This window comes from Nocardia sp. NPDC056541, from assembly GCF_042794235.1.
In the GTDB taxonomy this organism is placed as follows: Bacteria; Actinomycetota; Actinomycetes; order Mycobacteriales; family Mycobacteriaceae; genus Nocardia.
Window position 1 is genome coordinate 115,343 of record NZ_JBHTUD010000008.1, and the last position, 55,795, is coordinate 171,137.

The following is a 55,795-nucleotide window of genomic DNA, read 5'->3' on the forward strand; positions in this document are numbered from 1 at the left end:
GCAGCGCGTGGATCAGCGGATAGCTCGCGGCCAGCGCGGTATCGACGAACCCGGTGCTGTGCCGCAGGATCGGCGAGATCAGGAATGTCCACGAGGCCAGCAGCGCGCTGAGCCCGATGAGCGTCGAGTCCAGCCAGAGGTCGCGGGCATTGCGCAGTCGGTGCGGCTGCAACCAGCCGACGGCGGCCACGCCGAGGCACAGCGAGGCCGCCAACGTACACAGATCGTCGACCGGGTGCCAGCTCGGGGGCAGTCCGAGCGCGCGTATCGCGGTGCCCGTGGCGAACAGCGGCACCGACGCGGCCAGCAGGTACCAGGGCAGCCGGTGCGCGGGCCGATGGCGGTACATGCCGTACCCGATCATCGCCAGCGATCCCGCGACGATCACGATGAGCAGCAGAAACGGCAGCGCCCGGCCGCCCGCCAGCGGCGCGATCAGCACGGCCCCCGCCGCGCCGAGCGATACCGCGCACCGTCGCAGGCTCCCGTAGCGTGTCTCGCTGATGGTCATCAGCCCCCCTCGATCTTGCTGCGCACGCGACGAGCGTCGATTCGAATGTGAGGCCGGTGAATCACTCGAAGTATCGGCCGAGAGCACCGAGTGTTGTTGTCCGAGCACGATCCCCAGCCGGCAGTGCCGACGCTCAAAACCTTTACAACTCAGTCGATCATGACACGTCCACGGCCCTGCTGTCGATGCGTTGAGAGCATTGCCGCATACCGATTCGGCACCCGGTGCTCGACAGTTGCCCGCCGCGGTGTTCGGTGATGACATCGTCGCAGGAAGCGGAAGGGAAGTACGGGTGGAGAAGTGGATCGCGCCGGGCCGGGTGAACCTCATCGGCGAGCACACCGACTACAACGACGGGTTCGTCTTGCCGATCGCCCTGCCGCTCGGCGTCGTCTGCGCGGCCGGACCGCGCGGTGACGGGCTGGTACGGCTCACCTCGGCGCAGCGGCCCGGTGAGGTCGTCGAGGTGGGCGTAGATGCTCTTGCGGCACAACGGGATCGGCTGCCCGGTTGGGCCCGCTATCCGCTCGGCGTCGTCAACGAATTCATCCGCGGCGGTCATCGCGTCAGCGGGGTGGACCTCGAACTCGACGGTGCGGTGCCGATCGGCGCGGGCCTGTCCTCGTCGGCGGCCCTGTGCTGCGCGGTGACGATCGCGCTGCGCGACCTGTTCGCGCCCGCGCTCACCGATCGGCGCATGGTCGAGATCGCCAGGGCGGCGGAGAACAGCTTCGCCGGAGTGCCGACGGGCCTGCTCGACCAGTCCGCCTCGATCCTGTGTACCGAGGGCCACGCCCTGTTCCTCGACATCCGCGCCTTCACCGCCTCGGAATCGGCTGCCGCCGAGCAGATTCCGTTCGATCTCGCCGCTGCCGGGCTGGCGTTGATCGTCGCCGACACCGGCCACCCGCACGATCTGGCAGACGGCGGATATGCCGAGCGGAGAGCCCAGTGCGAAGCCGCCGCCGCCGCGCTGAAGCTGTCCGCCCTGCGCGATGCCACCTCCGAAGACCTGCCACGCTTACAGGATCGAGTGCTGCGGCGTCGCGCGCGGCACGTGGTCACCGAGAACGCGCGGGTGCTCGCGGTCGTCGACCGGCTGCGCGCCGGTGCGGACCCGCAGTCGATCGGTGCGCTGCTCACGGCCTCGCACCACTCGCTGCGCGAGGACTTCGAGGTTTCCGCGCCCCCGCTGGATCTCGCCGTCGACGCGGCACTCGCCGCGGGCGCACACGGTGCGCGCATGGTCGGCGGTGGCTTCGGCGGCAGCATCATCGCCCTGGTCGAGCACGCCGACCGGGTGGCCGAGAACATCATGAACCGGTTCGCTACCACTGGTTTCGCCCCGCCCCGCGTCTTCGCCGTCGAGCCTGCCGCGGGTGCGCGCAGACTGGAGTGAACAGTTGTCCATTTTGTTCTGTGCGATTTCGCTGTGCGGCGCAGGACGGGCGCGCACAGTGGGAAGCACCCGAAACAGTTCGACGGACGACGCGACCCGCGCCGTGTGAACGACGCTCGTGTGCCGTCCGGCTCCAGGTCAGGAGGGACACGCTGTGCCGCTTGCCTTTTCGCCCGCCACCCTAGAAGCCTCGTCGACACTGCGGCTCGACGCCGCCCCCGTCGACTACGCGCTGGTCGCCCTGTACTTCGTCTTCGTCCTCGGCATCGGCCTCATTGCCCGGCGCCGGGTGTCGTCGAGTATCGACTTCTTCCTGTCGGGGCGCTCGCTGCCCGCGTGGGTCACCGGTCTCGCGTTCATCTCCGCCAATCTCGGCGCGGTGGAGATCATGGGCATGTCTGCCAACGGTGCCCAATACGGCTTCCCCACCTTCAACTACTTCTGGATCGGCGCCGTGCCCGCGATGCTGTTCCTCGGTGTGGTGATGATGCCGTTCTACTACGGCTCCAAGGTGCGTTCGGTGCCGGAATTCATGCGCAGGCGCTTCGGTACCGGCGCGCACCTGGTGAACGCGTTGAGCTTCGCGGTGGCCCAGGTGCTGATCGCGGGGGTGAACCTCTATCTGCTCGGCACCATCGTGAATGTGCTGCTGGGCTGGCCGCTGTGGATCTCGGTGGTCGTGGCCGCGGTGATCGTGCTGTCCTACGTCACCCTCGGCGGGCTCTCGGCCGCGATCTACAACGAGGTGCTGCAGTTCTTCGTGATCGTGGCCGCACTACTGCCGCTGACCCTGGTCGGCCTGCACCGTGTCGGCGGCTGGGACGGCTTGCAGGACAAGGTGTCCGGCTCACCGGGTGGCGCCGACCAGTTGCAGACCTGGCCGGGCAACGCGATGAGCGGATTCACCGACAACTTCGCCTCGATCATGGGCATCGTGTTCGGTCTGGGATTCGTTCTCTCCTTCGGGTATTGGACAACCAACTTCGTAGAAGTGCAGCGTGCCTTGGCCACTCACTCGATTTCGGCCGCGCAGCGCACCCCCATCATCGGCGCCTATCCGAAGATGTTCATCCCGCTGATCGTGGTGATCCCCGGCATGATCAGCGCGGTCCTGGTGCCACAGATGATCGAGTACAAACAGCAGGTCACCGCGAATCCCGATTTCGAGGGCGATGTCACCTACAACCAGGCGCTGTTGTTCTTGATGAAAGAGGTGCTGCCGAACGGCCTTCTCGGTGTCGGGCTCGCGGGTCTGCTGGCGGCGTTCATGGCCGGAATGGCGGCCAATGTCTCGGCGTTCAACACCGTGTTCAGCTTCGATCTGTGGCAGCAGTACGTCCGTAAGGGTCGTCCCGACGGGTACTACCTGAAGGTCGGCAGGTTGGCCACGGTCGGTGCGACGGTGGCGGCGATCTTCACCGCGTTCATCGCGGGCGGGTTCAGCAACATGATGGACTACCTGCAGACCCTGTTCAGTTTCTTCAACGCACCGCTGTTCGCGACGTTCATCCTCGGCATGCTGTGGAAGCGGATGTCGCCGACCGCGGGCTGGGTCGGCCTGGTCAGTGGCACGCTCGCCGCCGTGTTCGTGTTCCTGCTCAACGAGACCGGGGTGACGAACCTGTCCGGGCAGGGCGCCAGCTTCGTCGCCGCGGGCGCCGCGTTCGTGGTCGACATCGCCGTCAGCGTCGCGGTCACCCTGGTGACCAGGCCGAAGCCGCCCGCCGAACTGGTCGGCCTGGTGTATTCCGAGACACCGAAGGCGATGCGCACCGACGCCGATGCCGACTCGCTGCCCTGGTACCAGCGGCCGACCCTGCTCGCCGGGATCGCCCTCGTGCTGGTGATCGCCCTCAACATCATCGTCGGATAAGGAGTCAGCACCATGCTTTTCGATATCCGCACCATTGTCGGTGCGCTGCTCGGCAGCTACGGCGTCGTCCTGGTGATCACCTCGCTGGTGCAGGACAGCGCGGCCCAGGAGGTCAAGACCGGCGGGATCGATGTGAATCTCTGGGCGGGGCTCGGCATGATCGGGTTCGCCGTCGTGTTCATCGGCTGGGCGCTGCTACGCCCGGTCCAGGTCCCCGAGGGTGCGGCGATGACGATGGAGGAATTCACCCCGGATCCGTGACGCGTGCGCGCCCGGGTCGGTGTGCGGGCGCGGGTAGCGTCGAGGCTATGGCGACCACGATGCGCGCGTTGCTGACCGGTGCCGCCGAAGGGAAAACTGTCCTCAGGCTGACCTGACCGCGCCGGGGATCCCGTCCTCGACAACGAAACTCGCCCGCGTGCTGATCGGGGCACCCGGACGGCTCACGTAGGGGACCACGCGGAAGTCGTTGCGCCACTGGCGATGGTCGAGGTCGACGCGAACATAGCCGCGTTGCCGGTTGTAGAACTTCAGGTCCGGGTTGGCGGCCAGCAGCGTACGACCCGCGTCGGTGAGATCCGCGCCGTCGCTGCCGGTGCTGATCGATGTGCCGGTGAATTCTGTTGCCACGACCGGTGATTCGGGATCGGCGTAGTCGCGGCGTAGGTCGGCGACGTAGTTCTCGTGGCGGTCGCCGGTGATCACCACCAGGTTGTCGACCGCGTGGTCGGTGGCTGCGGCCAGCACCGTATTGCGGTCTGCGACATAGCCGTCCCAGGCATCGGTGCCGAGCAGCAGGTCGGGGCCGGGGTCGTAATCGGACTGGGCCATGGCGACCTGATTGCCGAGCACCTGCCAGCGGGCGGGCGAGGTGGCGAAGCCGTCGACGAGCCAGTCACGTTGGGCCGCACCGAGAATCGTGCGGTCGGTGGCGAAACGGTCGGCGCATCCGACGACCGCCGAGCCGTCACCGCATGCCTGCTGGGTGCGGTACTGCCTGGTGTCGATCATGGTGAATTCGGCGAGATCGCCGAACCGGTAGCGGCGGTGCAGGTGCATCGACGGGCCTGCGGGCAGCTGCGCCAAGCGCATCGGCTGATGCTCGTACATGGCCTGGAACGCAGCGGCCTTGCGGCGGCGGAACAGCGGTGCGAGGCGGTACACGTCGAAGCCGAGGCCGGGACTGTCACCGGCCCAGTTGTTGTCGAGCTCGTGATCGTCGAGGGTGACCAGCCAGGGGAACGCCGAGTGCGCGGCCTGGAGCGGCGCTTCGCCTTTGGCCTGGGCATAGCGCAGTCGGTAGCCCGCCAGATCCACTGCCTCGCCGGCGAGTTGCGGCGGCAGGTGCGCACCGTGGCGGGCCAGCACCCAGGAGGATTCGTAGATGTAGTCGCCGAGATGCACGACGAGGTCGAGATCTTCGGCGCTGAGGTGTTCGTAGGCGGTGTAGTACCCCGAACTCCACGACTGGCACGACGCGAAGGCGAACCGGAGCCGCGCGGTCGGGCTGTCGAGCGCGGGCGCGGTGCGGGTGCGCCCGACCGGCGAGATCGCCGAACCGGCCCGGAACCGGTAGTAGTACCACCGATCCGGCGCCAGCCCGGCGACCTCGGGATGCACACTGTGCCCGAGCTCGCGGGTCGCCACCGCTGAGCCGGTGACCACGACTTTCGTGAATCGTTCGTCCTCGGCGACCTCGTAGTCGACGGTCACCGGGGCGACCGTCATCCCGCCGTACCCGTCGGGTGCGAGCGGATCGGGGGCGAGTCGCGTCCACAGCACCACTCCGTCCGGGGTCGGTTCGCCGGACGCGACCCCGAGCGAGAACGGTTCGCCGAGCCGCCGTGGCGCGGCGAACCGCGCACTGCTCACCGCGGATACCCCCACGACAGCGGCGATCGAACCGCCGATGCCGCCGTGCAGGAGTTGTCGGCGAGACAGCGTCATCCGCTGATCCTTTCACCGCAAATCCGAACCAGCCACCGATCGTGTCGGGTTCGGCGTCGCGATGCGGGTGTCAGAGCCGGAAGATCCGCGAGCCGACGGCCCACCCCGCGCTGGACCAGTTCGGACCGAAGCACGCCACGGTGCCCGCCTGGCCGACCGGCAGGTCCTGGCGGATCGTGTACGGCCCGACGGCGAAGGGCGCGATGTTGTAACCGATGCAGTCGACCTCGAGCCGGTAGGTGCCCTCGCCGCCGTAACACCCACCATTGAACGCCCACGGGCCGTTCATCGACCCCTGGCAGCCGGGATCAGCGGCGGCCGTCCCCGCGGCGACACCGGTCAAGGCGACCGCGATGGCCGGAGCGGCCAAGCACATCGCTACTGCGCGAGCTGAGGTTCTCATGGGCAAGCTCCGATCATCGAGGGTCATGGGTTACATGGGATGTTTCCTCGATAGTTAGCCATGCGTTACACCGTGTCCGCGCGAGCGGCCAGGCCCAATGCGACATCGATGAGCAGGAAAACGATCAAGCTCACGCCGATGAGCGGGAGGAACCAGCCGACGGCGACCGCCGCGCCGACCAGCGGAACGGTGATCCACGGCGACGTGCGGCGCAGCACCCCACGCCGTGGCGGGACGGGCAGAGCGGTCCTGCGGGTGGGTCGACGCTGCCACCACATGCGGTAACCGAGCACGATCACGGTGACGAGGCCGACCATGATCGCGAGCAGCAACAGCTGGTTGACCAGGCCGAACAGCAGACCCATGTGGAAGGCGATGCCCCAGTTGGTGAGCTTGGCCATCAGCGGCCAGTCGGCGAACGCCAGCCGGTCGGTGACCGTGCCGGTCGCGCCGTCGACGGCGAGCGAGTCGACGGTGTAGGTGCCGGGCAGGCGCAGTTCCTTGATGCCGAACGCCTTCTCCGGCGTCGCCGGGATGGCGATTTCGGCGCCCTGGGTGATGCCCTCGGCGCGAGCGACCTCGTAGACGCGATCGAGTTGCGCGATCCGTGCCGAGGGGTCGACCGGGGCCGGGCCGGTCTGCCCCCCGCTGTGGTGGTCGCCGCCCGAGGACTGGGCGGGACCGGCGGTGCCCGGCAGTTTCACGCTCACCGCGGGGGTGGTCCAGCTGAGTTCTTCGCGCAGCGTCGTGACGTTCTCACCGGCATAGGTGGACCACGTCATGCCGGTGGCCGAGAGCAGCAGCACCACGGGCAGGATCCAGACGCCGATCGCACCGTGCCAGTTCATCTTTCGACGCCTGGTCTGGGACAGATCCGGCTTGAGCAGCCACTGCGCCGACCTGCGGTCGCGCCGCTTGCGCACCCGGTGCACCCACAGCACCAGCCCGAACAGCGCGATCACCCACAGCCACGACGCGGCCAGCTCGCTGTAGAGCCTGCCGGGCTCGCCCAGGTGCAGGCTGCGATGGAACTCGCTGAGCCAGGTGCGCAGTGGCAGCGCGCCACCACTTCCGTAGACCACCGACTCGCCGACCGGCTGGGCGGTGTGCGGGTCGACGAACACCGACAGCCGCTCGGAGTCGCCGAGCGCCGGATCGTTGAACAGCACGCGCGTGGTGTCGCCCTCGTTCGGGGCGGGGGCGACCGCGACCAGAGCCAGGTCGGGGCGCGCCGCGACCGCCGCGCCGACCTGGGCGGACAGGGCCTGGTCGGGCCCGGTGGTGTCGACCTGCAGCAGATCGCGCGAGACGAACCCTTCGATCGTCGGCGCGATCGCGTACAGCGCGCCGGTGAGCGCGGCGATCAGGATGAACGGGGCGACGAAGAACCCCGCGTAGAAGTGCAGGCGCAGGGCCAGCGGAGACAGGCGTAAGCCCCGGCGTGCGCCGGAACGTGGACTGTCACCGGGGATCGGTGGTGCCGAGGGGGAGTTCTCCTCGGCCGGACGAGTGTCCGTGATGCTCATGCTGATTCATTTCTGGAGTACTGGAACCCGGTGCGCGCGGACAAGGCACGGCTCGGCACCCGCATCGACGACGGCGCGCGAAGGCCGTCGACCTGGTGCGGCGTGGAGCCTGCCGATCGTCAGGCGCGGTCTTCGTCCGAGCGGAGCCGGACGAACACGGCCGATCGGCGGCGTACGTCGAGTGCCACGCTCACGTCGAGAGAACGGGTGACGTCAGCGTAGGGAGGCGACAACGAGGCGCGTGTTCGACACGGGGACAGCGCACGACGAGCCCGTGCACCGGGTGAGGGAAAGGTCAGAAAGGAACAGCGAGCGGGGGAGCGCGGGTTCGCAGCGACGACGTGGCGAAGATTCGCAGGATGACGCGGTCGCGGTGGGCCAGGCGCAACGGCGCCGGGTCGGGGATGCGGGGAGTGCGGTAGCGCAGCGGCAGGATGCGCGCCAGCACAGCGCCGCCGACCCGGTAGGCGGCCTCGGCGCCGACGATGACGACGGCCGCGAGCAGCGCGGCGACGGTGTGGGCGGTGAGCATGCCGAGTCCGAGCGAATCGTCAGCCGAGTGCGAGTGCCCCGACCAGCTCATCGTGGTGTGGCCGACCAGCTGACCACCCAGCAGCACCGCCGCCAAACCCAGCGCACCGTGACGCAGTGGTCCGATCCCGGTGACCAGTGCGCCGACAACCGCCGAGGCCGCCGCCAGCAACACGATCGCGGTGCTGCCCGGCAGCGCCCCACCGGCGGCCAGCCCGTGCGCGGCCAACGACAGCGCGCCCGACATCGAGCCCGCGCAGGCGCCACGCAGCCGCGCGCCGACCGCACGCGACGGCGCGGACGCCTGCTCGAACCCGATGATCACGCGCTGATGATAGTCGACGGACGAGGCCCGCTCGGCGGCAATAGAGCGGGCTACGTCCAGCCGTTCTCAGTCGGACTCGACCGGCATCTCGATCAGCGGCTTGCGCAGCAGCTTGCCCGTCGCGTTGCGCGGCAGCTCGTCGACGAAGATCACCTCGCGCGGCACCTTGTAGCGGGCCAGGTTCTCGCGGACGTATTCCTTGATCTCCTTGGCGTCGCGCTTGGACTCCGGGCCGGGCACCACGATCGCGCGCAGCCGTTTGCCGTAGTCGTGGTCGTCGACGCCGACCACCGCGGCCTCGAACACATCGGCGCGGCCCGCGATGAGGTTCTCCACCTCCAGCGGGAAGACGTTCTCGCCGCCGGAGACGATCATGTCGTCGTCGCGGCCGTCGATGTAGAGCAGACCGTCGGCATCGAAATGGCCGACGTCACCGCTCGACATCATGCCGTCGACCATTTCCTTGGTCCGGCCGTCGGTGTAACCGGTGAACGCGAACCCGTTGTCCACGAAGATCGTTCCGGTGACATTCGGCGCGGTGATCGGCTTGCGGTTCTCGTCGAGCAGCACGATCCGGATGCCGACCGGTGCCTTGCCCGCCGTGGTCGGCGCCTTGCGCAGATCCTCCGGGGTGGCCACGGTCATCACCGCGCATTCGGTGGAGCCGTAGAGGTTGTAGAGCGAGTCGCCGAAGTAGTCGAGGGTGCGGGTCACCACATCGGGGGCGATCGCCGAGCCCGCGGCGAAGATGACCTTCATCGTCGACGGGTCGTACTTCGCCAGCACCTGCTCGTCCAGATCGAGGATGCGCTGCAGCATCGTCGGCACCACGACCAGCGAATCCGCCTGGTACTTCACCACATTGGCGAGCGTCTGCTCCGGGTCGAACCGGCGCTGCTGGAAGATGACCCGGTTTCCCAGGGCGAGCCCGAGGGTGAACTGCGACAGGCCGGTGCCGTGGAAGATCGGCGCCGCCATGATCATGGTGCCGTTGTTGGGCAGCGGCACCCGATCCACGAACTGCGCCGACGCGAACGGGCTCACCTTGTCGCGCGGTGCGCCCTTGGGGGTGCCGGTGGTGCCGCTGGTCAGGATCACCATGCCGCCGGGCTTGCTCGGTGCGGTGATCGCGGCGGTCGAACGATCCGCCGACAGCGAGGCCACGGTCGGGATCGACGGGTCGGCCCCGTGCGCTTCGTCGACCCAGGTGAGCACCCGCGGGATCTCGGTGGGGATGGCGCTCATCAGGTCGAGGAACTCGCTGTCGTGCAGCACCGCCTTGACCTTCTCGCGGGCGGCGACATCAGCGAACTGCGGCTTGGCGAACCCGGTGTTCATGAGCACCGCGCGCACACCGAGCTTGCCCGCCGCGAGCAGGCTCAACACCATGCCGCGATGGTCACGGGCCAGCACCGCGATCACGTCGCCCTCGCTGATCCCACTGGCGCGCAGGCCGCGGGCGAAGGCGTTGGACTGTGCGTCGAGTTCGCCGAAGGTGATCTCGCCCAGCTCGTCGACGATCGCGCCCGCCTGCGGCCTGCTCTGCGCGGCGTGCATGACGACGCCGGCGAACGGGCCGAACTTCGAGACATTGCGGAACGAACGGGCGGCGTGGTCGAGGCGCAGCGGATTGAACAGCTTGCGATCGACCATGACCTTGACGCCGAGCGCGAAGTCACCGGCACGTCGGGCGGTAGTACCTAGCGCGGGCAGAGACAGAGACATCGAACAGCCTTCCGGCAGACCGAGCCCACGCAGAACCGCAGGCCGGACCGCGTCTTCGAGATCCAGTGCTGTCGCTAACACTAGCAAGCGATCCGGCCGCGCTGTCTACTCCGTAGTAGCCAGGGCCTATCCCTGTGAGACCTCATAGTCGATGAGGGTGCGACGCACGATCTTGCCGGTGGCGTTGCGGGGCAGTTCGTCGAGGAAGATCACCTCGCGCGGCACCTTGAACCTGGCCAGATTCGCCTTGACGTGCGCCTGGAGTTCGGCGGCGTCGAGGGTGTGACCTTCTTCCAGGACGACGAAGGCGCGCAGGCGTTTTCCGAACTCCGGATCGTCGACGCCGATCACCGCCACGTCGAAGATCTCGGGCCGCTCGACCAGCAGGTTCTCGACTTCCTGCGGGTACACGTTCTCGCCACCGGAGACGATCATGTCGTCGTCGCGGCCGTCGACCATGAGCAGCCCGGTGTCGGTGAAATGGCCCATGTCGCCGCTGGACATGAAGCCGTCGATGATCTGCTTGTGCCTGCCGTCGGTGTAGCCCTCGAACGGCGCGCCACTGCGTACGAAGATCCGGCCACGCGCGCCCGGCGTCTTGACCTGCTGATCCTCGTCGTCGTAGAGGCGGACCTCGCAGGTGATCGGCGAACGGCCGACCGTGCCCGGCGCTTCCGCCAGCTCGGCCGGGTTCGCGATGGTCGCGATGGCGACCTCGGTCGACCCGTAGAGGTTGTAGAGCACCGGTCCGAACGCCTCGGTGGCCTTGATGCACAGCTCCGGGGTGAGCGCGGAACCGGCGAAGAGGATGACCTTCAGTGAGGACAGGTCGTATTTCGCGCGGACGTCGGCGGGCAGCTCGGTCATCCGGTGCAGCATCGTCGGCACGCACACCAGCATCTCGACCTTGTGCTCGGCGATCGCGGCGAGGGTGGCCTCGGCATCGAATCGGCGGCGCATGACGATCTTGTTCGACAGGATCGTGTTGACCAGCCAGGTGCCCAGGCCCGTGCTGTGGAAGATCGGCGACACGATCATCGCTGTACCGCGCTTCGGGAACGGTACGCGGTCGACGAACTGCGCGGTCGCCATCGGCGTGACCTTGGTGCGCGGTGCGCCCTTGGGCAGGCCGGTGGTGCCACTGGTGAGGATGATGAAGCCGCCCGGCTTGCTCGGCGCGGGCAGATCCTCGGTGGAGTTGTTCGCGACGAGGTCGTCGAATGTCGTGGCGCCCGCCGGGAGTTCGGTGCCCTCGTCGACCCAGGTGAGGTAGCGCGGCAGGTCGGCGGGCAGTGCGTCGAGCAGGCCGAGGAACTCGCTGTCGTGCAGCACCGCGCGCACGTTCTCGCGTTCGCAGACCTCCGCGAACTGTGGTTTGGCGAAGCCGGTGTTCATCAGCGCGATGCGCGCGCCCAGCTTGCCCGCCGCGATCATCGACATGATCAGGCCGCGGTGATCGCGGGCCAGCACGGCGATGACCGTGCCCTCGCCGATGCCCGCTTCGCGTAACCCGCGGGCGATGGCGGTGGACTGCTCGTCGAGCTCGCGATAGGTCAGCTCACCGCGCTCGTCCACGAGGGCCACCTGGGCGGGGGCGACGCGGGCCGAATGGCGCACGAGGGTGGCCTGCGGGCCGTAGATCTTGGATTCCTTCATCGTCCGCAGGGTCTCGAGCGGTGTTTTGGGATCGGAGACTCCGCGCGCGCGCAGTACACCGATCGCCTTCACGCTTTCGAGCAGATGTGACAGGTTCACTCGACTACCTCCGCAGCTTGGATCACTCGACGCTCACCGTAGCAGTCGATGTGCTGTGCATCACAGTAGTCTAACCGGGCATTTGGGACATCTCCACAAGATCAGCGCTGGGCCGCCGCCAGCACCGCGAGGAGCGGGACAAGCCTGCCTTCCGGCACCTCGAAACGGCCCAATCCCGCGGTCTGCAACCAGCCGACGGCGGCCAGCTGGCGCAAGTGCTGGTAGATCTCGGGTGAGGTGCCCAGTTCCGCGATGGCGGCGAGATCGGCGGCGGTTCTGCGCCCGTAGACGATTTCCTGAAGTAGTCGCAGCCGGACCGGATCGGCCAGCGCGGCAAGGCAATTGGCCGCTTCGATGGTCCAGACATCACCGACGATGGCATCGGTGGGGTACTGGGCCTGCCAATCGAAGCGCTCACCGGTGGGCAGTTGCAACGCGCCCGCCAGCAGCACCCCGCCGGTGCGTTTCCCGGCATCGGCGAATTCCTGCCGCAGGCGCGCCACCGCCCACGGCAGCTGCGCGTGCTCGGGCTGCGCGCTCTCCAGCGCGGCAACACGGCGTTCCAGTTCTTCGAGTCGGTCGACCAGATCCTCCACGCCGGTCAACCTACGCCACACCGAAGCTGTTGCGCTGCTTCATCGAAACGACAGCACACCCCGGATCCGGTGGACCCGGGGTGCGCAGTGGACGAACGTCAGCGCGTGACAGCACCGAACGAGGGCTGCTGGATGGTGCCGAGCTGGTAAGCGAACCCGTCCGGGTGCGCCTCGTCGACCGGTACCGGCCAGCGGTGCCACAGGTTGCCGTACACCGCCGCCACGACCAGCCCGGCGCCGGTGTTCAGCGCCGCGGTGCGGATGGTGGTGTCGACCGGCACGTCCTGGTGTTCGTTCAGGACCGCGGTGCCGCTCTGCCCGCTGGACAGATTCAGCCACATGACCTCGAGCTTGGCGTTGCCCTGGTTGGGCGAGATGGTGCCGGGCCCGCCGAAGAAGCCGAGGCGGAAGCCGTCGATATCGAGGGCGATGCCGGAGCCGTACACCCCGGACCCGCCGCCGTTCTGGCCGATATCGGAGGTCGCCGGGATCTGGAACGGCTGTGCAGGCAGCGCGACATCGACCGTGCCGTCGGCGGCGAGCTTGTCGAGGGCGGCGAGTGCGCCCGGATTGTTCGCCACCGACGTGCGCAGCTGCGAAACGGCCGCGGCCACATCGACAGTCTGTGTCGTCGGTTCCGCGACCGCGGGGCTCGCGAAGACGATGGCGACGGCGGCCGAGGTGGCGGCTACCGCGGTGGTGAAGCGACGCATGAAACTCAGATGATGCATAACCAGCTCTCCTCGAGTGTTCCTGGTACTGCTTTCCCTGGTAATTCGTCCGCTGTGCGGGTCGGTCGGGCTATCAGCCGCCGACCACCTGTGCACGGTACCGACAGCCGATGTGGGATCTGTCACTACCCCGGGGAAAGCCGAGTTCAGGACCTCGAAGGTCGGTTACGGCATGTTCGCGATCTCCACTTTGTAGCCGCGATAGAGCTCGGGTTTGGCGGTGAGGACCGGCATGTCCAGATTCTGCGCGGTGAACACCACGGGCGCGATCAGTGGCCAGTCGAGATGGTCGTCGACGATCGGCACCGTGGTGCCGATGCGGATCGCGGTCGGGGCGTCGAGTTCGGCCCAGCGCACGGCGACGCGATTGTCGAGCAGGCGCCCGAGTTCATCGATGTTGTCCACGGCGCGCATCGCGGCCATCAGACTCACGGTGGGCACCACCAGGATTCGGCGCTGCTGGGTGAACTGGCGCATGATCACCTGCCCGAACAGCGGCGACAGGGCCAGCGAGGTGAGCGCGGTGTGGTCGGCGACGCTCACTGGCGGCTGTCCAGCGCGCCCATCAGCTTGCTCAGTTTGGCTTCCGCCTCGGCGATGTCTTCCGCCGAATGCTGGGTGATCCTGGCGTCGAGCTTGCCCAGGATCTGCTCCCGCAGGTCATCGTTGAAGTACGCGGGGGGCAGTGCCCCGTGCCGCAACACCTCAGCGGGTACCACCGCGACCAATTCTTTCCCCTCCCGCGTCACGATCACGGGCCGTCCGCTCGCGGACACCCCGTCGAAAACACTACCCAGCTGACCACGTAACTCGGTCAGCGGCACACTGTCGTAATCGGCCATAGTCAACTGTACATCGCTGTGTACAGTTGACTATGGCCGAACGGTGTTCCGGTGGGACGTCGTGCTCACCTGATCGCTCAGGCGACCTTGCGGGCCGGTTCGCTGCGGTAGCGGGTCACCGGGCCGTCGATGCCGAGTAGGCGCCAGGTCAGCTTGGCGACCGGGTTCATCAGACCGCTGTTGGTGGCGAGGGCACGCACATCGCCGAAGATATTGCGCATCGTGGTCTGCGATTCCTCGCTGCCCCAGTAGGCGTCGCGCATGACCTCCGCCGGAATGTCGAACTTCTCGACGAATTCCTTGGGCGGGGTCATGATCATGTCGAGCATCACCCGCATGGCGATCGGGAAGGCCACGGAGAGCACCGATTTCGTGATCGGGTTCATGCCGGGCACGTTGCGGCGCAGGTATTCGTGGGCGAAGGAGATGTGCCGGGCTTCCTCGGCCACGTGGATCTGCATCACCCGCTGCACCATCGGGTGCAGATCGACGCCGGCGCGCAGCAGCGACTTCTGCAGGTGATCGATCGGCTCCTCGCCGCCGAGGATCATCGTGAAGAACAGTTCGGGGAAGTACTTCACCGCGGGCCAGATGGCCATCGTCAGTTTGCGATCGATGGTGCCCATGCCGATCACATCGCGGTAGCCGATGCGGTTGATCATCTCCTGGAACATCATCGTGTGGTTGCACTCTTCGGCAGCCTCGTGGGTGATGTACCGGAATTCCGGGTCGCCGTTGGGGACCGACACCAGGTACTGCATCAGCCCGCGGATCAGCAGCTGCTCGAAATCCAGGCCCACCTTGGCGATGCCGGCCTGGCGCCACATGCCGATGGCGATCTGCTTCTCGATCGGCTGGGCCTTGTACCAGGGGTGACGGCCCAGCGGGTCCTCTTCGGGCATGATCCAGCGCGGGTCGTCGCTGTGCACGGCGAACTCGGGGGATTCCCAGTCGATGTCGACGTAGGGGTCGAAGTGCCGGTTGACCGAACCTTCGGACAGGTTGCGCAGGATCTCGTGGTACTCGGGATCGGTGGCGGTGTTCTTGATTGTCGACAGCATCAGCGGTGTCTCCTTCGGTGTGGCGCGACTCCTACGTTATATGAGACTCAGAGTCCCACACAACCCCTCTGATGGTCGGATTCGTCCTTGCGGCGCGATCTACCAGCGCCGACGTACGATGAAACGTCGCAGGACACGCCGAACGGTTGACCAATCAGCCAGCGCACCTGGCTGTGAACGGGCGGGGCCCACGGGGTCGCGCACCGAGAGAGCGAGGATCCCGATGGCACGTTCGACTCCCGCCAAGGCCGTATGGCCGGCCCTACGCGTCGACTCCTGGTCCGACACGCGCGACACCCTGCACATGTGGTCACAGATCATCGGCAAGCTGACAATGGCGGGCACTCCGCTGGTGAACCACTGGTGGAATATCACGTTCGCGGTCAGCGCGCGCGGGATGACGACCGGTGCGATTTCCGTCGACGGCCGCCTGCTCGACATCGAATTCGACTTCGTCGACCACGAACTCGTCCTGCGCAGCAGCGACGCCCGCCGCGCCACGATCGCCCTGCGACCGCGCACGGTCGCCGACTTCTACGCCGAACTCGGCCATGTGCTCGGCCGGCTGGACATCGTGGTCGATATCGAAGCCTCACCCAACGAGGTCGACCCGGCCATCCCCTTCGCCGAGGACACCACCCACCACTCCTATGACGCCGACGCCGTCCACCTGTTCTGGCAACAGCTCGTCCAGATCGAGCGAGTATTCCAGCTCTGGCGCGCCGGTTTCGCCGGGAAATCCAGTCCGGTGCAATTCTTCTGGGGTTCCTTCGACCTGGCCTGCACCCGCTTCTCCGGCCGCCCCGCGCCCCTGCACCCCGGCGGTGCCCCCAACTGCGCCGATTGGGTGATGGAGGAGGCCTACTCCCGCGAATGCGCGAGCGCGGGCTTCTGGCCCGGTGGCACCGAAGGCACCTTCTACGCCTATTCCTACCCGGCTCCGGACGGTTACTCCGCTCGTCCCGCGGGCCCCGACGGCGCCCAGTGGGACACCACCCTCGGCGAATTCGTCCTCCCGTACGACGTGGTCCGCAATTCCCCCGACCCCGACGCCACCCTCCTGCACTTCCTCGACACCACCTACGCTTCCGCGGCCGACCTGGCCCACTGGGACCGACCGCTCCTCGACGTCGATCCTCACCGCCTCGATCGCCGACTCCACGTCGACGACACGACGGCGCTCTGACCCGTCGGCATCCCGCGCGACATCACATCTCCCGCAACAGCTCTGTCAGCAGCGCGGGGTCGACCCGATAGGGCGTGTTGAACCCGAGCCGTTCGACGATTCCGTCGTAGCGCTCGTGCAGTTGCGCCGCCGCGCGGGCGGGGTCGGTGGCTGTGATCGCGACGGCATCGAGGAAATCGTCGTCGACGAGGTCGGCCATCCGATCCCATTCCCCGTTCTTGGACATCGCTTTCAGGCGGGGTCCGAGTTCTGCCCGATCGTGCAACTGGAGAATCGGCCAGTAGGCCGGTGTCGATCCGTAGAACGCCAGCTGCTTTCGGACGGCCTGCCTGGCCGCGGCGAGCTCGCTCGCGGATCTGCCTGTCGCGACCATCGCCGAATGGTGGATCACGATGTCGTCCACGGGTTTCCGTGCGCGCGCCGCGCCGTGCGCCAGGGCGGGCAGGGTCACCTCGCGCAGAAATCTCGGCGTGCAGAACGGGTGCGACATGAATCCGTCGGCGACCTCGCCCGCCACCGCGGTCATACCCGGGCCCACCCCCGCGAGATAGATCGGCGGCGGTCCGAACCCGGCCACCTCGTCGGCCGCGGGGCGAAACAGTGGTGGCATCAGGGTGTGCTGATAGAACTCGCCCTGGTAATCGAGCCGCCCGCCCTGCTCCCAGCTCGCCCAGATGGCACGCACCGCCAGCACCATGTCGCGCATCCGGTCGGCCGGTCGGCTCCACGGCATCGAGTAGCGCCGGGTGATGTGCGCGCGGATCTGGCTCCCGAGACCGAGTACGAACCGGCCACGGGAGAAGGCCTGCAGATCCCAGGCGATGGTGGCGAGCAACAGCGGATTGCGGGCGAACGCCACCGCGATCGAGGTACCGAGCTCGACCCGCTCGGTATGCTCGGCGGCGAGCAACAGCGGCAGAAACGGGTCGTGCGCGCCTTCGAACGTCCAGATGCCCGCGTACCCCGCGGCCTCCGCGGCGGCGGCATCCTTGCCCATCGTGGCGAGCCCGCCGGTCAGCGTGGTGTCGATCTTCAAGACGCGCGTCCCATCACCGTCGTGTGCAGTCCAGCGATGTTCGTGACAGCGCGGAACAATTCGACCATCACCGTAACGCCGCGCAGAACCCATCCGGGCCGATCCGGCAAACGCCGGCCTGCTCCGGGAAACGAAAATCCGGTGCGAGTCAGAACGACTCGCACCGGATTTCGTTGTCTACCAGCTCACTTCAGCTCGGAGCTGGTCTTTCCGAGCACGCGGCGAGCCACGATCAGCTGCTGGATCTGCTGGGTGCCTTCGAAGATGTCGAGAATCTTCGAGTCGCGGGCCCACTTCTCGAGCAGAGTGCGCTGGGAGTAGCCGATGGTGCCGGCAAGCTCCACCGCCTTGAGGGTGACGTCGGTGCCGGTGCGGCCCGCCTTGGCCTTGGACATCGAGGCCTCGAGGGAGTTCGGCTTCTTGTTGTCGGCCATCCAGGCAGCGCGCAGGGAGAGCAGGTAGGCCGATTCGTAGTCGGCTTCCATGCGCAGGAACTCGGCGGCTGCCGCGGACTGGTTCATCGCGGGGGTGTCGTAGGAGATCTCGACACCCGCCTCGGTGAGGACGGTACGCAGTTCCTCGAGCGCGGCGCGGGTGACGCCCACGGCCATCGCCGCCACGAGGGGGCGGGTGTTGTCGAAGGTCTGCATGACCCCGGCAAAGCCCTTCTCCACGTTGACTTCCGGCGAACCGAGGATGTTGTCGGCGGGGATGCGGCAGTCCTGCAGCAGCAGCACCGCGGTGTCGGAGGCCTTGATGCCGAGCTTGTGCTCGAGCCGCGCCACCGACAGACCCGGAGCGTCGCGCGGGACGACGAAGGACTTGATCGCGGCGCGACCCAGGCTCTTGTCGACCGAGGCCCACACCACGATGTGGGTGGCGCGCTCACCGCAGGTGACGAAGATCTTCTCGCCGTTGAGGACCCACTCGTCACCGTCGAGGGTGGCGGTGGTGGTGACGGCGGCGGAGTCGGAACCGAAGGACGGCTCGGTGATCGCCATCGCGGCCCACACCTTGCCGAAACGCGAGAGCTGCTCGTCGGTCGCGACGGCGGCGATCGCGGCGTTGCCCAGTCCCTGGTAGGGGATGGTGAGCATCAGGCCGACATCGCCCCACGAGGTCTCGAGGGCGTTGAGCAGCGCGGACATGTTGCCGCCGTTGGCATTCGCGGTCAGGTCCGCGGCGGCCTCGTCGTTACGGCCGCCCGCGGCGCCACCGATCTTCTGGGTGCCGGAATCGGCGAGCCCTTCGATCATGGCGGCCATCGTGTCGAGCTCGACCGGGTACTCGTGCTCGGCGAGGTCGTACTTGCGGGAAATGGGACGGAAGATCTGCGAGGCGACCTGGTGGGCCTGGTTGGCGCTCGCCTTCAGCTTCTTGGGGAGTTCGAGATTGATCATGAGGGGGCTCCTGGAAGGTGAGAAACGGGCCTAGACCAGCACGATGCCTTCGGCGACACCGACGGAACGAAGGTCGCGGTACCACCGCTCGACCGGGTGTTCCTTGGTGAAGCCGTGGCCGCCGAGCAGCTGCACGCCGTCCAGGCCGATCTGCATGCCCTTGTCGGTGGCCAGCTTGCGCGCCAGCGCCGCCTCACGGGCGAACGACAGACCCTGCTCGGCGCGCGAAGCACCACGCAGGGTGACCAGGCGCAGGCCGTCGAGCTCGATCGCCATGTTGGCGACCATGAAGGCCACCGCTTGGCGGTGCGAGATCGGCTCGCCGAACGCCTCACGCTCGTTCACGTACGGGATCACGTAGTCGAGCACGGCCTGGCCGGTGCCGATGGCCAGCGAGGCCCAACCCAGGCGGGCGAGCTGCACCGCGTCGCCGTACTCGGCGGCACGGGTCTTGGCGTCGCTGTCGCCGAGGACGGCGTCGGCGCCGACGGCCACGTTGTCCAGGATCAGCCGACCCAGGCCCGCGGCGCGCAGACCCATGCTCGGGTCGGCTTCCACCGACAGCCCGGCGGTGTCGGACTCGACGATGAACAGCGCGGGGCGCCCGTCGAGCTCGGCGGCCACGATGAACAGTTCCGCGTCGGCCGCGGCCGGGACCAGGCTCTTCACACCGTTGAGCTTGTAGCCGCTGGGGGAGCGGACGGCCTTGGTCTGCAGCGCGAACGGGTCGAACAGGGCGCGCGGCTCGTTGATCACCACGGACGCCTGCGGCACACTCTCGCCGGTGAAGGCGGGCAGGTAGGTCTGCTGCTGGGCGTCGGTGCCCCACTGCGACAGCGCGACGGTGACACCGCTCGGCGCCAGGATCGGCAGCGCCAGGCCCATGTCGCCGTGCGCCAGCGCCTCGGCGACCAGGGAGTTGGTGACGGCGCCGCGCTCGGAGGCCGCGCCTTCCAGCTCCTCGGGCACGTTGATCAGGGTGATGCCGAGTTCGGCGGCGCGCTCGAGCAGGTCGCGCGGGGCCTTGGCGGCATTGTCGGCGTCGTAGGCCGCGGGACGCAGGATCTCGCCCGCGAAATCACGCACCGTCTCGACGATCATCTGCTGTTCGTCGGACGGGGTGAGATCGAAGTAGTCCTTGGTCTTGGACTCGTTGTCGACCAGACGCTTGGGCTCACCGCCGCCCGCGACCTTGGCGAACGTACGAGTGGCCGCGCCCAGGGTGCGGAACCCGGTCTTGGTGCCCTCGTAGGTGACGCGCTCGATCGGCTTGCGCAGGTTGTACTTGCCCGCGAGCTCCGACCCGGTAATGGTCGTCAAAGCGCGCATCGCGGCGCCCATCCAGTCCCGTTTGGGCTGGCTGAGGCCGACCGCGGACGTGTCGTTCGGACGTCGCTTCGTCGCGCTGTCTCGAGTGCTCATCATCACCTGATTTCCTCGGCTGTCGGGGTGCCTTCGACCCCACCATCTTACTCTTCGGTAAGTCTATCTTACTCCAGAGTAAGATGTGTGCCGACCCAAAGTGGGATTGCCGACCTTCGCCACGCTGGTCGGCGACTGGACTGGTCTTACCCCGATCAGCCGCCGTTGTCGCCGTTTCTGGCCAGACTCATGGCTGCGGTCGATCCCGATTCGTTATGTGTCATGAGATTGCCCGCCATCGCCGCGGCGACGTTTCGCCGTGGTGCGCCCGGGGTGATGGCAGGGGAGTGCTACAGCCCGTGGCGGTCGAGGAATTCGGTCAGCAGTTTGCGCCACTCGTCGGGGCGCTCGACCATCACCACGTGGCCTGCCTCGATCTCGGTGTAGTCGGCGCCGGGAATCGCCGCGGCCAGTGCCCGCGAGTTCGCGGGATCGACCAGCAGGTCGGCGGTGGTGGCCACGACCAGGGTGGGCACCGCGACGGCGGCCAGGTCGGGGCTGGTGTCGACCGACTCGACCAGCGCCGCCTGTTGCCGGGTGCCGCCGGGAATCGAGGCGGCCGTCTGGCGAACGATGTCATCGATCGCGGCCACGGGCAGCGTGTTGACGAACCCGGTGGAGAAACCGGTGAGCACGACGAGACGGGCGAAGGATTCATGGTCGCCTCGATCCAGGAGGTCCTGCCAGAACCGCACGATGAGCTGGGCGCGACTGTCGGGGGCGGCCAGGCCGGCCGTCAGCAGGAGGCCGGTGACGCGGTCGGGGTGGCGGGTGGCGGCGCGCACGGCCACCGCGGTGCCGAGGGAGAATCCGATGATGGTGAAGGTCTCGACGCCCGCGTCGACGGCGGCCGACACGAGCGCGTCGGCGAGGTCGTCGAGGTTCAAGGGGGTGTCGTCGCCCGGGTAGTCCGAGGCGACCACGGTGTGACCGTCGGCGAGCGCCGGAATCACGGTGCCGAAGTTGCTCTCGATCCCGCCGCCCGCGCCGTGCGCGAGGACGATGCCGGGGCCGGTGCCATGGACGGTGGTGTGCAGGGGAATCGTGGTCATGGCGGCGACGTTAGGGATTGACATGGGTGTGAAGGTCAAGCCGCCGGTGCCGGTGGTCACATGCTGATCGGCGAATTGGCACGACGCACCGGGGTCGCCACCCGGCTGCTGCGCTACTACGAGGAGCAGGGTCTGCTGCATCCACACCGCGACAGCAACGGTTACCGCAGTTATCCCGCATCGGCGGCAGCGACGGTCGCCCGGATCAGGGAACTGCTGGCTGCAGGACTGAACACCGATGACATCGCCCTGCTGATGCCGTGCGCCGAGGACGCGGGACCGGTCCAAGCCTGCGAGATGTCGGTGCGAATCATGGCCGACAGAACCGCCGAACTGGACCGGCGCATCGCAGACCTCGACCGCCAGCGATCCCAACTCGCCGCTCAACTCGGCGCCAGCCTCGCCCACGCCGGGCAGCGGCCGTCGACGGGCCTGAAGTAACCAGCACGCTCGGCGTCGGCTGCCGTCGACGCGGCGGGACCGATCGAGCCGGCCCCGCCGCGCACAAACCTTATTCGCGCACGTAGTAGCGCAGGGTCAGGTAGGCGGTGACGGCGGCGAAGACGATGCCGACAGGCGCGATCGTCAGGGCAACCACCGCGATGTCGTCGCCGGTGATGCGCGGGAACACATTGCTGTCGAACAGCGGCCCCAGCGCCCGGTCGATCACCAGCGGCCGGGCGATCACCAGGCCGAGGATCGCGAGTACCGAACCGACAAAGGCGGCCGCGACCGCTTCGAGCAGGAACGGTAGCTGGGTGTACCAGCGGGTCGCGCCCACCAGGCGCATGATGCCGACTTCCGTGCGCCGCGTGAACGCGGCGATCTGCACCATGTTCAGCACCAGCAGCATCGCGGCCAGCGCCATCACCAGCGCCAAACCGAACGCGGCGTTGCGTAGCCCGTCGAACAGGCTTGTCAGCCGGTCGACGAACTCCTTGTCATTGGCCACGATCCGCACACCCGGCCGCGTCGCGAAGCCGTCGTAGATGTGCTGATACTGGTCGGCGTCGGTCATCTTCACCCGCAACGAGGCAGGCAGCGGCGAGTCGGAGATGTACTGCACCATTTCCGGCTGATCCGCGAACAGCTTCTTCGCCTCCTCCAGCGCGTCGGCGCGGTTGAGGAACTGCACGCTCTCCACACCCGAGGTCTGCTTGAGGTCGGCCAGCAGCGACTTGCACGGGTCGGCGGCGCAGTCGGGATCGGTGTCGGAGACCGCGTCGTCGAGATAGAAGCGCACCTCGAGGCGGCCGATGAAGAAGTTCTCGGTCTTGTCGGCCATCCGCACCGACAGCATGCCGCCGCCGAGCATCATCAGTGACACGGCCGTGGTCAGGATCATCGCGATGGTCATCGTGAGATTGCGGCGCAGGCCGTCGACGACCTCGGTGAACAGGAAACTCAGTCGCATTATCGACCCACCCCGTAGACGCCGGTCGCTTCGTCGCGCACGAGTCTGCCGTGGTCGAGTTCCACCACCCGCCTTCGCATGGCGTCGACGATGTGATTGTCGTGGGTGGCCATCAGCACCGTGGTGCCGACGCGATTGATCCGTTCCAGCAGCGCCATGATGTCGGCGCTGGTGTCGGGGTCGAGGTTGCCGGTCGGCTCGTCGGCGAGCAGGACCAACGGCCGGTTGACGAACGCGCGCGCGATCGCGACCCGCTGCTGCTCACCACCGGACAGCTCCGACGGCAACCGCTGCCCCTTGCCGCCGAGACCGACCATGTCGAGCACCTCGGGCACCGTCCGGTCGATGAACTGGCGCCGCTTGCCGATCACCTCCAGCGCGAACGCGACGTTCTGTTCCACGGTCTTCTGCTGCAACAGCCGGAAGTCCTGGAACACGCAGCCGATCCGCTGCCGCAACTTGGGCACCTTCCGGCCGGGCAAGCGGTCGACGCGGAAATCCGCGACCCGGATCTCGCCCGATGTCGGCGCCTCTTCCTTGAGCAGGAGTCGCATGAAGGTCGACTTGCCCGAACCGGACGGGCCGATGATGAAGACGAACTCGCCTTTTTCCACATCGACGGAAACGTTGTCCAGCGCCGGTCGCGTCGAGGTCTCGTACGACTTGGTCACGTTGCGCATGGTGATCACGGGGAGCCAGTGTAACCAGCGAACCAAGCGTCTCAGCGGGACGCGGCGCGTCGATCAGGGTTGGGGGTCGGCATTCACCCAGGTCGGTACGGCGTTGAGGAACGTCGTCGGGCCCTCGGCGGCGGTATCGGTGGGTTTGACGAACAGGTACACGACAAACGTCGACAGCCACGCCGCCATCAGGATCGCTGTGGACTTACGTGGTTTCACTGATTCCCTCCTTACGCAGGGCCGCGGCAACGCGCACGCGCAGTTCGCGACCCACTTCGAATTGTTTGCCTGGCAATGTGCGGGCAACCATCCGGATGTTCATCACGTCGAGCGAGAGATCTTCGACACCCATCACCGACGGCTCGTCGAGCAGCAGCGGTTTGAGGCGGCGATCCTCGTAGGCCTTGGTGCACACCGCGTGCAGGATCTCGTTGATCTTGGTGATATCGGCCTGCGCGGAGACCGGGACGTCGATCGCGGCGCGCGCCCAATCCTTGGACAGATTGGTGACTTTCACGATCTGCCCGTTGGGGACGATGATCACCTCGCCGTCGGAGTTGCGCAGCGTGGTGATGCGCAGCGTCACGTCCTCGACGGTGCCCTCGGCCGGGTCGGCGGAGCCGGTGACCGAGATCTGCACCACGTCACCGAAGCCGTATTGGCGCTCGGTGATCAGGAAGAACCCGGCCAGAATGTCCTGGACGATGCGCTGCGCGCCGAAACCGAGCGCGGCACCGAGCACCGCCGCGGGCGCGACCAGTCCCGTCACCGCGAAGCCCAGCCTGCGCAACACCTCCATGCCGACCAGCACGTACACGATGGTCAGCACCACCCACGTGACCACCTGCGCCAGCGCATGACGGTGCTTGGCCGCCTCGGTGCGGACCAGGGCGTCACTGGTCTGGAAACCCGAGTCGATCTTGGTGGTCACCCGGTCGCGCAGGAACGCGGCGAACCGGCCGAACAGCATCGCGCCGACGATCAGCAGGACGATTTCCAGCCCACTGGAACGCATCCAGTCGCTGATCTCGGGTCCGCTGTTGGCCGCGAGGACGTCGGTCATCGCGTCTCCTTCATGGACCTGCACAGGCACAGTTTCGGTTCGGTCGAACGCACACCAGAAAGGTTACAGGTCGGTCACGGCGTGCGGTCAAACGTGCTGAAGCGCACGGTTTGTGAGCGAACAGCTGGCTACGCGTCGTCCTGATCGCGCATACGCCAACGGATTCCGGACTCGATGAAACCGTCGATGTCGCCGTCGAGGACCGCGGTCGGATTGTTGACTTCGTGGTTGGTGCGCAGGTCCTTGACCATCTGGTACGGGTGCAGCACGTAGGAACGCATCTGGTTGCCCCACGACGCGCCCTCGTTGGTCTTGAGCGCGTCCATCGTGGCGCGCTCCTCCTGGCGTTTGCGCTCGAGCAGCTTGGCCTGCAGCACGCGCATGGCCGAGATCTTGTTCTGCAGCTGCGACTTCTCGTTCTGGCAGGTCACGACGATGCCGGTGGGGATGTGGGTCAGGCGCACCGCGGAGTCGGTGGTGTTGACCGACTGGCCGCCGGGGCCCGACGAGCGGTACACGTCGACCCGGATCTCGCCCTCGGGAATCTCGATGTGGTCGGTCGTCTCCACCACGGGCAGGACCTCGACCTCGGCGAAGGAGGTCTGGCGACGGCCCTGGTTGTCGAACGGGCTGATCCGGACCAGGCGATGCGTGCCCATCTCCACCGACAGCGTGCCGTAGGCGTAGGGCGCCTTCACCGCGAAGGTGGCGCTCTTGAGGCCGGCCTCTTCGGCGTAGGAGGTGTCGTAGACCTCGACGGGGAACTTGTGCCGCTCGGCCCAGCGGATGTACATGCGCATCAGCATCATCGCCCAGTCGGCGGCGTCGACGCCGCCGGCGCCGGAACGGATGTTGACCAGCGCGTCACGCTTGTCGTACTCGCCCGAGAGCAGGGTGCGCACTTCCATCGCCTCGACGTCCACGCGCAGTGCGGCGCGCTCGGCATCGGCGTCGGCGGTGGCTTCGGCGGCGGCCGCGTCCTCTTCGGCCTCGGCCAGTTCGTAGAGCACCGGCAGGTCCTCGAGCCGCTGGCGCAGATCCTCGACCCGGCGCAATTCGCTCTGCGCGTGCGAGAGCTCACTGGTCACCTGCTGGGCGTGCTCCTGGTTGTTCCACAGCTCGGGATCGGCGGCCTGGTGCTCGAGTTCATCGATACGGCGGCGTAGTTCCTCGACATCGAGGACCGACTCGACCGTCTTGAGCGTGGTGTCGAGTTCTGCGAGGTCGGCGATAACGTCAGGATGCACGATGTCCTAGGCTACCGGTCCCGTCCGACACAGTGCCTATTCGGTCAGCTTGCGATGGACCGCAAGCCCCCTGGGCGGCGTCCGACCAGCTGGTCGAGGGCGTTCGCGCTGGCCTCGTCGGCCGGGAGCAGGACGTAGAGCGACTGGTCGTCGTCGATGGACAGATCCAGCGATTCGTAGGCCAGCCGCAGCGTGCCCGCCTCGGGATGATCGAGGCGGTTGATCCCGCCCGACGGCGGCAGTCCGGGCAGCGTCGCGAGGCGATCGGTGAAGACGCTGCCCGCCGTCACGGTGAGTTCGTCGACCAGGGCGGCGACCATCGGATCGGCGCGGAACGGGCCCTGCTTGAGCGAAGCGACCAGCTTGTCAGCGGCCGAGTCCCACTCCGGGTACAGCTCGCGGGCGCCGGGGTGGGTGAACACGAAACGGGCGACGTTGGCGGGCTCGCCCTGCTCGAACAACCCCGCGGGCGCCATCAACTTCCGGTAGCCCTCGGTGCAGGCCAGGATCTCGGTGAAGCGGTTGGTGATCGCGGCGGGCGCCGGTTCCAGCTGGGCGAGAATCGCCAGGATCGTCGGACGCACCGTGCGATTGGGACCGTTCTCGGCAGCGCCACAGCTGAATCCGGACACGCCCTTGCTGAGTTGATGCAGGTGGACGCGTTCGCGAGGACTCAGCCGCAACGTCTCGGCCAGCGCGGACAACACCTGAGCGGAGGGATGGCTGTCGCGGCCCTGCTCGAGCCGGATCAGATATTCCACACTGACGCCGGCCAGCAGCGCGACCTCGGCGCGACGCAGACCCGGCGTGCGCCTGCGTTGTCCGGCGGGCAGCCCGACCTCGGCGGGGGAGACCGCTTCGCGGCGGGTCCGCAGGAACAGCCCGAGTTCGTTGTCGCTCACCTCGTCGACGGTACCCAGCTCGGCGCATCGGAGAGTGGCCGTGCCACTACCACTCTCAGCGTGGTCTCCCTGCGACGCTCGCGGTCCGCGAGATTTGGTCGTACCGGCTGATCGAGCCGGTACGACGAACAGGAGAACATCGTGTCCACGCTGAAGCTCGCGATCATCATCGGCAGTGTCCGTGACGGACGATTCGGCCCCGTTGTCGCGAACTGGTTCGACCAGCAGGTCGACGACCGTTTCGAGGTCGACATCATCGACCTCGCCGACACCGCCCTGCCCGCCCTGCCCGCCGTGCCGCCCGCCCTCGACCCCGACCCGATCCGCCCTGCCGGCATGCGCGACCTCACCGGCCGCTTGGCCGCGGCCGACGCCTACGTCATCGTCACCCCCGACTACAACCGCAGCTACCCGGCCGCCCTCAAAGCCGCCATCGACTGGCACTTCACCCAGTGGGACGCCAAGGCGATCGGCTTCGTCGGTTACAGCGGTGGCTCCGGCGGACTCCTGGCCATCGAACACCTGCGCCAGGTGTTCAACGAACTCAACGCCCACACCGTGCGCAACTACGTCTCGTTCCCGCGCTACTACATGCTCTTCGACGAGACCGGCCAACTCCACGACCCGCAGGAAGCAGAAGCCGCCGCCACGGCCCTCCTCGACCAGTTGCACTGGTGGACAAGTGCTCTGGTCGCAGCGAAAACAGCCCAGGTCGTGGCCTGACCAGGCGGCTTTCGCGCGTTCTCGGACACCCGGCCGGAGCCGCTGAGCCGGGGCGGGGAACGGCAGCGATGTTCACCGCGCCGCGAACTCGAGCGCGCCGGCTCGGCGAATACACTCCCACCGTGGCTGCCTACTCCGCTGACCTGGACCTTGCCCTGCGACTGGCCGACCAGGCCGACGCCATCTCCCACGAGCGCTTCGGCGCTGTCGACCTCAAAGTCGACTCGAAACCGGACCTCACCCCGGTCTCGGACGCCGATCTCGCGGTAGAACAGCTGATCCGGCGCGTACTCGCCGACGAACGCCCCGCCGACGCCGTGCTCGGCGAGGAGTTCGGCGGCGACGCCGAGTTCAGCGGCAGGCAGTGGGTGGTCGACCCGATCGACGGCACCAAGAACTTCGTCCGGGGCGTACCGGTGTGGGCCAGCCTGATCTCCCTGCTGGAGGACGGTGTCCCGGTGGTCGGCGTGGTGAGCGCGCCCGCGCTGGGCAGGCGCTGGTGGGCCGCCGCCGGTTCGGGCGCATGGGTGCAGGTCCACCCCGGAGCGCCCAAGCCGATCTCGGTATCCGCGGTCGCCGACCTCGACGCCGCGAGCCTGGCCTTCTCCAGTCTGTCCGGCTGGCACGAGCGCGGTCTGCGCGAGAAGTTCATCGACCTCACCGACGCCGTCTGGCGAGTCCGCGGTTACGGCGACTTCTTCAACTATTGCCTGGTCGCGGAGGGTGCGGTCGATATCGCCGCCGAGCCGGAGGTCTCCCTGTGGGACCTGGCCGCTCTCGACATCCTGGTCCGCGAGGCGGGTGGCGCGTTCACCTCCCTGGACGGACGCTCCGGTCCGCACGGCGGCGACGCTGTTGCTTCCAACGGCCTGCTCCACGACGAGGTCCTCGGCCGTTTGCGCGGGTGAATCGAAGTTATCCACAGGTGCGCAACTTCGGCATCCGCCGCCGTCGGCTCCGGTCGACGGGCTGCGCGACCGGCGCTCGCTCGTAGGATGGCCCGGTGAGCAATTCCGGCGCCACAGCCCCCGATGTCGACGACTTCCCGCCCGAGGACTTCCCACCCGACGACGCGTACCCGTCCGACGGCGGGTACGTCTCCGAACACGATTTCGCCGACACCGGCGACTTCCACTTCGACGATCTCGCCCCGGCCACCCCGGGCCGGGTCGCGGCTCCCGATCGCGCTGAGACCGCCGACGAGGTATTACGCCGTGTCTTCGGCTACGACAGCTTCCGCGGTGACCAGGCGGCCATCGTCGAACAGGTCGTCGGCGGTGGCGACGCGCTGGTACTGATGCCGACCGGTGGCGGCAAATCCCTCTGCTACCAGGTTCCCTCGCTGGTCCGTGAGGGTGTCGGCGTGGTGGTCTCACCGCTGATCGCCCTCATGCAGGACCAGGTCGACGCGCTGAGCGCCCTCGGCGTGCGGGCCGGATTCCTCAACTCCACCCAGTCGCCGGATCAGCGGCGGACGGTGGAGGCACAGTTCGTCTCGGGCGATCTGGACCTGCTCTATCTGGCGCCGGAACGCCTACGGCTGGAAGCCACGCTGCGGCTGCTCGATCGCGGCAAGATCGCCCTGTTCGCGATCGACGAGGCGCACTGCGTGTCGCAGTGGGGCCACGACTTCCGGCCCGACTACCTCGCGCTGTCGCTGGTGCACGAACGCTGGCCCGATGTCCCGCGCATCGCGCTCACCGCGACCGCCACCGAGAAGACCGCCGCCGAGATCGTCGAACGCCTGGATCTCGGCGCCGCGAAACAGTTCATCTCCAGCTTCGACCGGCCCAACATCCAGTACCGGATCGAATCGAAGAACCGCGCCGACCGTCAGCTGCTCGACTTCATCCGCGCCGAACACCCCGGCGACGCGGGCATCGTCTACACCCTCTCGCGCAATTCGGTGGAGAAGACCGCGGCCATGCTCAACGAGAACGGCATTCGCGCGGTGCCCTATCACGCGGGCCTGGATTTCCGGACCCGTGCCGAGAACCAGTCCAGATTCCTGCGCGAGGACGGCCTGATCGTCGTCGCCACCATCGCTTTCGGTATGGGTATCGACAAACCCGACGTGCGATTCGTGGCTCACCTCGACCTGCCGAAATCGGTCGAGGGCTACTACCAGGAGACCGGCCGCGCGGGCCGCGACGGCCTGCCGTCGACGGCCTGGATGGTCTACGGCCTCAATGATGTTGTGCAGCAACGCAAGATGATCGACTCCAGCGAGGGCGACGCGGCCCATCGCCGACAGCTGCAACTGCACCTCGACGCCATGCTCGCCCTGTGCGAGACCGTCGGCTGCCGTCGCGCGCGGCTGCTCAACTATTTCGGTCAGACCGGTGGCGCCTGCGGCAACTGCGATGTGTGCCTGAATCCGCCCGAAACCTGGGACGGCACGGTGCCCGCGCAGAAGCTGCTGTCCACGGTGCTGCGGCTCAAACGCGAACGCGGACAATCGTTCGGCGCGGGCCACCTCGTCGACATCCTGCTCGGCAAGACCAACCAGAAGATCACCCAGCATCGGCACAACGAGCTCTCGGTGTTCGGCATCGGCACCGATCTGCGCGATACCGAATGGCGCGGGGTGGTGCGGCAGCTGCTCGCGGGCGGCCTGCTGGCGGTACAGGGCGAATACGGTGTCCTGGCACTGACCGACGAGAGCAACGAGGTGCTGTTCGAGGGCAGGAAGGTGCCGATGCGGCGCGAGCCCGAACGCGCCGCCCGCCCCGCGCGCAGCGCGAAATCGGCCAAGGCGACCGCCGACCTGCCCGCCGCCGACGTCGGAGTGTTCGAGCGCCTGCGGGCCTGGCGTGCCGCGACGGCGAAGGAACAGGGCGTGCCCGCCTACGTGGTGTTCCACGACGCCACCCTGCGCGAGATCGCCGCGCGCAAACCCGCCGACCTCGCCGCCCTCGGCACCGTCGCCGGCGTCGGCGAGAACAAATTGGCTCGCTATGGCGAGGGGGTGCTGACCACGCTGGCCGGGGAGTAGCGGTGCACCCGCGGCTCCTCGCCCAGCAGGGCGTACACGCGCGGCGGCGAGGAACCGCACCGAATCGGACGACACCGAGTTACTGTCGAGTCATGGCGAACGGTGAAGGCTCGGACGACGATACGTCGGGCAGCAGCCCGAGTGCGGGAGCCGATACCCCGACACCCCCGATGCCGCACCGCCACATCGATCCGGTCGTCGCGCCGTCCCTGCTCGGCGTTCACCACGGCGTGATCCACCGCGGCAGGCCACGCTGGTCGACCCTCGCGCTGATCGCCATCTTCACCGCTGCCTTGGTCCTCTACCTCGTACTGAGCCCAGGCTGACGTTCCGTCCGCACCGCCCGATCGGCCGCGTTCGACAATTTCCCACACGCCGCTGTCGGATCCGGTGCTGTGTCACAGACGGTCGTGTTCCGGCGATCGCCCTCGCTGCCCGCCGATCGATCGCGTGCTCGCCAATTCGTCGTATGCCCCGACGTCCGATTCCGGAAATTTTGCGATGCCACGCACCAGCGGTGGCCGACATGCGCATGTGAGTTGTCGTAGGCGCAGGTCAAAGGGATACCTGACGTCGACGACCCGGCGCACCGTTGCCGAGCGGGACCGATCACGGAGATCGGCCCGAGCTCGAGGAGGCGACGGCAATGGTGCGGTGGACTTGGGGCAAGCGTGTGGTGTGCGCGGCGATAGCGGTCACGGGATTGGCCTGCGTGCCGGTACCCGCCGGTGCCGACTTTCCGGCCCCGCCCGGTCTCGACTTCGCGCGGGCGCTGGGCACACCGACCCTGCCCGGCATCTACGGCCCCGACACCGCCGTCGTGGTCCTCGGCTACGGCCTGACACCGGAGGGGACGATGCGCGAGGAACTCGTGCGACGACTGCGCGCGGGCTTGGCCCAGGCCGTTTTCGCGCCGTGGTCGCCGATCATCGTCACCGGCGGCAACCCGCAAGCCGGTCTGTCCGAAGCCGACGCCATGGCCGAGTGGCTGGTCGGCGCCGGCATCGACGAGAGCCGGGTCCTGCGCGAATCCGAGGCCGACTCGACGGTGGCCAACGCTCGCAACACCGCGGCCATGCTCGCCGACAGGGGCTTGCGCTCGGTCGTTCTCGTCACCTCCGAGGACCACATCGCCCGGGCCAGAGGCGCCTTCGCCGACGCGGGCGTGCTGGTTGTCGGCGACCTCACGCCCGACCGCGCTCAGTGGGATTCGGTGCCACTGCATGTCGGCAGCTTCGGCCCCGCACCGCTGTGACCGATCATCGCCGCACGTCGGCAGTGTGATGAGTAGTCGCGGAAATCTCGGCAATAACCCCGAGAACCTACTCCTCGCCTCGTAGCGTCGACCCATGACGCTCCACCTGTCCGACAGCGACATCCTCGCCGAGCTCGAGCCGACGGCCGAAGCCAATCTCAACGACCACCTGTCCAAGGCCAAGATGTGGCACCCCCACGACTACGTGCCGTGGGACGAGGGCCGCAACTTCGCGGCCATGGGCGGCGACGACTGGGACCCCGAGCAGTCGCGGCTGAGCGAGGTCGCCAAGGCGGCGATGATCACCAACCTGCTCACCGAGGACAACCTGCCCTCCTACCACCGCGAACTCGCCGACACCTTCGGCTTCGACAACGCCTGGGGCACCTGGGTCGGCCGGTGGACCGCCGAGGAGAACCGCCACGGCATCGTCCTGCGTGACTACCTCGTCGTGACTCGCGCCGTCGACCCGGTCGCGCTCGAAGAGGCCAGGATGTCGCACATGACCGCGGGCATCGCCAAGCCGGAGAAGGGTTCGCAGTTCCTCAAGGGCGTCGCCTACGTCACGTTGCAGGAGCTCGCGACCAGAATCAGCCATCGCAACACCGGCGCCCTGTGCGACGACCCGGTCGCCGATCGCATGCTGGCCCGGATCGCCGCCGACGAGAACCTGCACATGATCTTCTACCGCAAGCTCTGCGCGGCGGCTCTCGACCTCACCCCCGACGAGGCCATGCGGGCCATCACCGACGTGATCCTGCGTTTCCAGATGCCCGGCCTCAACCAGCCCAACTTCCGCCGCAACGCGGTGCTGCTCGCCAAGCACGGCGTGTACGACCTGCGCCAGCACCTCGATGTCGTCCTGCGCCCGACCCTGCGGATCTGGCGAATCTTCGAGCGCACCGATTTCGGCCCCGAAGGCGAGATCGCCCGCGACGAGCTGCACACCTACCTGCTCGACCTCGAGGTCAAGGCGGCTCGTTTCGAGGAGCAGCGCGACCGCGCACTGGCCAGGGCAGCCGCCAGGGTCTGAGTCGGCCATGGAATAAAGGGCTGGCGCCGTCACTTACAGTTGACCGTTATGAAGGAAAAGGGGCGCAAGGTCATCGCGACCAACCGCCGGGCGCGGCACAACTACACGATCCTCGACGTCTATGAGGCGGGGATCGCGCTGGTCGGCACCGAGGTGAAGAGCCTGCGTGAGGGCAAGGCCTCGCTGGTCGACGCCTTCGCGACCGTCGACCACGGCGAGGTCTGGTTGCGCGGGCTGCACATCCCGGAGTTCAGCCACGGCACCTGGACCAATCATTCGCCGCGCCGCACCCGCAAGCTGCTGCTGCACAAGCGTGAGATCGAGCACCTGGTCGGCAAGTCGCGCGAGGGCAACCAGACGCTGGTGCCGCTGTCGATGTACTTCTCCGACGGCAAGGTGAAGGTGGAGCTCGCCCTCGCCAAGGGCAAGCAGGACTACGACAAGCGTCAGGATCTGGCCCGCAAGCAGGCCGAGCGTGAGGTCACCCGTGAAATAGGTCGGCGGGTCAAAGGCATGCGTTGATCTCCGTAGTGCTCGCCCTCGTCGCGGCGGCGGGCTACGGAGTCAGCGACTTCTTCGGCGGCATCGCCGCGCGCAGGGTCACGGCGCTGCGTGTGGTTGTGGTGTCGTACCCGTTCTCGGTGCTGCTGGTCTTGCTGATCGCGCCGCTGGTGGGCGGGCATGCCGACACCGCGTCCGTGCTGTGGGGCCTGGCCGCCGGTGTGGCCAGTGGCCTGGCGGTGTGGTGGTTCTACGCCGCGCTCGCCGACGGTCCCATGTCGGTGGTGTCGCCGCTGACCGCGGTGCTGGTCGCGGGCATCCCGGTGATCGCCGGGTTCTTTCTCGGCGAACGGCCCGGCGCGATCGCGATCGCGGGGATCGCCGTCGCCCTGGTCGCGGTGGTGCTCGTGAGCAGGGAAGCACCCGACGAAACCACCGAGGAGATCACCGGCGGCAGGCAACTGCGTTTCACCCGCCGGGTCGCGCTCCTCACGATCGGGTCGGGTGCCGCGTTCGGTTTCGCGTTCTACTTCCTGCACGAAACCAGTGCGAGCGCGGGACTGTGGCCCCTGCTCGCCCAGCGGGTGGCGGCAACCGCGGTCGTGTGGACATCGGCGCTGGCGGCAGGCGAATTCCGCGGACTGCACGGTGAACCACTGCGCCTGGCACTGGCGGTCGGCGTGCTCGATGTGATCGCCAATGCCGCGCTGCTCTACGCCTTCCACGGCGCGATGCTGTCGGTGGTGAGCGTGATCGGCTCGCTGTATCCGGCGGCGACCGTGTTGCTGGCGATGGTCCTGCTCGGCGAGCGCATCAGTGCCACCCAGAAGGTCGGTATGGTGCTCGCGCTCACGGCGGTCGCCATGATCGCCGCGAGCTGATTCCCTACAACCGGGTGCAGGGCTCGTGCAGGTTGAGCCGACCCAGCGTCTTGCCCTGATAGCCGACACTCACCGCTCTGGCGCCCATCGGCGCCTCCCGGTCCGGTTCGAACACCGCCGACCACTCGGTCTCCAGATCCGGTTCGGCCGCCCCAGCCGGATGGATCACGACCATGCCCTCACCGTCGGGTTTCATCGCGCCGACGCTGCGGCGCAGGCCGGCGCGGGTGAGTTCGCCGTTCGCCGCCGCGGCGGTGAGCAGGGCTTTGAGTGGGTAGGTGATCGCCCAGCCCAGCGAATAGCCGAAGTTGGCCGGTTCGCCGGTGATCGCGTCGCGGGCGTGCTTGGCTCCCACGCTGTCGCCGGCCCAGCTGTCGACCGGGGTCGTGTAGTTGTAGAGCGCGGTCAGCGCCGGCGCGGCCGCCGATTGCAGCAGTGCCGCGTTCCAGGTGGGCAGCGAGCCGAGAAATCGCCCGGTGAAACCCGACTTCACCAGCTTGCCCACGATCTCCGCGGTCTCGGCGGGTCCGGTGGCCAGCATCACCAGGTCCGGCGCGGCGGCCAGGATCTCCGCCACGGGACCGTCCTGGTTGCCGACCTCGGCATTGGGTCCGGTGTCGATGCGATCGGCGATGGTGGCGTCGTTGGCCAGCGCCCACTTCAGCGCGCCGCTGGCGTAGTCGCCGCCGTAGTTGCCGCGATAGGCGACCACGGCGATATTGCGCGGCGCGTAATGGGTTTCGGCGAACCAGTCGAGGCCGGTTACCGCTTCGGTGCAGTAGGAGTAGCCCGCGCTGAGCACCAGATTGCGGTCGGCGCTGCGATAGTTCCAGCCCGACCACTGGGTGGCCGCGGTGCTCACCATGTCGTCGGCGTCCATCTGGTTCAGCATCGCGACGGTTTGCGCGGTCCCGAAACTCATCGACAACGCGAGCACGTTCGGCTCGATCTCCTCATACGCGCTGCGATGGGTGCGCGGATCGTAGGAGGTGTTGCGGGTGTAGGTGCTGATGTCGATGTCGTAGCCGCCGATGCCGCCCGCCGCGTTCACCTGCTTCCAGAACGCCATCTGACCGTCGTTCATCGAGGCACCGAGCGGGGTGAACGGCCCGTTCGCCAGATCCGAGAGCACCCCGAGATAGATGCAGCCGTTATCGGTGTTCGGCGAACCGGGACAGGGCGTGCTGGTGACGCCCGGCGCGGCGGTGGACTCGCCCGACGAGCAGGCCGCGGCGAGCACGAGACTCGCAACAGCCGGGATCGCCGCGAATCGGCGCAGTCCACGGTGACTGGTGAATGCCATGAGATAACTCCTTGCTCCAGTCGCCCAGGACATTTGACCGTTCCGGGGCGGCCGAACGAGAACAGTACCCGTCACCACCGGCAGCCCCACCCGGATTCGCCGAGGCCATCTGGCGGGGTTCGCTACAAGATCACTCCGGCGACACCGCGAGCTGGCAGAAATAATGGGAAGATCTCACGTCGCGCCGGTGTTAATATGACTAGCCCGCACGGTGCGGGCACGTACGGGGCTGAACGGTTTCGACTGCGTACGTTGATTCAGGGGAAGCGTGTCGGTGCAGGCAAGAGACCACCGTAAGCGTCGCTGCAACCAATTAAGCGCCGATTCCAATCAGCGCGAGTACGCCCTCGCTGCCTAAGTAGCCAGGTCGTCTCTGTCAGTCCGGGTTCGTCCCTCGACCCGGGTACTGGCATCAGCTAGAGGGAATTACCGTTCGGCTCGGTCGCGGAGTCGGATGGGACATCTAACAGCGACTGGGATCGTCATCCAGGCTTGTTCGCGAGACTTGGAGATCCGAGCAGAGACACAGCGAACTGCACACGGAGAAGCCCTGAAGACGCGGCGGAGGACCCGGGTTCGATTCCCGGCAGCTCCACCCAGGCCCTCCACCTGTTACCGCAGGTGGAGGGCTTTTTTCATGTCCCGACGCGCGATGAACACCACGCGGCTCAACGGCGTTGCAGCCGCGGTGGGCCCAGCCTTCCGGACGCCAGCCTGTCGGCATGTTCTCGCGTGCGAGCTCGACCGTCCGGGTCTACCTCCGGGCGAACTTGATCAGGATGAATGCGACGGCGAGCCACGCTGCCGCGTAGACCCCGGCGCGTACCGGGTTCCAGTTGTCGGCGAGCAGGAGAGCGCCGAGGACGGCGAGGCCGGCCAGCAGGGCGAAGATTCTCATGGGTGGTGCCTTTCGGTGCGTGGTGCCGGACGACCTGAACGCCGGCTCACTATTCTTGAATTCAGTTCTGGGCAGCGAAGATTCACGGATTATCGGCCACAAGTTCCCGTCAGGGCAGCGAGATCGGTGCCTACATCGATGCCCGCCTCGATCCGTCAGCGGCACCGTCAGTACATCCTATTCTGAATACAGATTCTGATGTATCGTCTGAGGTATGGAATCCACGGTGCAGACCGACGCGCTGTCCCGATTCGGCTACGCCCTCTCGGACTCGACCAGAACCAAGATCCTGCTGAGTCTGCGGAAGGAACCCGGCTACCCGTCGGAGTTGGCGGAGGCGATCGGTGTCTCGCGGCAGATCCTGTCCAATCATCTGGCCTGCCTGCGTGGATGTGGCTTGGTCGTCGCGGTTCCCGAGGGGCGGCGCAGCCGGTATGAGCTGGCGGATCCGCGGATCGGGCGGGCGTTGGACGATCTGGTCGGCCTGGTGCTCGCCGTTGATCCGGCCTGCTGCCCGGCGGCGGAATCGGAGGGCTGCTGCTGATGGAGTCGATCGGGATGCCCGCGCTGATCGCGCCGAGTTCGGTGCGCGAGGCGGTGCTGACGACGCGGATTCGGTGGTTGGTCGCGGCGACGATCAGCTACAACGTGGTCGAGGCGATCGTCGCGCTGAGCGAAGGCGCGCGGGTGTCCTCGTCCGCGCTGATCGGGTTCGGTCTCGACTCGGTGATCGAGGTGTCCTCGGCGGCCGCGGTGGCGTGGCAGTTCGCCGGGCGCGATCCGCAGGCGCGGGAGAAGGTGGCGCTGCGGGTCATCGCGTTCTCGTTCTTCGCCTTGGCCGGCTATGTCGCTGTCGACGCCGTCCGTTCGCTGCTCGGGGTCGGCGAGGCACGGCATTCGACGGTCGGGATCGGGCTGGCGGCCGCGAGTCTGGTGATCATGCCGGTGCTGTCCGCCGCGCAACGGAGGGCGGGGCGCGAGCTCGGGTCCGCCTCCGCCGTGGCCGATTCCAAGCAAACCCTGCTGTGCACCTATCTCTCGGCCGTGTTGCTGGTCGGCCTGCTGCTCAACAGCCTGTTCGGCTGGTCGTGGGCTGATCCGCTCGCGGCGCTGGTGATCGCGGTGATCGCGGTCAAAGAAGGAATCAACGCCTGGAAGGGCGAAACCTGCTGCGCGACGATGTCCACCGATGTCGGTCACCGCGGCTGCTGTGACAACGACGATCGAGGGAACCCATGATGATGGCGATCTGCGCACTGGTTCTGTACCTGGTTTTCGGCCTGCTCGGCTTCGGCTGGCGCAGTTGGCGTCAGTATCAGGCCACGGGTTCGACCGGTTTCCACGGCATCAGCGGACGGCCCGGCTCGATCGAATGGCTCGCCGGCGTCGGTTTCGTCGCCGCGATCGTGGTCGGCACGGCATCGTCGGTGCTGCAGCTGGCCGGTGTCGTAGCCCCGATCGGGGCGCTGTCCGCGATGCCGATTCAGACCGCCGGATTCGTGCTCGCCGTCGCGGGTATCGCGGCAACGCTGTACGCGCAGATCGAGATGGGCGAATCGTGGCGCATCGGAGTCGATCCCAGCGAGACGACGACCTTGGTCGACACCGGGGTGTTCGGTCTGGTTCGCAACCCGATCTTCACCGCGATGCTCGTCTTCGCGGGCGGCGTCACGCTGATCATCCCGAACGCTGTCGCGATCGTCGCGTTCGCACTGTTGCTGGTGACGATCGAGCTGCAGGTACGGGCGGTCGAAGAGCCCTATCTGACGCGGGTCCACGGCGCGAACTACCGTGCCTACCTCGCGGCGACGGGACGGTTCGTCCCCGGCCTCGGACGGGCTCCACTCTGATCCGGTAGACCCTGGTGACGGGTGGTGCGGGTGGGCCACGTAGAACTGAGCGAATGACGCGGTATGCATACGACTCGGGGGCGGGAACGCTGGTCGCCACCTGGGGGACCGGTCGCGGTGATGTCGCCGAGACGATCGCCGAGGTGCCAGGCGCCGAGCACGGCGTGGAGCTGGCGGCGGCGTTGGCGAGTCTGGCGCGGTTCCAGTGGCGGACCTACACCCATCCGGCGACCGCCGCCGGTGATCCCGACGTCGTGAACGGGGAAGCGTGGCGGCGGGCGGAGGAGCGCAATCGCTTCGCGAAGGTCGAAGCCGCGCTGCGCACCCCCAATCTGCCCGACGACGACGGATGCATGCTGGTCTTCTACAGCCCCATCGAGGAATCCGCGCACCACGTGGGCCGTGTGCTCCATGCGATCGGTGACGCGAGCCTGGTCGACCGGGTGGTGAACGAGGTGCTCACCGAGCAGGCGGCGATCACGGCCGCGGAACTGGGCGATCTGGCAGGTCGAGCCAGGCAGGCCGTCGAGCTCACCCGCCCGGAGATCTCCCCGGTGCAGGTGCACGCGGCGGACACCCTGCTCCGGGCCAATCCCTTGGGCACGATCGACCTGTTCACCGAACTGGACCCCGCCGCCGCCTCGGTCGCCGCCGCGCACTGGCTGCGGGCCGCGGCGACGGTGGCGGGCGAGGTCACGGGCCTCGAGCCGGTGGACGTGGTCGCCGAGGCGGACGACATCGAAGCACTCCAGGTCGAAACGCCGACCGTGGTCCTGGAACGCCTCGGCGCGGGGGAGACGCCCACCCAGGTGGTAGTCGACCTGATCGCCGATGCCATCGCCGTCTCCGAGGGCAAGGTCCGCGACCTGGACGGCATCATCGAAGCCGCGCAGGAAATCGAGGAACGTGACGACGAGGACGACGATCTCGACGACTGGACCGACGGCTACCGCATCTGCCGCCTCGACCCCACTCGCCCCGCCATCGATCTGCTCGAGGACCTACTGGGCGCCATCCGGGGCTGCTGGCTGGTTTTCAGCGAAGCCGACAGCGGCGCCATCTTCGAGAACGCTGTCCGAACCGAAGCTGACGCAGATACCTCCCGCTTGCAGTAGCTCCCACTCCACTGAAAAGCCCTGCGCCGCAGAATTATTGCCAGCGGAGCAGGGCTGATCACGGAAGGACAGTCGCGTCCCGGAGCGAAAACTATCCGCCGGCGCGACGGCGGAAGGTGCGCTTCCCGCCCGCCTGCGCATGCGTCCCACGCACTTTGGCGGAATTCTGGGCGGCTCCACCCGCGGAGGAGTGGCCGTTCTTCCGCTCGAGCGCCTCGCGGAACCTCCGCTTCGTCGCCTCCGCCGGGGTTTCGATCGCGTCCGCGGACTGTTCGGCGGAGACTTCCTGTTCATCGGGCATGCGTACAGCCTGCCACCTCGGCGCGGCTTCGAACACCATCGGCAGGACCATCGCCCGGCCCGCGACGGCCCCTCGGTAGGATCCACCGATGCGGGGCAGGCCAGGAGGGACGTGGCTTTGATCGAAGTATGGGGTGCGCGAGTCGCGGTCCGGTACGCGGACGGGCGGTTGGTGACGACGCCGCTGCGCGCCGACAACGAGATCGCGCTCGACGTCGGGGTGGCCGAACTGGGCAGGATCGCGCTCGCGAACACCGACGACGGGCAGATGGCGTTGCTGCTGTTCTTCCGGTCGGCGCAGTTCGTGGTGAACGGTGCGCCGACGGATCGTCATCCGGTGCCGGTGTTCCTCGAAACCGGCCTACGCGAACAGGCGCAGGCGCTGATCAGGGCGGTCGAACGCGACCTGGTCAGCCTACGCAGGGTGTTCCCGCCCCGCCCGAATCTCGTTCCACCGCACTCGGTGCCGGGTTCGAACGGCCCGCAGCGCCCCGATGTCACGGCGGCCGCACGCCGAATGCGGCACGCGGGCAATTCCTTACGCGAGATCGACATCCTGCACGGCTGCGCCCGGCCCGACGAGTACGTTCTCGAACTGGCCCAGGCGGGCCACGAGGGCGCTCCCGGCCTGGTCGCGATCACCACGCTGCGCCTGCTGTTCGTGTCCGCGTGGGCGGTCTACGAATTTCCGGTCTCGGTCCTCACCGGCGCCGAAGTGCTCACCGCCCCCGGACAGGTCGCGACGCTGCGGATCTCGGGAGCGGGCGCCGACCTCGATTTCGTCGACTGGGAACCCGCCGACTTCACGCGCATCACCGAGGCCGTGCGTCTGGCCTGCGAGATCGAGCACGTCGACGGATCCATCACCCAGTCGATGCCCTGCTCGGCCGACCTCTTCGGCGAATGGCAACTGCTGGTGGAACGCCGCAAACTGGGCATGGTCGACGACGATCCGTTCCGCCGTCAAGCCGTCGGCATCATGCTGACGATGCCGGGCTGAACACCGGCGCACCCGGATGCAGCGACACCCGCCGCCACGGACTCGACGGTCGAAGGTGCAGCCCCGCGATCATCCGTCTACGTTCGGCCACTTGGCTTTTCGCGGCCGACAGATCTTGCGTGGCCGCCCAGAAGATCGCACCGGTGAGGAACCCGTCGCCGAACTGGCGCCAGTTGCGATAGTGCTGACGCGCCCGATCCAGCCCGGTCAGCATGTGTTCCCACGCCTCGTCCTCGGTCAGGTATCCGGCCGTGCACGCGGCGCGGGCGATGAACACCAGCCGTGCCAGATCCCACGCGGTGGCGTCGATCTGCAGCGGCGTCGGCAGGCTGTCGGTGATGCCGAGTTTGATGGCCTGTAGCCAGGCGTCGTAGTCGCGATCGATCCCGGCGGGCCCGCGATAGCCACGGAAACCCGAAAGGGTGTGCAGGAATTCGCGATGCTCGTCGGCCAATCCCGACCGATCGACCCGGCCGGTGTCGGTCGCGGCCATGACGGCGAGCGGATGAACGAGTTCGAACAGCGGCGCGTGCATCCCGGCCAGCAGCCGCCGCACGGTGTCGTGGGCGTCCTCGGCGTTGTCGACGCCCCACGACTCGTGCAGTCCTTCGATGGCGGTCTCCCGCCGCGTCGACGCGCTGTCGGGCTCCTCCGGGAGGAACGCGACGCCGTCGCATTGCGCGCCCCAGCTGCGCCCGTAATACGCACCGACAGCCAGCGCCCTGATCCGGTCGTCGTCGACGAACGCCCCCGACCAGATGTCCGGCTCGATATCTATGTCCGCACCGGGAAATCCCGCCACCCGCGGCCGTCCACCCCGCACTGATGCTGTCGGTTGCATTGGCACCCCTCTGCCGAGCCGAACGTCGTGCCGTCAGATCTTACGGACCGGGTGATCATGGTGCGGCAGCTACCTGTCGGTGGGCGGGACTACCGTCGAAGTGTGGCCGAATACCGGGAACGCGAATCACGGCTGGACCGAGCGGTGGTCTGGTCGCGAACCATGCCCGCCGCCACCGGTCCCGTCACGGTGTTCCCCGACGGTTGCATGGATCTGATCTGGACCGAGGGCACGCTGATGGTGGCGGGTCCGGACAGCCGCGCGTTTCTCGCACCGACCGCGCGGGCGCGAGAATTCGTCGGCGTCAGGTTCGCGCCGGGCAGCGCGCCCACGTTGCTCGGGGTTCCGGCGGTAGAACTGCTGAACCAGCGGGTCGATCTGGCCGAGATCGCACCGTCGCGCACCACCCGCGAACTCGTCGATCGCATCGACAACGCGCCCGACCGCGTTGCTGCCCTGGAAGCGATCGCATTACGATTCGCCGCCGACAACGGCCCTGCCGATCCGGCGCTCACCGCTGTCGTCGATGCTCTCTCGGCGGGCGCGACGGTCGCCGAAACCGCCGCTCGGACGAGCATGTCGGCCCGGATGCTGCACCGGCGCTCCCTGTTCGCCTTCGGCTATGGACCCAAGATGTTGGCTCGTATTCTGCGATTTCAACGAGCGCTCGCCGCGCTTCGCACCGGAATTCCGGCGGCACACATCGCCGCCGTGACCGGCTTCGCCGACCAGGCGCACCTGTCCCGAGAGGTCCGTGACCTGGCTGGATGCTCGGTAAGCACTCTGCAAACCCGCTGACCGGGCGTCTCACCGCCCGGAAAGTCTCATTCGGCACAGCGTGACGGAAGGTTTAGGCTCACTAGTGCACGCCCCGTCGCAAGTGCTCAGTCCAGTCCGAACACCGACGAGAGGATGTGACCTGATGATCGACGAATCCGTGTACTCCACGCTCCGTATCGAGGCAGAACGAGACGAAATCCGCCGGCTTGTCGTCGGCGCGGTCGTCGTCCGCCATCAGCGAGTGCTCATTCTGCGCCGCCGACGATCGGATTTCCTGGGTGGCCGGTGGGAGTTGCCCAGCGGCGTCGTCGAGCCGGGTGAGGCACTCGACGAAGCGCTGGCCCGCGAAGTCGCGGAGGAAACCGGGCTGCAGGTCACCGGAGTCAGCGACTACCTCGGCGATTTCGACTACCTGACCGGTGCGGGCGCCCGCACCAGGCAGTTCACCTTCGTCGTCGACGTGGCCGCGTCGGGACCGGTGACGCTCACCGACCACGACGCGCACCTGTGGACCAGGCTCACCGGAGAACCCCCGGTCAGCGACGAGGTCCGCGAGATGCTCGGCCGCTATCAGCAGCGTCAGCGCGACCCCCACGACTGGTCGTCCTATTCGGCGGGCAACGGCGCGTAGAGGTCGATTCCGTGCCCGTCGGGGTCGGCGAGCGAGGCGTAGCGCTGACCCCAGAAGGCATCCCACGGTGGGAGTTCGCCGTGATGGCCGGCGTCGACGAGCTCGGCGTAGAGCTTGTCGACCTCGGCCGGATCGGCGCATCGGAACGCGAGACTGCTGCGGCCGGGACCGGTCGGCGGCTGCCAATCGGGCGCGAAGGAGGCAATCGTCGCCTCGGTGTCCAGTGCCAGCCGAAGGCCGCCGCCGATCACGGCCTCGGCATGGCCCTCGGCTTCGGCGCCGTCCGGGAAGACCAGTCCCAGCCTGCGGTAGAAGGCCACCGAAGCGGCCATATCGGAAACTACAACGGACACGACATCAAGCTGTGGAGTCATATTCGCAGCGTAAACACTCGATCGTGGGTGCGTCTTGAACGAATCGGACGTGTCAGCGGGCGGGTACCGGCAGCAGTTCGGCGATCAGATTGCCGATCAGGATCTGCAGGTGGTCGCGAATGCCGCGCACCACCTCGATGGGCTGACCCGCCGGATCCGACAGCACCCAGTCGCGATAGCTGATCCCCGGAAAATACGGGCACACCTCGCCGCATCCCATCGTGACCACCACATCCGAGAGCCCGACGACATCGTCGGTGAGCGCGGCAGGCCGTGCGCCCGCGATATCGATCCCGATCTCGGCCATGGCCACCACCGCGGCGGGGTTCAGCGCGGCGGCCGGTTCGCTGCCCGCGGTGCGCACCTCGATCCGGTCACCGGCCATGGCGCGCAGGAGACCCGCCGCCATCTGTGATCGGCCCGCGTTGTGGACGCAGACGAACAACACGCTGGGAGTGTGGGCCATGGTCGCCCTTTCGGCGCAGGGGCGAAGTGCTTGTGGCGCTTCGGATATCACCCGTCATCATTCCATCAGCGCGCTGCGGCGGGGGTGGGTGTGGACGAACCGGCGACCAGGTTGTCCGAGCAGTGTCCGCGCGGCGAGGACGTCAGTCGAGTGAGCCCAGTACCCGGTGCACGTAGTCGTTGGCGAATACACCGGTGGGGTCGAAGCGGCGTCGCACCGCGGTGAACCGGTCCCAGTCGGGGTAGCGCGGCCGCAGTGTCTCGGCGGTCTGGAAGTGGCGTTTGCCCCAGTGCGGCCTGCCGTCGTAGGCGTCGAAGACCGCCTCGCACGCGCGGAAGTACGGTTCCCACACCATGCCCTGATACTGGTGCACCGCGATGTAGCAGGTGTCGCGTCCGCCCGCGGGGGACAGGAAGGCGTCGTCGGGCGCGACCCAGCGCACCTCGATCGGCATCGGGGTGCCGAATTGCCTTCCCAGCGCGAGGATCTCGCGAATCGCCTCGGCCGCGTGCGCGCGCGGGATCGCGTATTCGATCTCGTTGAACTTCACCAGCCGCGGGGTGGAGAACACACGATAGGAACGGTCGACCTGCCGGTTGTTGCTCCCGGCGAGTGTGGCCGCGCGGTGAATCATCGGGATGGCGGCGGGAATTCGCCGACCGAGCTTGCACATGCCGTCGTAGACGTGGTTGGCGATCAGGATGTCGTTGATCCACTCGCGCATCGTGCCGCGCGGTTGCTCCGGTGCCTGCGTGCGATCGATGGCCTTGGTCATCGCCGTGGCACTGTGCGGGAACGCGAAGAACTCGAAATGATCACTGCCATCGGCGAATTCGTCGATATCGGCGAGCACCTCGTCCAGCGGTACCGGTCGCTCGACGCACTCCAGCACGAACGACGGCTCGAGTTGCAGAGTGGCCGCGGTGACGACGCCGAGCGCGCCGACGCTGACCCGCGCCGCCTTCCAGCCGTCGGGGTCGGTCTGCTCGTTGAGCTCCACCCGGGTGCCGTCCGCGCGCAGCACCTCTACCGAGTGCAGTGCCGCCGAGATATTGCGCAGCCGGGCGCCGGTGCCGTGGGTGGCGGTGGCGGTCGCGCCCGCGAGGCTCTGTGTATCGATGTCGCCGAGATTGGGGAAGGCCAGGCCGTGCCCGTGCAGCAGCGGGCTCGCCGCGTGCAGTGAGATCCCGGCCTCCACCCGCACGCGTCCGGTGGCGGAGTCGACGTCGAGAACCTTGTCCAGACCGCTGAGGTCGATCAGCGTGCCGTCGGTGAGCACGGCGTCGGTGAACGAGTGTCCCGACCCGGCGACGCGCACGGTCCGCCCCGCGGCGGCCGATTCGGTCACGATCGCGGCCAGTTCCTCGACGTCGCGCGGCGCGGCGACGACGGCGGGTGTGCAGCTCTGCTGGCCTGCCCAGTTCACCCAGGTGCTCTTGGTCATGTGTCCAACAGTAGAGGATGCACTGTGACGCGCGCTACTGGATGGGCAGGTTTCGGCTCAGCGACGACGTCCGAGGCAGCCGGCGGCCTTGGCCTGCTCGACTTCCTCGTTGGTCATCGGCGCGACCAGCAGTGGCCTGCGCGGCACCGCGTCGGTGCGGACGCCGTTGAGTGCGATGGCCATATACCGCTGCCATACTTCGGGATTGATCGGCGCCGCGAACTCCGCGAGGGAATTGACCATGTGGATCAGCGCGAAGAAGTCGGTGGTCGCGATATCGGGGTCCACCGCGCCCGCCGCGCGCGCACGATCGATGATGCCCGCGACCGCCGGTTGGATCCGGTCGCGCAACTCGGCGAAACGGGCCGGATCTTCCTCGAGTTCGAGCATCACCTCGCCGAAGCCGCGGTTGGTCGCCAGGTGTTTGCACGCACTCTCGAAGAACTCGACGAGCGCGAGCCAGGCATCGGGGTTGCTCATGGCCGCGTCGGCCGCGTCGGCGAAGTCCTTGACGTGCTGATCGAAGACCTCGGCGATCAGTTCCTTCTTGTTCGCGAAGCGCCGGTACACCGTGCCGACGCCGACTCCCGCGCGTTCGGCGACGTCGTCGAGGGTGATCTCGAGGCCGTGGTCGGCGAATAGCTCACGGGCGGCCGCGACGATGCGTTGCTGATTGCGTGCGGCGTCGGCGCGCAATCTGCGGGGTGGTGTGGCAGTCGTCGTGGCGTGATTCACAAGTACATCCTATCAATCCGGGGATTAAGTGGAGTTTGTTTCTCCGTTACTCTGGTAGCTTCGATTGAAGCGGAGGCGGTGTCTCCGATTATGCCACCTGAAACCATCCGCAGACCTACTAGGGGAGTTATGACCACCACACTCGACAAGGGGCCGCAGAGCCCCGCGGATACCGGTCGCCGCGGCTCGCACGCCCTGCGCTGGTGGGTGCTTGCCGTACTCGGCATCGCCCAGCTGATGGTCGTGCTCGATGCGACGATCGTCAATATCGCGCTGCCCGCGGCCCAGGCCGACCTCGGCTTCGGCGACGGTGACCGGCAGTGGGTCATCACCGGCTACGCCCTCGCCTTCGGCAGCCTCCTGCTGCTCGGCGGCAGGCTCAGCGACCTGTTCGGCCGCCGCAACACCTTCATCGTCGGCCTCGTCGGCTTCGCGGTGGCCTCGGCCATCGGCGGTGCGGCCTCCAGCTTCGAGATGCTCGTCGCGGCCCGTGTCGGCCAGGGTGTGTTCGGTGCGCTGCTCGCGCCCGCCGCGCTCTCACTGCTCACGGTCACCTTCACCGAACCCGGTGAGCGGTCCAAGGCGTTCGGCATCTTCGGTGCCGTCGCCGGTGCCGGTGGTGCGATCGGCCTGCTGCTCGGTGGCGTGCTCACCGAATGGGCGTCGTGGCGCTGGGCGATGTACGTCAACCTGATCTTCGCCGCTGTCGCGCTCGTCGGCGCCGTGCTGTTGCTGGCCAAGCACACGTCGACCTCGCGTCCCAAGCTCGACTGGTACGGCACGGTCACCGTCACCGCCGCGCTGTTCGGCATCGTGTACGGCTTCTCGCACGCCGAGTCCAACGGCTGGAGCGACCCGACCACGCTGGCCTTCCTGATCGGTGGCGCCGTGCTGCTGGCGGCCTTCGTCTGGATCGAGACCAAGGTCGCGCATCCGTTGCTGCCGCTGCGCATCGTCGCCGACCGCACCCGCGGCGCGTCGTACCTGACCGTGTTCGTCATGGGCATCGGCATGTTCGCGATCTTCTTGTTCCTCACCTTCTACATGCAGCTGACCCTGGCGTACACGCCGATCGTGACCGGTCTGGCCTTCCTGCCGATGGTGGCGGGCATGGTGGTCTCCTCGACCACCGCGCCGTCGCTGCTGCTGCCCAAGGTCGGACCCAAGATCGTCATCAGCGGTGGATTCCTGGTCGCCGCCGCGGGCATGCTGTGGCTCACCCGGATCGGTCTGGACTCGGGCTACGCCACCCATATCCTGCCCGCGCTGGTGCTGCTCGGCCTCGGCCTCGGTGGTGCGATGTCGGTCGCGTTCCAGGGTGCGACGGCGGGCGTGCAGCACGAGGACGCCGGCGTCGCCTCGGCGATGGTCAACACCAGCCAGCAGGTCGGTGGGTCCATCGGTACCGCGCTGCTCAGCACCATCGCGGCCTCGGCGATGACCGATTACGTGTCCTCGCACCAGCCGGGCCCGCTCACGATGGCGCAGGGCGCGATCGAGAGTTACACCACCAGCTTCTGGTGGGCGACGGCCACTTTCGTGCTCGGCGCGATCGTGATCGCGGCGATCATGCCGAACACCGTGCCCGCCCCGGCCGAAGGTGAACCGGTGCTGGCGCACTGATCCCGCAGAACTGAACGACGATGGCCCGAACCGACAATCGGTTCGGGCCATCGTCGTTCGCCGGTACGGGCTGCTGAAAGTTTGCCACGAGCGCACCGCTCGCCCGGATGTCGGTGGGTCTCGATACCATGAGCGACGACCACCACACGGATCGGCCGACGGGAGGGCAACGCATGGCATCGCGGCCCCCGGCGCTCGATCCGGCCGTCCTCGCGGCGATCTCGGTGGGTGGCGGGCTCGGTGCCACCGCCCGTTTCGGCGTCGCGTACTGGTGGCCGGTACTCCCGGGCCGGTTCCCGTGGTCGACGTTCACGGTGAATGTGCTCGGCTGCTTCGCGATCGGGGTGCTGATGGTCGTGGTCACCGAACTGTGGGAAGCACCGAAACTCGTGCGGCCGTTCCTGGGAATCGGTGTGCTGGGGGGCTTCACGACTTTCTCCACCTATAGCCTCGAGATTCGTAGACTCATCGGCACCGGTGCGACGGGCACGGCGGTCGCCTATCTCGGCCTGTCGGTGCTCGCGGCGCTCGGTGCCGTGGCAGTCGCCATGAGCGCGACCCGCTGGGTCGCGCGGCGGGGGTTCACATGAATTCGACGACGGAAGGGGGCCATCCGATGGTCGAGATGTGGGCTCCCACAGGGGGAGGCGCGGCATGACGGTGGCGCTGGTGATGGTCGGTGGCATGCTCGGGGCACCCGCCCGGTACCTGATCGACCGGCAGATGTCGGCGTGGTTTCCGACTGGGCTGCCCTGGGGGACGCTAACCGTTAACATTGTCGGTTCGGCGTTGCTCGGGGGTCTGATCGGCGCGAGTGTGGGCAGTGCGCTGCTGGCATTCGCGGCAACCGGCTTCTGTGGTGCGCTGACCACGTTCAGCACGTTCGGCTACGAGACGGTCCGTCTGGTAACCGAGGGCGCTTACGTGTACGCCGTGGGCAATGTCGCGATCAGCGTCGCGGCGAGCCTGGCCGCGGTGTATGCCGCCGCGTCCCTGACCCAGTGGTTGTGCGCATGATTCTCATGACCAGCCGCGCGCAGCCGACACGGAAGGGAACACCCACCATGGCCCACGATCGCGCCGGACGGCCCGCCCGCCCGACCGACCTGGTGGATATCGCTCACCTGGTCACCGCGTACTACAGCCTCGTCCCCGATCCGGACGAGCCGAGCCAGCAGGTGGTGTTCGGCACCTCGGGTCACCGGGGGTCCAGCGAGGACGGCGCGTTCAACGAGGCCCACATCATGGGGATGACGCAGGCGATCGTCGAATACCGCGCCACCCGTGACATCACCGGCCCGGTCTACCTTGCGCGCGACACCCATGCCCTGTCCGAACCCGCCTGGACCACCGCGCTCGAGGTCCTGGCGGGCAACGACGTCACGGCGGTGATCGACGCCCGCGGCCGCTACACACCCACGCCCGCGCTGAGCCACGCTGTCCTGAACCACAATCGTGGCGGTACCAAGCACCAAGCCGACGGCATCGTGGTCACCCCCTCGCACAATCCACCGCGCGACGGCGGCTTCAAATACAACCCACCGCACGGCGGCCCCGCCGACACCAAAGCCACCGACGCCATCGCCGCCCGCGCCAACGAACTGCTGCGCGGCGGTCTGGCCGGGGTCAAACGAGTCTCGCTCGATCAGGCGATGAACACCCACGTCCAGCGCTACGACTACCTCGACCAGTACGTCGGCGACCTGCCGAACGCGTTGAACCTGGACGCGATTCGGGGCGCGGGCATCCGGATGGGCGCCGACCCGATGGGCGGCGCGAGCGTGGACTACTGGGAGGAGATCGGCCAGCGTTTCGACCTCGAGCTCGAAGTGGTCAACCCGTTCGTCGACCCCACCTGGCGTTTCATGACCCTCGACAGCGACGGCCAGATCCGGATGGACCCGTCCTCACGCCATGCCATGGCGGCCCTGGTCGGCATCAAGGACGACTACGACATCTCCACCGGCAACGATGCCGACGCCGACCGGCACGGCATCGTCACCCCTGACGGTGGCCTGATGAACCCCAACCATTTCCTGGCCGTCGCGATCGAATACCTGGTCGCGAACCGGATGTGGTGGGACGCGCTCACCAAGATCGGCAAGACCGTCGTCACCTCGTCCATGGTCGACCGTGTGGTCGGCGTGCTCGGGCGGGACGTGTACGAGGTCCCGGTCGGGTTCAAGTGGTTCGTGCCCGGATTGTTCAGTGGCAGTTTGGCATTCGGTGGTGAGGAGAGCGCGGGCGCGTCGTTCCTGCGGATGGACGGCACCGTCTGGACCACCGACAAGGACGGCATCCTGTTGGCCCTGCTCGCCGCCGAGATCGCCGCCGTCACCGGCCAGACTCCCTCTGCCAGGTACGGCGAACTGGAACGCCAATACGGCAGCCCCGCCTACGCGCGGATCGATGCCGCCGCCACCAGCGCGCAGAAGACCAAGCTCGCGCGCCTGACTCCCGAGGCCGTCTCCGGCACCGAGATCGCGGGCGAGGAGATCACCGGCATCCTCACCACCGCGCGCGGCAACGGAGCGCCGCTGGGCGGACTGAAGGTGACCACGGAGAACGCCTGGTTCGCCGCACGTCCCTCGGGCACCGAGGACAAATACAAGATCTACGCCGAATCCTTCCTCGGCCCCGAGCATCTCACCCAGGTACAGGCCGCGGCCGAGGAGATGGTGAACCAGGCGCTGACCGAGTGAGCGTTCCGGCCAAAGTCCGGCTACCCGCCGAGATCTGGGTACTGATCGCGGCAGCCTTCGTGATCGCGCTCGGGTTCGGTCTCGTCGCGCCCGTGCTGCCCCAGTACGCCCGCGAATTCGGGGTGGGTATCGCGGCGGCGTCGGCGATCGTGAGCGCGTTCGCGTTGATGCGGTTGCTCTTCGCGCCCGCCAGCGGTCGGCTCGTGCAGAAGCTGGGCGAGCGACGGGTGTATCTGGCGGGCATCGTGATCGTGGCGCTGTCGACCGGGGCATGTGCGCTCGCGCAGACGTATTGGCAACTGCTGGTGCTGCGTTCGCTGGGTGGCATCGGGTCCACGATGTTCACGGTGTCGTCGATGGCGCTGATCATCCGGGTGTCACCGCCGGCCGCACGCGGCCGGGTTTCGGGGGTCTACTCGACCAGTTTTCTGATCGGGTCGTTGCTCGGGCCGCTGGTCGGCAGCAGTCTGGCCGGATTCGGGCTGCGCGCGCCGTTCGTCATCTACATGGCCGCGCTGCTCGTGGTGTGTGTGATCGTGTTCGCCGGGCTGCGCGAATCGCCGGTGCTCGCGCCCGAAAACGGCGCGAAGCCGGTCGAATTCACTTTCCGTCAAGGGTGGGCCGAGCCTGCTTATCGGGCGGTGCTGCTGTCGAGTTTCGCCGGTGGTATCGCGGTGTTCGGTGTGCGGATGGCATTCGTTCCGTTGCTCGTCGTGGAAACGCTGCATCAGGAAGTCGGCATGGCGGGTGTCGCGCTGACGGTGTTCGCCGCGGGCAACGCGGCCGTGTTGTTCGCGTCGGGCAGGCTCTCCGACCGGCTCGGCCGGAAACCGTTCCTGATCGCCGGGTCCGTCATCTGCGCGCTCGGCACCGGTGCGCTCGGTTTCGCGCCGACACTGCCGTGGTTCTTCGCCGCGTCGTTCATCGCGGGTCTGGGCTCGGGGATGTTCAGCCCGGTGCAGCAGGCCGCGCTGGCCGATGTGATCGGGTCGCGGGCCCGCGGCGGTCCGGTGCTGGCCGCGTTCCAGATGTCGGCCGATCTGGGCACCGTGCTCGGTCCGATCGTGATCGGCTGGTTGGCCGAACGCACGTCGTTCGGGGTGGGTATGGCCGTGACCGGTGCGGTGCTGGCGGTGTCGGCGGCCGTGTGGGTATTCACTCCCGAGCCCGCACAGATCACGCACCCCGAAGATCCGGAGCACCCCGACCACGCGGGCGACCGCATCGACCCGCAATGCGCCTGCGACGGCAGCCCCGACGGTAAGCCGGTGGTGCGTGACGGCATGGTTCCCGCCGGTCGACCCAGCGATTACCACAAGCCGCAGTAGCAGGTCAGCGCCATTTCGGTGTGCCCGCGCGGCGCGCCGCCGGCGACTCGAGGCAGAGTGGACGGGTGAGCACAGCCGGTTCTTCGCACAATCCGCGCCCCGTTTCCAGCAACACCACCTACGCGCTGGCCGCGGTGGCGGTCGTCGTCATCGGGTTGATCGTGTTCGCTGCCTACAAGTGGAGCGCGGAACCGCCGCCCGCCGTCCGCAACGAGGGCTACGGCCCCGTCCGCGAGGCCGCCGTGCAGGTCACCACCAGCCCCGAGGGCGTCATCCGACTCGGCCGCCCCGACGCCACCGAGACGATCGACATCTTCGAAGACCCCATCTGCCCCGCCTGCGGCGCGATGGAAACCGCCTACGGCCAGGAACTGGCCCAGAAGATCGACGAAGGAAAGCTCGCGGTGAACTACCACCTCGTCACCTTCCTCGACCCCCAGTCCAAGAGCAAGGACTACTCCACCCGCGCCACGGCCGCGAATCTCTGTGTCGCCCAAACGGGTTCAGGGCCCATCTACAGCAAGTTCCACGAAACCCTGTTCACGAACAAGCAGCCCTCCGAAGGCGGCTCCGACCTGAGCAACCCCGCCCTGGCCACCATCGCCACCGAATCCGGCGCTCCCGAATCCGTCGCCGCCTGCATCAACAACGGCACCCAGTCCGACGCAGCCAAGACCGCCGCCGCGAAGAACCTCGCCGACCTCGACGCCCGCACCGGCAACAAGGCCGCCACCCCCGCGATCTACGACGGCACCACCAAGATCGACTGGCAGGACGAGAACTGGGTAGTGAACCTGGCCCCCTGAGCCCCCGCGTGAGGTTCGGCACATTCTACCCCTGACCAGCCGATCCTTCCCGCCCCACCGGCCACTGCACCCCCGCCCGTAACCCCACATTTTCGCCGTCTACCAGCCGATTTGTTCTCTCTCAGACGCATGGTGTAACTTCATTCAGGCAGCAGCGAGAGCCGCTGAAACAACTGAACACGGGGCTATGGCGCAGCTGGTAGCGCACCACACTGGCAGTGTGGGGGTCAGGGGTTCGAGTCCCCTTAGCTCCACCCACAACAAAAAGGTCCGGCTTTCGAGCCGGACCTTTTGTTCGTTTCGTGGCCTGCAACCGGCGGGTGTGCATCGGGGAGCTGGATGGCGCCTGTGTGCCTGAAGCTGGGAAGGTGGCGTAGCGATCGGTTCACCTGACTCGCAGCGCACAGTGATCCAGTTCGGTTGCAGCGCAATCTTGATCCCGACTCTGATCGCGGAGCGCAGCGGTGGGGGACTGGATCGTCAGGCGGGATTCCAAGGGTTGATGACAGGTACGCCCATCGGCTCGAAGTCTTTGATGTTGCGAGTCACTACGGTCATACCGTGCTCGTCCGCCGTGGCCGCGATCATCGCATCGCGCTCGGGCCGTGGGTCCGGGACGTGTAACCGTGCTGCGCGGCGACCGACGGCGAGGTCGAGGGGCAGGATTCGGTTCGCGAACACGTCCAGCACATCATCTTCGAGCCAGGTGCGCAGCCGACTGCCCTGGGCCGAGTCGCGCCGCTCGATCCGGCAGATACCGACTTCGACCTCCATGATCGTGATGACGCTCAGAAACAAGTCGGATGGCCGTCGTTGTGCCACCCATGAGCGCACGGCTGGGTTTGCTGACTGTGCCGACTTGCGCAACTCGCTGATGACGTTGGTGTCGAGGAGGAAAGTCACAGGTCGGCGACTCTCAGATTCACCTGCAGCGGCGCTGGTTCGAACTCGATCTCGTCGTCCATGCTCAGCCGGGAAACGAGATCCTGGCTGTCGGCCCTCAGCCGCCGATACTCGTCGATGGACAAGAGCACGAAAGCGTCCTCACCCCGATCTGTGATGACGACAGGCCCTTCGGCCGCAGCCCGTTTCGCAGCGCTGACATCCTGGTTGAACTCCCGAGCGCTCATCGAGGACATCGCAACCCCTCCTGATGTAGGTATGTACCTACGATACGCCGACACTGGCTCGATCTTCAATCCAGCACCGTCGCCAAGTCGCCTCCAGTAATGATTCGGCACCGCGCCATCGGTCGACGTGCGCCCGGAGGTCGGGGAGGAATCGCCAGATCTGTGCGAACTCTCGTTGGGCCGCGGCGATGCCGTGCACCGGTGGGGACAGCGGCTGGGTCAGACACTGATACGGCAGGCGGCCCGGCGCTGATCGTCCGACATCGGCCGACCGGCGCTCACGGCGAAGACCGGGAACCTGTCGTCCCAGGAACACGACTGGAATTGCACACGCACCGGGCAGTTCTGCAGCGGCGGGAGCCCGCCTTCGATGGATGTGTAGACCCACGGCCCCTCGTCGAGCTCGACGATGGCGATCGTCAACGGTCGTATGCCGCGCATTCCGGTCGCGGCGCGATCCACGACCCGACAGGACACGATCGAACCGGCGCCCGCCGACGGCAGCCACTCGAGGCTGCCGGAGATGCAGGACGAGCAGCCGAGGGTCACCGCCGCGAACAGCGTGGAGCAGCAGGTGCACCGGCGAATCATCAACACGTCTTCCACGTGCTGCATGTCGTTGTCGCCGGCCGTATCGCTGTCGACTGGATCGGGTGGGTGCATCGGACCTCCGGGAATGGTGCTGACCGTCACTTCAGCGTCCTCCGAGCACGGCGTCACGGGGACGGTCGATATACCCGTTTTTCGGAAATCGGGCTACTTCTGCAGCCGGCGTCCGGGAGGTTGCGGTGGTGTGGCGGTGCCGTGGTCTACACGGCGTAACCTGGCGTTCTGGACCATTCCGCCATCGAATGCGAGGCATGTCGGATGCCGCCAACCAGTCAGGGCGCGCTGGGAAATCTCCCCGCGGAATTGACTCAATTCGTCGGCCGAGGACGCGAGATCGTCGAGGTCAGACAGTTGCTGTCCGAGGCGCGGCTGGTGACGTTGACCGGTATCGGCGGGGTAGGCAAGACCCGGTTGGCGATCCGGGCGGCCGAGGAGGTGCGCCGAGCGTTCGACGACGGGGTCTGGCTGGTCGAGTTCGAAAAGGTTCGCGAGCCTGACCTGGTGGCCGAGGCCGCAGTGTCCGCACTCAAACTGGTGGGCCGGACGGCCCAGACGCCGCAGGAGTTGCTCCTCGATTTCGTCGCCACGCGCCATCTGCTCCTGGTGCTCGACAACTGCGAGCACCTGGTGGACACGATCGCCTCGCTGGCCGAATCGCTGCTGCGTGCCGCGCCACGATTGCACATCCTCGCGACCAGCCGGGAGCCGGTCGGCATCGGTGGGGAGGTGGTGGTCCCGGTGCCGCCGCTGTCGGTTCCCGGGGCGGAGGGGTCGCCGAGCTTACGCGCGATGTTGCGGTGTGACGCGATCGCGCTGTTCGTCGACCGCGCGCGCTCGGCCGTCCCCGGCTTCGAGCTGACCGAAGACAGCAAGATCACCGTCGCCCGCATATGCCGACGACTCGAGGGCCTGCCGCTGCCCATCGAGTTGACCGCGGCCCGGCTGCGGTCGATGTCACCGGAGCAGATCCTGCAACGGCTCACCGACCGATATCGACTGCTCACCGGTGGCGGTCGCGCGACGCCGACCCGTCAACAGACGCTGCGCCAGTGCGTCGATTGGAGCTACGACCTGCTGAGCGACCGTGAGCGAGAGCTGTGGGCGCGGGTGACGGTGTTCGCGGGCGGCTTCGAATTGGATGCCGCAGAGGCGATCTGCGGTGCCGGACTCGATCCCGGCGAGGTACTCGACCTGGTGGGCTCGCTGGTGGACAAGTCGGTCCTGATCCGTGCGACCCGCGGTGACGGCGGCGTCCGGTACCGGATGCTCGAAACGCTGCGCGAGTACGGCCGGGAACGGTTGCGCGGTAGCGGTGACGAGAAGGAATTGCAGCGCCGCCACCGGGACTGGTTCGAACGCCTGGCGTTGCGGGCGTACACCGAATGGGCGGGGCCGAAGCAGCTGGAATGGATCGATCGGCTGCACCGGGAACAGCCGAATCTGCGTGAGGCGATGGAGTTCTGCCTGGCCGAGCCCGACGAGGCGGAATCGGCCGAACGGATCGCGGTTGCCCTCTACGAGTTCTGGGTCGCGCGGCAGCGGGTCAGCGAGGCCCGATATTGGCTCGGTCGCGTGTTGGAGAGAACGGGCGGGGCCACGTTGGCGCACATCGCGGCACTGTGCGCGGACACAGTGCTGGCCGCGATGCAGACAGACATCCAGTCCGGGTCCGAGCGAATCGAACGGGCGCGTTCGTTGGCCGAGGGCAGCGATGACGAGTTGTTGTGCGCGTATGTCGACGGCGCACATGGCTTGCTGTCGTTGTTCTCCGGCGATCTCACCGGTGCGAGGACACGGCTCGCGCGGGCAGTGCCGGTGTTCGAGGCGTCCGGTGATGTCTTGCAT

The 55,795-nt window shown here is 67.5% G+C and carries 60 protein-coding genes, 1 tRNA gene and 1 other RNA gene (2 of these 62 cut by a window edge); 29 read left to right on the forward strand and 33 right to left on the reverse strand.

The window, feature by feature from the left end; all coding sequences use genetic code 11:
- Window positions 1–511, reverse strand: partial view of a diguanylate cyclase gene (locus ACFQ9R_RS15895; RefSeq protein WP_378991359.1) — the start only. It extends 995 nt beyond the left edge of the window; the window shows 511 of its 1,506 coding nt (coding positions 1–511); its start codon is at window positions 509–511; the stop codon falls past the left edge of the window.
- Window positions 512–803: 292 nt separating this feature from the next.
- Between ACFQ9R_RS15895 and galK the strand changes: the two genes are divergently transcribed.
- The 3 genes from galK (at window position 804) to ACFQ9R_RS15910 (ending at window position 4,044) form a co-directional block, all read left to right on the forward strand.
- Window positions 804–1,910, forward strand: coding sequence for a galactokinase (gene galK / locus ACFQ9R_RS15900; RefSeq protein ID WP_378991361.1), 1,107 nt, complete (start codon window positions 804–806; stop codon window positions 1,908–1,910).
- 154 nt (window positions 1,911–2,064) lie between these two features.
- Entirely contained in the window at window positions 2,065–3,783 is a 1,719-nt protein-coding gene (locus ACFQ9R_RS15905; RefSeq protein WP_378991362.1) for a sodium:solute symporter family protein, read from the forward strand.
- Window positions 3,784–3,795: 12 nt separating this feature from the next.
- Complete coding sequence (locus ACFQ9R_RS15910) at window positions 3,796–4,044, forward strand: hypothetical protein (RefSeq protein WP_378991363.1); 249 nt, start codon at window positions 3,796–3,798, stop codon at window positions 4,042–4,044.
- A 102-nt stretch (window positions 4,045–4,146) separates the two neighbouring features.
- On the opposite strand, the gene ACFQ9R_RS15915 is transcribed toward ACFQ9R_RS15910, so the two are convergent.
- From ACFQ9R_RS15915 to ACFQ9R_RS15965, 11 genes are all read right to left on the reverse strand, one after another.
- Window positions 4,147–5,730, reverse strand: a complete 1,584-nt coding sequence (locus ACFQ9R_RS15915) for an alkaline phosphatase D family protein (protein WP_378991364.1) — start codon at window positions 5,728–5,730, stop codon at window positions 4,147–4,149.
- 70 nt (window positions 5,731–5,800) lie between these two features.
- Entirely contained in the window at window positions 5,801–6,133 is a 333-nt protein-coding gene (locus ACFQ9R_RS15920) for a hypothetical protein (RefSeq protein ID WP_378632903.1), read from the reverse strand.
- Between the two features lie 65 nt (window positions 6,134–6,198).
- Window positions 6,199–7,659, reverse strand: a complete 1,461-nt coding sequence (locus ACFQ9R_RS15925; protein ID WP_378991366.1) for a PepSY-associated TM helix domain-containing protein — start codon at window positions 7,657–7,659, stop codon at window positions 6,199–6,201.
- A 295-nt stretch (window positions 7,660–7,954) separates the two neighbouring features.
- The gene (locus ACFQ9R_RS15930) at window positions 7,955–8,515 is read right to left on the reverse strand and encodes a hypothetical protein (protein ID WP_378991367.1); all 561 of its coding nucleotides are present in this window, start codon (window positions 8,513–8,515) and stop codon (window positions 7,955–7,957) included.
- A 66-nt stretch (window positions 8,516–8,581) separates the two neighbouring features.
- On the reverse strand, window positions 8,582–10,240 hold the full coding sequence (locus ACFQ9R_RS15935; RefSeq protein ID WP_378991368.1) for an acyl-CoA synthetase: 1,659 nt from the start codon (window positions 10,238–10,240) through the stop codon (window positions 8,582–8,584).
- Window positions 10,241–10,366: 126 nt separating this feature from the next.
- Complete coding sequence (locus ACFQ9R_RS15940; protein ID WP_378991369.1) at window positions 10,367–11,995, reverse strand: acyl-CoA synthetase; 1,629 nt, start codon at window positions 11,993–11,995, stop codon at window positions 10,367–10,369.
- 101 nt (window positions 11,996–12,096) lie between these two features.
- Window positions 12,097–12,591: a helix-turn-helix transcriptional regulator gene (locus tag ACFQ9R_RS15945; protein ID WP_101468527.1), complete on the reverse strand. Its 495-nt coding sequence runs from the start codon at window positions 12,589–12,591 to the stop codon at window positions 12,097–12,099.
- 98 nt (window positions 12,592–12,689) lie between these two features.
- Window positions 12,690–13,322: a hypothetical protein gene (locus ACFQ9R_RS15950; RefSeq protein WP_378991370.1), complete on the reverse strand. Its 633-nt coding sequence runs from the start codon at window positions 13,320–13,322 to the stop codon at window positions 12,690–12,692.
- A gap of 165 nt (window positions 13,323–13,487) precedes the next feature.
- On the reverse strand, window positions 13,488–13,865 hold the full coding sequence (locus ACFQ9R_RS15955) for a hypothetical protein (protein WP_378632914.1): 378 nt from the start codon (window positions 13,863–13,865) through the stop codon (window positions 13,488–13,490).
- Entirely contained in the window at window positions 13,862–14,164 is a 303-nt protein-coding gene (locus ACFQ9R_RS15960) for a type II toxin-antitoxin system prevent-host-death family antitoxin (protein ID WP_266292300.1), read from the reverse strand. The genes ACFQ9R_RS15955 and ACFQ9R_RS15960 overlap by 4 nt, the downstream gene beginning before the upstream one ends.
- A 77-nt stretch (window positions 14,165–14,241) precedes the next feature.
- Window positions 14,242–15,225: a diiron oxygenase gene (locus ACFQ9R_RS15965; RefSeq protein WP_378991371.1), complete on the reverse strand. Its 984-nt coding sequence runs from the start codon at window positions 15,223–15,225 to the stop codon at window positions 14,242–14,244.
- A gap of 223 nt (window positions 15,226–15,448) precedes the next feature.
- Between ACFQ9R_RS15965 and ACFQ9R_RS15970 the strand changes: the two genes are divergently transcribed.
- Window positions 15,449–16,411 carry a DUF5996 family protein gene (locus tag ACFQ9R_RS15970; protein WP_378991372.1) on the forward strand — a complete coding sequence of 321 codons (963 nt, stop codon included), beginning with the start codon at window positions 15,449–15,451 and terminating at the stop codon, window positions 16,409–16,411.
- 22 nt (window positions 16,412–16,433) lie between these two features.
- Here the strand turns inward: ACFQ9R_RS15970 and ACFQ9R_RS15975 are convergent, their stop codons facing one another.
- The 4 genes from ACFQ9R_RS15975 to ACFQ9R_RS15990 form a co-directional block, all read right to left on the reverse strand.
- Window positions 16,434–17,447 carry a TIGR03617 family F420-dependent LLM class oxidoreductase gene (locus ACFQ9R_RS15975; RefSeq protein WP_378991373.1) on the reverse strand — a complete coding sequence of 338 codons (1,014 nt, stop codon included), beginning with the start codon at window positions 17,445–17,447 and terminating at the stop codon, window positions 16,434–16,436.
- 185 nt (window positions 17,448–17,632) lie between these two features.
- Window positions 17,633–18,847: an acyl-CoA dehydrogenase family protein gene (locus ACFQ9R_RS15980; protein ID WP_378651825.1), complete on the reverse strand. Its 1,215-nt coding sequence runs from the start codon at window positions 18,845–18,847 to the stop codon at window positions 17,633–17,635.
- 30 nt (window positions 18,848–18,877) lie between these two features.
- Window positions 18,878–20,275, reverse strand: a complete 1,398-nt coding sequence (locus ACFQ9R_RS15985) for an acyl-CoA dehydrogenase family protein (protein WP_378651822.1) — start codon at window positions 20,273–20,275, stop codon at window positions 18,878–18,880.
- Window positions 20,276–20,559: 284 nt separating this feature from the next.
- Complete coding sequence (locus tag ACFQ9R_RS15990; protein ID WP_378991374.1) at window positions 20,560–21,321, reverse strand: alpha/beta fold hydrolase; 762 nt, start codon at window positions 21,319–21,321, stop codon at window positions 20,560–20,562.
- A 60-nt stretch (window positions 21,322–21,381) separates the two neighbouring features.
- Here ACFQ9R_RS15990 and ACFQ9R_RS15995 point away from each other — a divergent pair, with 60 nt between their 5' ends.
- Complete coding sequence (locus ACFQ9R_RS15995; RefSeq protein ID WP_378991376.1) at window positions 21,382–21,762, forward strand: MerR family transcriptional regulator; 381 nt, start codon at window positions 21,382–21,384, stop codon at window positions 21,760–21,762.
- 70 nt (window positions 21,763–21,832) lie between these two features.
- Here the strand turns inward: ACFQ9R_RS15995 and ftsX are convergent, their stop codons facing one another.
- The 6 genes from ftsX to ACFQ9R_RS16025 form a co-directional block, all read right to left on the reverse strand.
- Window positions 21,833–22,735: a permease-like cell division protein FtsX gene (gene ftsX, locus ACFQ9R_RS16000; RefSeq protein WP_378991377.1), complete on the reverse strand. Its 903-nt coding sequence runs from the start codon at window positions 22,733–22,735 to the stop codon at window positions 21,833–21,835.
- Window positions 22,735–23,424, reverse strand: coding sequence for a cell division ATP-binding protein FtsE (gene ftsE, locus ACFQ9R_RS16005; RefSeq protein WP_378632943.1), 690 nt, complete (start codon window positions 23,422–23,424; stop codon window positions 22,735–22,737). The genes ftsX and ftsE overlap by 1 nt, the downstream gene beginning before the upstream one ends.
- Window positions 23,425–23,478: 54 nt before the next feature.
- Complete coding sequence (locus ACFQ9R_RS16010; RefSeq protein ID WP_378632946.1) at window positions 23,479–23,634, reverse strand: hypothetical protein; 156 nt, start codon at window positions 23,632–23,634, stop codon at window positions 23,479–23,481.
- A complete protein-coding gene (locus ACFQ9R_RS16015; protein ID WP_378991378.1) occupies window positions 23,621–24,478 on the reverse strand; it encodes a mechanosensitive ion channel family protein in 858 nt (285 codons plus the stop codon). The genes ACFQ9R_RS16010 and ACFQ9R_RS16015 overlap by 14 nt, the downstream gene beginning before the upstream one ends.
- 128 nt (window positions 24,479–24,606) lie before the next feature.
- A complete protein-coding gene (prfB, locus tag ACFQ9R_RS16020) occupies window positions 24,607–25,725 on the reverse strand; it encodes a peptide chain release factor 2 (protein WP_056812604.1) in 1,119 nt (372 codons plus the stop codon).
- 44 nt (window positions 25,726–25,769) lie between these two features.
- Window positions 25,770–26,627, reverse strand: coding sequence for a helix-turn-helix transcriptional regulator (locus tag ACFQ9R_RS16025; RefSeq protein ID WP_378991379.1), 858 nt, complete (start codon window positions 26,625–26,627; stop codon window positions 25,770–25,772).
- Window positions 26,628–26,768: 141 nt separating this feature from the next.
- Here ACFQ9R_RS16025 and ACFQ9R_RS16030 point away from each other — a divergent pair, with 141 nt between their 5' ends.
- From ACFQ9R_RS16030 to ACFQ9R_RS16065, 8 genes are all read left to right on the forward strand, one after another.
- Complete coding sequence (locus ACFQ9R_RS16030) at window positions 26,769–27,350, forward strand: NADPH-dependent FMN reductase (protein WP_378991381.1); 582 nt, start codon at window positions 26,769–26,771, stop codon at window positions 27,348–27,350.
- 122 nt (window positions 27,351–27,472) lie between these two features.
- Window positions 27,473–28,258, forward strand: coding sequence for a histidinol-phosphatase (gene hisN, locus ACFQ9R_RS16035; RefSeq protein ID WP_378991382.1), 786 nt, complete (start codon window positions 27,473–27,475; stop codon window positions 28,256–28,258).
- Window positions 28,259–28,353: 95 nt separating this feature from the next.
- Window positions 28,354–30,345 carry a DNA helicase RecQ gene (recQ, locus tag ACFQ9R_RS16040; RefSeq protein WP_378991383.1) on the forward strand — a complete coding sequence of 664 codons (1,992 nt, stop codon included), beginning with the start codon at window positions 28,354–28,356 and terminating at the stop codon, window positions 30,343–30,345.
- Window positions 30,346–30,437: 92 nt separating this feature from the next.
- Window positions 30,438–30,671 (forward strand): hypothetical protein, encoded by a 234-nt coding sequence (locus tag ACFQ9R_RS16045; protein ID WP_378991385.1) that lies wholly within the window; start codon window positions 30,438–30,440, stop codon window positions 30,669–30,671.
- A 320-nt stretch (window positions 30,672–30,991) separates the two neighbouring features.
- A complete protein-coding gene (locus ACFQ9R_RS16050) occupies window positions 30,992–31,600 on the forward strand; it encodes a YdcF family protein (protein WP_378991387.1) in 609 nt (202 codons plus the stop codon).
- Window positions 31,601–31,694: 94 nt separating this feature from the next.
- Window positions 31,695–32,633: an acyl-ACP desaturase gene (locus tag ACFQ9R_RS16055; protein WP_378651804.1), complete on the forward strand. Its 939-nt coding sequence runs from the start codon at window positions 31,695–31,697 to the stop codon at window positions 32,631–32,633.
- A gap of 48 nt (window positions 32,634–32,681) precedes the next feature.
- On the forward strand, window positions 32,682–33,155 hold the full coding sequence (smpB, locus tag ACFQ9R_RS16060; protein ID WP_378920812.1) for an SsrA-binding protein SmpB: 474 nt from the start codon (window positions 32,682–32,684) through the stop codon (window positions 33,153–33,155).
- Window positions 33,152–34,015, forward strand: a complete 864-nt coding sequence (locus ACFQ9R_RS16065) for an EamA family transporter (RefSeq protein ID WP_378991389.1) — start codon at window positions 33,152–33,154, stop codon at window positions 34,013–34,015. The genes smpB and ACFQ9R_RS16065 overlap by 4 nt, the downstream gene beginning before the upstream one ends.
- 4 nt (window positions 34,016–34,019) lie before the next feature.
- Here the strand turns inward: ACFQ9R_RS16065 and ACFQ9R_RS16070 are convergent, their stop codons facing one another.
- Window positions 34,020–35,318 (reverse strand): ABC transporter substrate-binding protein, encoded by a 1,299-nt coding sequence (locus ACFQ9R_RS16070; protein ID WP_378991390.1) that lies wholly within the window; start codon window positions 35,316–35,318, stop codon window positions 34,020–34,022.
- Between the two features lie 225 nt (window positions 35,319–35,543).
- Here ACFQ9R_RS16070 and ssrA point away from each other — a divergent pair.
- Window positions 35,544–35,916: a transfer-messenger RNA gene (gene ssrA / locus ACFQ9R_RS16075) on the forward strand.
- A 156-nt stretch (window positions 35,917–36,072) separates the two neighbouring features.
- Here ssrA and ACFQ9R_RS16080 read toward each other — a convergent pair.
- Window positions 36,073–36,216, reverse strand: coding sequence for a hypothetical protein (locus ACFQ9R_RS16080; RefSeq protein WP_378991391.1), 144 nt, complete (start codon window positions 36,214–36,216; stop codon window positions 36,073–36,075).
- 214 nt (window positions 36,217–36,430) lie between these two features.
- Between ACFQ9R_RS16080 and ACFQ9R_RS16085 the strand changes: the two genes are divergently transcribed.
- From ACFQ9R_RS16085 to ACFQ9R_RS16100, 4 genes are read left to right on the forward strand one after another with little or no spacing between them, the layout of a single operon-like run.
- Window positions 36,431–36,760 (forward strand): ArsR/SmtB family transcription factor, encoded by a 330-nt coding sequence (locus ACFQ9R_RS16085; protein ID WP_378991392.1) that lies wholly within the window; start codon window positions 36,431–36,433, stop codon window positions 36,758–36,760.
- Window positions 36,760–37,455: a cation transporter gene (locus tag ACFQ9R_RS16090; RefSeq protein WP_378991393.1), complete on the forward strand. Its 696-nt coding sequence runs from the start codon at window positions 36,760–36,762 to the stop codon at window positions 37,453–37,455. The genes ACFQ9R_RS16085 and ACFQ9R_RS16090 overlap by 1 nt, the downstream gene beginning before the upstream one ends.
- Before the next feature lie 2 nt (window positions 37,456–37,457).
- A complete protein-coding gene (locus ACFQ9R_RS16095; RefSeq protein WP_378991628.1) occupies window positions 37,458–38,066 on the forward strand; it encodes a methyltransferase family protein in 609 nt (202 codons plus the stop codon).
- Between the two features lie 53 nt (window positions 38,067–38,119).
- On the forward strand, window positions 38,120–39,181 hold the full coding sequence (locus ACFQ9R_RS16100) for a hypothetical protein (protein ID WP_378991394.1): 1,062 nt from the start codon (window positions 38,120–38,122) through the stop codon (window positions 39,179–39,181).
- A 91-nt stretch (window positions 39,182–39,272) separates the two neighbouring features.
- Here ACFQ9R_RS16100 and ACFQ9R_RS16105 read toward each other — a convergent pair whose 3' ends face one another.
- A complete protein-coding gene (locus ACFQ9R_RS16105; RefSeq protein ID WP_378991395.1) occupies window positions 39,273–39,521 on the reverse strand; it encodes a DUF5302 domain-containing protein in 249 nt (82 codons plus the stop codon).
- 72 nt (window positions 39,522–39,593) lie between these two features.
- Between ACFQ9R_RS16105 and ACFQ9R_RS16110 the strand changes: the two genes are divergently transcribed.
- Window positions 39,594–40,481, forward strand: coding sequence for a hypothetical protein (locus ACFQ9R_RS16110; RefSeq protein WP_378991396.1), 888 nt, complete (start codon window positions 39,594–39,596; stop codon window positions 40,479–40,481).
- Here ACFQ9R_RS16110 and ACFQ9R_RS16115 read toward each other — a convergent pair.
- Entirely contained in the window at window positions 40,459–41,283 is an 825-nt protein-coding gene (locus ACFQ9R_RS16115; RefSeq protein ID WP_378991397.1) for a DUF1266 domain-containing protein, read from the reverse strand. The two genes, ACFQ9R_RS16110 and ACFQ9R_RS16115, sit on opposite strands and share 23 nt — an antisense overlap.
- 141 nt (window positions 41,284–41,424) lie before the next feature.
- Between ACFQ9R_RS16115 and ACFQ9R_RS16120 the strand changes: the two genes are divergently transcribed.
- Together ACFQ9R_RS16120 and ACFQ9R_RS16125 are read left to right on the forward strand one after the other, a co-directional pair.
- Window positions 41,425–42,120, forward strand: a complete 696-nt coding sequence (locus ACFQ9R_RS16120; protein WP_378991398.1) for a helix-turn-helix domain-containing protein — start codon at window positions 41,425–41,427, stop codon at window positions 42,118–42,120.
- Window positions 42,121–42,244: 124 nt separating this feature from the next.
- On the forward strand, window positions 42,245–42,733 hold the full coding sequence (locus tag ACFQ9R_RS16125) for an NUDIX hydrolase (RefSeq protein WP_378991399.1): 489 nt from the start codon (window positions 42,245–42,247) through the stop codon (window positions 42,731–42,733).
- On the opposite strand, the gene ACFQ9R_RS16130 is transcribed toward ACFQ9R_RS16125, so the two are convergent.
- The 4 genes from ACFQ9R_RS16130 to ACFQ9R_RS16145 all read right to left on the reverse strand — a co-directional run bounded on the left by ACFQ9R_RS16130 (window position 42,709) and on the right by ACFQ9R_RS16145 (window position 45,752).
- A complete protein-coding gene (locus ACFQ9R_RS16130; RefSeq protein ID WP_378633010.1) occupies window positions 42,709–43,107 on the reverse strand; it encodes a VOC family protein in 399 nt (132 codons plus the stop codon). The genes ACFQ9R_RS16125 and ACFQ9R_RS16130 overlap by 25 nt on opposite strands.
- Before the next feature lie 52 nt (window positions 43,108–43,159).
- Window positions 43,160–43,573, reverse strand: a complete 414-nt coding sequence (locus ACFQ9R_RS16135) for an arsenate reductase ArsC (RefSeq protein ID WP_378991400.1) — start codon at window positions 43,571–43,573, stop codon at window positions 43,160–43,162.
- Window positions 43,574–43,715: 142 nt separating this feature from the next.
- Window positions 43,716–45,017 carry a D-arabinono-1,4-lactone oxidase gene (locus tag ACFQ9R_RS16140; RefSeq protein ID WP_378991401.1) on the reverse strand — a complete coding sequence of 434 codons (1,302 nt, stop codon included), beginning with the start codon at window positions 45,015–45,017 and terminating at the stop codon, window positions 43,716–43,718.
- A 57-nt stretch (window positions 45,018–45,074) separates the two neighbouring features.
- Window positions 45,075–45,752, reverse strand: coding sequence for a TetR/AcrR family transcriptional regulator (locus tag ACFQ9R_RS16145; RefSeq protein WP_378991403.1), 678 nt, complete (start codon window positions 45,750–45,752; stop codon window positions 45,075–45,077).
- Between the two features lie 129 nt (window positions 45,753–45,881).
- Between ACFQ9R_RS16145 and ACFQ9R_RS16150 the strand changes: the two genes are divergently transcribed.
- The 7 genes from ACFQ9R_RS16150 to ACFQ9R_RS16180 all read left to right on the forward strand — a co-directional run bounded on the left by ACFQ9R_RS16150 (window position 45,882) and on the right by ACFQ9R_RS16180 (window position 52,465).
- On the forward strand, window positions 45,882–47,375 hold the full coding sequence (locus ACFQ9R_RS16150) for an MFS transporter (RefSeq protein WP_378991405.1): 1,494 nt from the start codon (window positions 45,882–45,884) through the stop codon (window positions 47,373–47,375).
- Between the two features lie 173 nt (window positions 47,376–47,548).
- Window positions 47,549–47,965, forward strand: coding sequence for a fluoride efflux transporter FluC (locus ACFQ9R_RS16155; protein WP_378991407.1), 417 nt, complete (start codon window positions 47,549–47,551; stop codon window positions 47,963–47,965).
- A 64-nt stretch (window positions 47,966–48,029) separates the two neighbouring features.
- Window positions 48,030–48,392 (forward strand): fluoride efflux transporter CrcB, encoded by a 363-nt coding sequence (gene crcB, locus ACFQ9R_RS16160; RefSeq protein WP_378991409.1) that lies wholly within the window; start codon window positions 48,030–48,032, stop codon window positions 48,390–48,392.
- Between the two features lie 47 nt (window positions 48,393–48,439).
- A complete protein-coding gene (pgm, locus tag ACFQ9R_RS16165) occupies window positions 48,440–50,077 on the forward strand; it encodes a phosphoglucomutase (alpha-D-glucose-1,6-bisphosphate-dependent) (protein ID WP_378991411.1) in 1,638 nt (545 codons plus the stop codon).
- A complete protein-coding gene (locus ACFQ9R_RS16170; protein ID WP_378991412.1) occupies window positions 50,074–51,405 on the forward strand; it encodes an MFS transporter in 1,332 nt (443 codons plus the stop codon). The genes pgm and ACFQ9R_RS16170 overlap by 4 nt, the downstream gene beginning before the upstream one ends.
- A gap of 65 nt (window positions 51,406–51,470) precedes the next feature.
- Entirely contained in the window at window positions 51,471–52,211 is a 741-nt protein-coding gene (locus ACFQ9R_RS16175) for a DsbA family protein (protein WP_378991413.1), read from the forward strand.
- A gap of 181 nt (window positions 52,212–52,392) precedes the next feature.
- Window positions 52,393–52,465, forward strand: a tRNA-Ala gene (locus ACFQ9R_RS16180).
- 226 nt (window positions 52,466–52,691) lie between these two features.
- On the opposite strand, the gene ACFQ9R_RS16185 is transcribed toward ACFQ9R_RS16180, so the two are convergent.
- From ACFQ9R_RS16185 to ACFQ9R_RS16195, 3 genes are all read right to left on the reverse strand, one after another.
- The gene (locus ACFQ9R_RS16185) at window positions 52,692–53,114 is read right to left on the reverse strand and encodes a type II toxin-antitoxin system VapC family toxin (RefSeq protein ID WP_378991414.1); all 423 of its coding nucleotides are present in this window, start codon (window positions 53,112–53,114) and stop codon (window positions 52,692–52,694) included.
- Window positions 53,111–53,350 (reverse strand): type II toxin-antitoxin system Phd/YefM family antitoxin, encoded by a 240-nt coding sequence (locus ACFQ9R_RS16190; protein WP_378991415.1) that lies wholly within the window; start codon window positions 53,348–53,350, stop codon window positions 53,111–53,113. Before ACFQ9R_RS16190 ends, ACFQ9R_RS16185 begins: the two co-directional genes overlap by 4 nt.
- A gap of 210 nt (window positions 53,351–53,560) precedes the next feature.
- A complete protein-coding gene (locus tag ACFQ9R_RS16195; protein ID WP_378991417.1) occupies window positions 53,561–54,034 on the reverse strand; it encodes a Zn-ribbon domain-containing OB-fold protein in 474 nt (157 codons plus the stop codon).
- A 174-nt stretch (window positions 54,035–54,208) separates the two neighbouring features.
- On the opposite strand from ACFQ9R_RS16195, the gene ACFQ9R_RS16200 reads away from it, so the two are divergent.
- Window positions 54,209–55,795 carry the 5' portion of an ATP-binding protein gene (locus ACFQ9R_RS16200; RefSeq protein ID WP_378991419.1) on the forward strand. Its footprint extends 729 nt past the window's final position, so 1,587 of the gene's 2,316 nt are visible here — the first part of the coding sequence; the start codon lies at window positions 54,209–54,211; its stop codon lies off the right edge, out of view.

Excerpts from the sequence above, each read along its gene's own strand:
- ACFQ9R_RS15910 (WP_378991363.1), top strand. The coding sequence starts at position 3,796 with ATGCTTTTCGATATCCGCACCATTGTCGGTGCGCTGCTCGGCAGCTAC.
- ACFQ9R_RS15915 (WP_378991364.1), bottom strand. The coding sequence starts at position 5,730 with ATGACGCTGTCTCGCCGACAACTCCTGCACGGCGGCATCGGCGGTTCG.
- ACFQ9R_RS15920 (WP_378632903.1), bottom strand. The coding sequence starts at position 6,133 with ATGAGAACCTCAGCTCGCGCAGTAGCGATGTGCTTGGCCGCTCCGGCC.
- ACFQ9R_RS15925 (WP_378991366.1), bottom strand. The coding sequence starts at position 7,659 with ATGAGCATCACGGACACTCGTCCGGCCGAGGAGAACTCCCCCTCGGCA.
- ACFQ9R_RS15935 (WP_378991368.1), bottom strand. The coding sequence starts at position 10,240 with ATGTCTCTGTCTCTGCCCGCGCTAGGTACTACCGCCCGACGTGCCGGT.
- ACFQ9R_RS15950 (WP_378991370.1), bottom strand. The coding sequence starts at position 13,322 with ATGCATCATCTGAGTTTCATGCGTCGCTTCACCACCGCGGTAGCCGCC.
- ACFQ9R_RS15960 (WP_266292300.1), bottom strand. The coding sequence starts at position 14,164 with ATGGCCGATTACGACAGTGTGCCGCTGACCGAGTTACGTGGTCAGCTG.
- ACFQ9R_RS15965 (WP_378991371.1), bottom strand. The coding sequence starts at position 15,225 with ATGCTGTCGACAATCAAGAACACCGCCACCGATCCCGAGTACCACGAG.
- ACFQ9R_RS15970 (WP_378991372.1), top strand. The coding sequence starts at position 15,449 with ATGGCACGTTCGACTCCCGCCAAGGCCGTATGGCCGGCCCTACGCGTC.
- ACFQ9R_RS15980 (WP_378651825.1), bottom strand. The coding sequence starts at position 18,847 with ATGATCAATCTCGAACTCCCCAAGAAGCTGAAGGCGAGCGCCAACCAG.
- ACFQ9R_RS15990 (WP_378991374.1), bottom strand. The coding sequence starts at position 21,321 with ATGACCACGATTCCCCTGCACACCACCGTCCATGGCACCGGCCCCGGC.
- ACFQ9R_RS15995 (WP_378991376.1), top strand. The coding sequence starts at position 21,382 with ATGCTGATCGGCGAATTGGCACGACGCACCGGGGTCGCCACCCGGCTG.
- ftsX (WP_378991377.1), bottom strand. The coding sequence starts at position 22,735 with ATGCGACTGAGTTTCCTGTTCACCGAGGTCGTCGACGGCCTGCGCCGC.
- ACFQ9R_RS16015 (WP_378991378.1), bottom strand. The coding sequence starts at position 24,478 with ATGACCGACGTCCTCGCGGCCAACAGCGGACCCGAGATCAGCGACTGG.
- ACFQ9R_RS16045 (WP_378991385.1), top strand. The coding sequence starts at position 30,438 with ATGGCGAACGGTGAAGGCTCGGACGACGATACGTCGGGCAGCAGCCCG.
- ACFQ9R_RS16050 (WP_378991387.1), top strand. The coding sequence starts at position 30,992 with ATGGTGCGGTGGACTTGGGGCAAGCGTGTGGTGTGCGCGGCGATAGCG.
- ACFQ9R_RS16055 (WP_378651804.1), top strand. The coding sequence starts at position 31,695 with ATGACGCTCCACCTGTCCGACAGCGACATCCTCGCCGAGCTCGAGCCG.
- smpB (WP_378920812.1), top strand. The coding sequence starts at position 32,682 with ATGAAGGAAAAGGGGCGCAAGGTCATCGCGACCAACCGCCGGGCGCGG.
- ACFQ9R_RS16070 (WP_378991390.1), bottom strand. The coding sequence starts at position 35,318 with ATGGCATTCACCAGTCACCGTGGACTGCGCCGATTCGCGGCGATCCCG.
- ACFQ9R_RS16080 (WP_378991391.1), bottom strand. The coding sequence starts at position 36,216 with ATGAGAATCTTCGCCCTGCTGGCCGGCCTCGCCGTCCTCGGCGCTCTC.
- ACFQ9R_RS16085 (WP_378991392.1), top strand. The coding sequence starts at position 36,431 with ATGGAATCCACGGTGCAGACCGACGCGCTGTCCCGATTCGGCTACGCC.
- ACFQ9R_RS16090 (WP_378991393.1), top strand. The coding sequence starts at position 36,760 with ATGGAGTCGATCGGGATGCCCGCGCTGATCGCGCCGAGTTCGGTGCGC.
- ACFQ9R_RS16095 (WP_378991628.1), top strand. The coding sequence starts at position 37,458 with ATGGCGATCTGCGCACTGGTTCTGTACCTGGTTTTCGGCCTGCTCGGC.
- ACFQ9R_RS16100 (WP_378991394.1), top strand. The coding sequence starts at position 38,120 with ATGACGCGGTATGCATACGACTCGGGGGCGGGAACGCTGGTCGCCACC.
- ACFQ9R_RS16105 (WP_378991395.1), bottom strand. The coding sequence starts at position 39,521 with ATGGTGTTCGAAGCCGCGCCGAGGTGGCAGGCTGTACGCATGCCCGAT.
- ACFQ9R_RS16125 (WP_378991399.1), top strand. The coding sequence starts at position 42,245 with ATGATCGACGAATCCGTGTACTCCACGCTCCGTATCGAGGCAGAACGA.
- ACFQ9R_RS16130 (WP_378633010.1), bottom strand. The coding sequence starts at position 43,107 with ATGACTCCACAGCTTGATGTCGTGTCCGTTGTAGTTTCCGATATGGCC.
- ACFQ9R_RS16135 (WP_378991400.1), bottom strand. The coding sequence starts at position 43,573 with ATGGCCCACACTCCCAGCGTGTTGTTCGTCTGCGTCCACAACGCGGGC.
- ACFQ9R_RS16140 (WP_378991401.1), bottom strand. The coding sequence starts at position 45,017 with ATGACCAAGAGCACCTGGGTGAACTGGGCAGGCCAGCAGAGCTGCACA.
- ACFQ9R_RS16150 (WP_378991405.1), top strand. The coding sequence starts at position 45,882 with ATGACCACCACACTCGACAAGGGGCCGCAGAGCCCCGCGGATACCGGT.
- ACFQ9R_RS16155 (WP_378991407.1), top strand. The coding sequence starts at position 47,549 with ATGGCATCGCGGCCCCCGGCGCTCGATCCGGCCGTCCTCGCGGCGATC.
- crcB (WP_378991409.1), top strand. The coding sequence starts at position 48,030 with ATGACGGTGGCGCTGGTGATGGTCGGTGGCATGCTCGGGGCACCCGCC.
- pgm (WP_378991411.1), top strand. The coding sequence starts at position 48,440 with ATGGCCCACGATCGCGCCGGACGGCCCGCCCGCCCGACCGACCTGGTG.
- ACFQ9R_RS16190 (WP_378991415.1), bottom strand. The coding sequence starts at position 53,350 with ATGTCCTCGATGAGCGCTCGGGAGTTCAACCAGGATGTCAGCGCTGCG.